Raw genomic sequence first — 56,853 nt, forward strand, 5'->3', positions numbered from 1 at the left:
GGGGGGCCGTGACCGAGAGGGACATGGGTGAGGCCGTCGGCCGGGCGCGCTTGCGACGGGAGCAGGAGGAGAAGCTGCGGGAGGCGCTGCGGGCGTATCCCGCCGACCGGCGCGGCTACATCAAGGTGTCCCCGGGGGAATACCCCGATCTGACACACGGCCGGGCTGCCCGGATCGCCTGGGAGGAGGGGCTGCGCGCGGAGGCGGCCGGTAACCGGGGGGTGTGGCGCTTCAGCGAAACGGTGATCGAGGAGGTCCCACACCGCTGAGTCGCAGGGCCCACGCCTCAGACGTCGTCAAGGGACGACTGCCGGACCGCGTACCGCTTGGCGGCCTGGCAACGTGTCCCGGACCGGGGCCGGCTCACCGCTTGACATCGCCCCGGTGGTGCCGGTCATTGGGCCACCCCGGGAAGTCGGAGCGTCCGTGCGAAGTCGTCCAGTGGCTCCATCGCCGCAGCGATCACCTCCGGATCGTCGTGATGCCCGCGGAGCATGACGTCGGGGAGGCCGGGCGCTGTGTGCCAGTGGTACGTCACCAAGGTCATCATGATGGTGCTGTCCCCGGGGTAGGAACGGGTGACCCGGACCCCGTCCTCGCTCGGGTGCGGCGAGGCGAACGGAATGCTGTCGGTTCGCTGCTGCCACTCGGGGATCTCCGGGTGCGGCACCGTGGCCGCGGTGATTCCTTCGCAGGCGGACGCGTCACGGGCGTCGCAGTGAATACAGGTGGCGTGCATCACCAAGGGCATGTAGGTCAGCGGAACGGGTGGTAGATGAACGCCTCATCGGCCTAAAGGGTGTTGCACAACAGGAAACGATCTCCCGTAGGGGTCTTCGAAGACGCTGTCGGGACGGTGGAAATCGACCCACAACTGGACAGTTGATCTTGCCCCGAGTGACCGGATCCCGTCGTGATCGCCGTTGTGCAACACCCTTTAGACCGTGTCCCGAATCGTGACGATCGTCTGCTCGTAGAAGCTCTTGTGGAAACGGCGAAGTTTGCGGGTGAGTTCAGTGTTGTGTGCGGCGGCCAGATCCGCCAGCCTTGCGTCCAGCCAATCCTTGAACGTCTTCTTGCCCATCTGGAGTCAGAGGTAGCCTCAAAGGCCCTTGTTGGCATCCGTATCAACGTGAAGCTCACCGAGGTCGGCGCTCCACAGGGTGCCTTCGGACATTGAGAGGTCTCTTTCGTCGGGGACGTGGGTCGCGGGGCGGGACCGTCAGGCGTAGGCCCAGCGGAAGGTTCCCATCACGGCTTCGAACAGTTCCACGAGGGTGTCGTAGAAGGCGGGATCCGAGCCGGGCGCGATCACGGCGCTGAGGGAGAAGGACAGGTACCGGTCGAGGTCACTGTCCGGGACCGGGACGAAGTGCTCGACACGGCGGTGGGCGACGTCGACGCCCTTGTCCGCGTCAGCGGGTACGTCTCGCTCAGAGCGCAGAGCCGCGATGCCGTCGAGATCCCGCGTCTCGTGCTCGGGCCAGAAGGCTCAGGAGAGGGAGGAGAGGGAGAAAAGGGGCGCCAAGTACCGTACCGATCATGGCCAACGGCGGTCGGCAGGCCGGACGGAGCGCTGGGTTACGCGCGGCTTGCAGAACATCGGCCGGAGGCTGCGGGATTTTCCCGATCCGTACCATTCGCCTGCTTCGGAGTGAGTGTCGAGGTGTTCCGCGATTCCGCCCCGTTTGCTCCTGTGTGCCATGGCAACGATCTCCTTGCCGATGTCGAACCGGATCGGTCTACTGAGAGTATCTCCTGTGCAGGGTCGGGACGATGGAGCGAGCGGACGGTCGCGCTCGCCCTTGTGGAGTCGTGCTGCGGATACGTACAGGTGAGAAAGGAATGAAAACATGGGGGATCATGTAAAGGCGGACCTTGCCGCCATCAAACAATGCTCACGTGACCTGGCGAAGATTCACGGCGAGTTCGAGAAGCACGGAAATCCTGCGGACGAGTACGGCAGCGCGATAGGCCACGGCGGCCTCAAGGACGCGTTCTCCGACTTCGGGGACACCTGGAAGAAGACGCGCAAGAAGCTCATGAAGGAGCTCGAACAGCTGTCGGAGTTCACCCGGACCGCGGCCAAGGCGTACGACGACATCGACCGCGAGCTGGCCAAGGCGATACGGGACGCCAAGGCGCAGAGCAAGGGGAAGAAGTGAGCAGGACAGACGCCGACTGGCCGCCGCTGTGGCACGACGACCCGACGCCAGGCGACCCCGAGGAGGTCGCCGAACTGGGCCGCAAGCTGCGCAAGATGGCCGACATGATCGACGAACAGTCCCGAGTCATCAAAGCGTTGGCCTCCGTCGAGGGCTGGGACAGCGAGGCTGGCAAAGGCTTCCACGACCTCGCCGGCGGTACGGCGGACAAACTGAAGAAGTCCTTCGAACGCTACGACGAAGCGGCGAAAGCTGTCGGCGAGGAAGTGAGCGAAGGAACCTCGGACCAGTTCGCCAGTGAAATTCGGCGAGCGCAGCGCAAGGCGGACAAGGCCCTCGCCGACTACCGTGAGGCGAAAGCCGACCACGACCTTGCGGACGGTGAGGTGAAGAAGTTCACCGAGAAATACCCGACGGTGCTCGATATTCCCGCGGCGGAGAAAGAGGAGTACGAGCGGTGGGTCAAGAAGCGGGCCGAGGCGCTGCGCCGCATCGGGGGCGCCCGCAAGGCGGTGAAGGACGCCAGGGAGATCTATGACGACGCCGGGGACAAGGCCGCTCGTCATATTAGGAACGTCGTGCATCACGATGCGGTCCGGGATCCCGGCGGATTCATGAATCTTCTGGCGGACTGGGCCGACATGCTGTCGAACATCTCGGCAGTCCTGTCCGTCCTGGCGGTCATTTGCGCGTTCGTCCCGCCACTCCAGTTCTTGGCGCCGATCTTCGCGACCTTGGCCGTGGTGGCGAGCGCGGCGGCCCTTGCCGGTCATGCGTACGACATGACGGTGCGCGGCGGGAAGGTCGACTGGTTGAAGCTGGGCGCCGATGCGTTGGGAGTCCTTCCGGGCCTGGGGGCTTTGAAGGGGTTCAAAGCGATCAAGGGACTTAAAGGACTCAAGGTGCTGGGGAGTATCAGGTTCAGCGGTGTGGCGGCAGTGAAGGGCGTCGGGCACAACTTCTTCAATGGGGTGGCCGTCAATCTGACCAACAAGGTCTTGGCAAGAACCGCTCTAGGTGCCGTCGAAGGCAGGAAGATCACCGCCGTTGTCAAGGGAGCGGGTCTTGCAAGCGCTCTCAACCGCATGCTCAGCGGTGAAAACGGCGGTCGGACCGGTTACCAGGAGCCGCCCAAGGCCACCGCGCCAAATCCCACGCCGTCGCCCTCGCCTCGCCCCAGCCCTCGCCCCGCCCCGAGCGTTTCGCCGAAGGCGTTCAACGCCGCCCTCGCGGCATAGGCCGCGCCTACCTACGAGTGGAAAGCAGATGCCATGACAGCAAATGAGCAGGAACTGGGACCGAGGCAGTTCATCGGCAGACGCGGCGGGGACATCGTCACGCTGGTCGACGGCTCTGTGATTGCCGGCGTGCCGGAGGCGAAGCAGGCCGCCGAGGAAGCGGGACGAGAGCTTCGGTTCGACTTCCTCGACGACGAGGCGGTGCTCGAAATGCTGCACCGGCGGCATGCCGACGAGGAGGAGATGTTCAATGCGGGCTTGAAACATGGAGCGCCGCTCGCGCTCGTCGGCTTTGGAGCTGTCGTGTACTGGGGCGGCGTCGCCCAGTACTGGGAGACCCCCGCCTCCCGCAACGCCTACCTGGCGGTCGCGGCGGTCGTCCTGCTGACGCAAATCTTTTTCTTCGCACGCAGCGGGATGAGGCAATGGGGCGACCCGGTCCGGCAGAATCTGCGGGCACGCGCGGCGAAGTACCGCCAGATCGCGCACATCGCCCGGCGCGGGGGGGCGGAAATCCCGGCCCACTATCCGCACTACGGGCCCTACCCGTTCGCCGCGACGTTCCGTCCCGAGGTGGACGACCGTGAACAGTCCCGAAGCAAGGGTGCGAATGACCACGGAAACGGCTGAGACGGCGCAGCGCGCGCTCACCGGAGGCGACGGCATAGAGGTCCGCTGGATCATGCCCGAGGGGTTCTTCGAGCTTCCCTTCGATGCGGACGACCTGGACGAGCTGGCGGACCAGCTGGTCGCTCTGGCCAAGCAGGCGCTGCCCGGCGCCGACGAGGAGGTGCAGCTGCAGTACGCCGCGATGTGCGCGGCGCACTACGACGAGTTCATCGAGGCCGGTGTGCAGTACGCGGGCTTCGTCAACACCGAGGTCGACGGCGTCCGTTGCACGGCGACGGTGAACGTCAGCCTCCTTGACCTCGATGAGAGGGCAGGCCGGAACCCGGCCGGTTTCATCGCGAGCACGATGCGGCACCTCGGGCTTGGGCAGGTCGACGAGGTGCAGTTGCCGTGCGGTCCGGCGGTGACGTGCGTAGGCAACCGTGCCTCGAACGTCGACGGCGCCCTGACCCAGTCGGGTCAGGACGAGCCGATCTGGACGTCGTTCATCCAGGTGCAGATCCCGCTGACCAACGGCACCGTCCTGGTGCTGGAGATGGGGACGCCCACGGTCGAGGGGTGGGACGTCTTCTCCGCGATGTTCGCCGGCATCGTGAAGAGTGTCCGTCTCTTCGACGAGTCTGGGGGACCCCTGGTGATGCCGGGGTGAGCGAGTCGTCCGAGAGCGACGCCGCACCCGTGACGTCCGGTGCCCGGGACTACCGGCTGCTCGTTCCGCGGGAGTGGTTCCGCGTCGACCTGACGCAGGACCGCTGGCGTCGTCAGCTGAAGACCTTCGTGGAGAAGCAGGCGGACGGCCGGCAGGTGCCGGCCGAGCTGACGCGGAACGTGTGGGCCACCCTGCGCAACACCGCGGAGGCGGGGCGGGCGCGGGGCGCCATGGAGTTCTACCTCCTGACGCTCTCGCGCAACGGCGGCCTCCCGGCCTCCCTGCTCGTCTCCCTCATGCCGCCGGGCGAGACACCGGCCGACCCCGAGGCGTTCGCGGCGTGGATCGAGGTCCGGGAAGGTGAGGAGGGCGCGTGGCGTGAGGTCGGGGTGGTGGACCTCCCGGCGGGCCGCGCCGTCCGGGTCGTGGGACCCACGTCCCTGGACCTTCATGTGGTCCTGCCGGGCGGGACGGATTACCTCACGCTTTCGTTCTCCGCGCCGGTCGTCGGCATGTCCGGTCCGATGCTGCGCTTGTGCGAGGCCATCGCTGGTTCCCTGCACTGGGTGGTGTGACGGGCCAAAGGCCCGTGACATCCGTGCGGCTCCGCCCGACGCGCGGGCGGAGCCGTGACCGGTGCGCTGTCAGCGGTTGACGGATTGGATCTCCTGGACGGTGACCGCCTGGCCGTTGCCGAAAGTGCCGTCGGGCAGGTCGCCTCCGGCCCCGCCGGTGCCGGTCCACGAGATGTCCCAGGTGATCGTGGCCTGGAGGTTGTACGTGCCGTTGCCCGACGAGCGGAGGTACTTGATGCCGCACGGCGGGGTGCGGTTCGCCTTGCCTCTCGCGTACGGCTCGCCGATTGAACCGTCGTCGTTGATCACGCACTCGCCGGAGGGCGGGTAGGTCACGGCGTCGTCGGTGCCGGGCTCAAGGGTCAAGGACACCGGCCTTGCTGTCGTTGTGGCTTGGAGGTCGAAGCCCGGCACATCGATGGATGCCGTCGCCTGCACCTCGTCGAACACGGCCTTGTCGAGCCATGCCCAGGTCGGGAGGTTGACCTTGGTGGTCTGCTCCGGTGCGAGGGTCACTTCGGTGTCGGGCAGTTGCATGTGCTGGTAGGCCAGGGCCGCGAGGATCTGAGGCGTGATGGCCTCTTCGTACCGGGGCGGCGGTGCTTCGCCGTTGTCCACCCAGAAGGGAAGGTCGTTGCAGGAGCTCCGCTTGAGCACGTCCGGTTCGTTCGGGTTCTCGACACCGGCCCAGAACATGCCCTCGCCGTCCTTGTCGACGTTGTAGTCCTCGTAACCGGGGTTGTCGGACCAGCCGTAACCCGCCTCGTAGTGCCGCTTCAGCTCGGTGAGGGCGGAGCCGGCGGTGCTGCCGATGCCGGGGGTCTTCAACTGGCGCTCGATGTCCTTGGACATCTTCGCCTTGAAGTCCTTGGCTCCCAGATAGGGGGCGTACCAGCAGGGCGGGGGAGTCCAGTTGACGTCCGCGGACGTCACGTTGCCGGAGGCGCCGTTCGGAGCCACGGAGCCGGAGTACGTGATGCGGGCTGCGGCGTAGATGCCGCTGTCGTCGTTGCCGCCCGACTGCTCCATCCCGCCCTCGGTGTTACTGGGGATCTCGCCGGCGTAGGCCGTACCTGTGAGGGTGAGACCCAGAGTCAGGGAGAGGACGACGGCGGCGGAAGCGGCCCATGACCTGGTCACTGGCACTTCGCCGCCTTCCCCTCGACGTACACCTCGGACGCCTGCCAGAGGCCGTCACTGGTGGGCATCTTGACCATGATGATCTTGAAGTAGTCGAAGTCCGACAGGCTCGGTGCACCCCTATGCACCTTTCCGGTCTTCACTTCCTTCGAATAGAACTTGGTCGAGTCGACACAGAAAGCCACCTCGACGGTGTCCCCGGCTGGTGTCGAGCGCGTGGTGGCCTGGTAATGACGGCGGGTGCCGGTGGCCGTCCACCCGCCGTCGAGCCTGGCGTCGATCTGCGTCTGGCCGTACTTCAGTCCCTGCCCCTTGGAGTAGGCCACCAGGGCGGCGTCGTCGGTCGAGCGCTTGTCGATGCCGTGGTAGATGGCCCGGACGTAGTTCGCGGCGTCATCCATTGCTGCCGCCTCATTCTTGTCACCCGGCTTGTCCCAGTCGAAGACCAGGTTCATGTCCGCGGGCAGCGACACGTCGACGCCGTCAGGCTTGTCCTCCTGCGGCGCCCCCGGCTCCGCCGACTTGCTCGGCTGCTCGGACTGCCGGCCGGCGCCGGCGATCTCGTCGCTGTCGGTGGACCCGTCGTCCCCGCCTCCACAAGCCGTGAGCAGCAGGGCCGTCGCGGCGGCGAACGCGGCGGCGGTGGGCAAGGTGCGGCGCTTCACAGTGACTCCCCGTGAGACAGAAGTGCAGTCGAGAGCACAGACGGTATCGGGGCGGTTTCCGGTTTCGCCAGGGCGAAGTGGGCCGAGGGCGCGTTGGACTGGTGTGACGGGGCGGAGGTCAGCGGTTGACGGACTGGATCTCCTGAACGGTGACCGCCTGGTCGTTGCCGAAGGTCCCGTCGGGGAGGTCGCCTCCGGCGCCGCCGGTGCCGGTCCAGGAGATGTCCCAGGTGATCGTGGCCCGCAACGTGAACGTGCCGTCGCCGGAGGAGCGCAGGTACTTCAGCCCGCAGGGCGGAGTCCGGTCCGCCTTGCCGCGGGTGTACGGCTCCCCGATCGAGCCGTCGGTGTTGATCACGCACTCACCCGAGGCGGGGTACGTCTCGGCGTCCGGCGTACCGGGCTCCAGCCTCAGGGAGACGGGCCTGGCCGTGGTGGTCGCCTGGATGTTCAGCCCGCCCACGGCGATCGAGGCGGTCACCGAGGTCTCCTTGAACCTGGTTTTGTCCAGCCACGCCCAGGTCGGCAGATTCACCTTGGTGGCGGCCTCCGGCCTGAGGGTCACCTCGGCCGCCGGCAGACGGACGCGGTTGTAGGCGAGCTCGGCGAGCACCTCGGGAGTGACCGCGTTCTCGACCGGGACGGGGTCGCCGTTCTCGACCCAGAACGGCGCTTTGTCGCAGGCCTGCGCCTCGGGCTCCATCCAGCGGTCCTCGTCACGGACGGCGACCCAGAAGGAGCCCTCGTCCTTCTTGTCGAGGTTGTAGTTCTTGTACGTGCCGTCCTTGTAGTCGTCGCGGAACATGCCGGCCGACTGCTTGGCATAGCTGTGCTGGCCGGGGGTGTTGACCGTCTCCTCGTACATGGACTCGACGTAGTCACGGAACTGCTCCGCCGAGCGGGGTTCGTACCAGCAGGCGGGCGGGGTCCAGTCACCCACGGGCCGCAGGGCGCCGCCGCCGTTGCCGCCGCCTCGGGAGCCGGAGGTGGAGCCGCTGTAGACGACCTTCGACACGAGGCTGGCGCCTTCGCGGGTGCCGCTCGTCTCCGTCTTCTGGCCGTTCGACGCCCCTGGAGTGCCCCACGCGAACGCCGGTCCGGGCAGAAGGGCGAGTATTCCGGCAACCGCCGCTGTGGCCAGTAGGCGACGACGTGCCCTCACTGCACGCACTTCTTGTTCCCCCGCTCCGACTCGAGCTTGGTGGTCTGCCAGACCCCTTCGTCGTTCTTCTCCAGACGCGTGCTGTACAGCACGAAGGAGTCGTCGGTCGCGGGAGTCTTGTCCACCTTGTTCGTCTTGCGGTCCTTGTTGTACGCCTTGCTCTCGTCGGCGCAGTACGAGACGCCCGCCGACTCCTTGTCGAACACGCTGATCTCAGGCGCGAAGTAGCGCACCGACCCGGAGTAGGTGAGTCCGGCGTCCACGATCCCCTTGACCCAGTCCTGACTGCCCGCGAGGGCGGTGCCGGACTGGTAGAAGCTCAGCGCGGGGGACTTGGGGTCCCCCTTCGTGACGGCGTACGTCACCGCCGTCTGCGCCCTCCCCGCGTCCGCCAGGACCGCGTCCTTCGTCGCGTCACCGGTCTTCCAGCCCTCGAACCGCTCCTCCACGTCCTCGGGCAGGGTCATGTCCGGACGCTCGGCAGACACCTCGGGTGCGCCGGAGGAGGGCGACGCCGTGCTCTTGTCGGTGTCGGCCCCCGCGATCTCGTCGCCGGCCTTCGACCCGCCGTCGTCACCACCGCACCCCGTCAGCAACAGAGCCGATGTCGCGGCGAACGCTACAGCGATGGGCAAGGAACGGCGCTTCACAGTGACTCCCCGTGAGACAGAAGTGCAGTCAGGTCGATGACGGTATCCGCGTGGCCTCCGGTTTCGCCACGCCGCCCCGTCGGGTGACCCCGGCCCGACGCACACCCCGTCACCGAACCGGGCGAATCCGCCCATCGCTCCTCGCTGTTCGTGGGCGAATCGTGAGGAGTTGATGCGTGGCGCGTGAGGGGTGGGGCGCTGAAGGTGATTCATCCCGCACCGTTCGCCCGGGGGATACGGTGTCTGGCCGTGAACGACTCCCTGCGACGTGGTCGTTCAACCGTGAAGTTGCTGGTGAGCACCCCTCCGGCCCCCGAGGTGAGCGGGGCCACTTCTGTCTTGAGGGCCGTATGCCCGGCTGATACGGTGCGATGGCTTGACACTCACCTACGCGTTGGGTATCCGCCCCGATCAGGGCGGGTACGTCCGACGCGTCCCGCATGTCCGCGCGCGAGCGGACGCGGGTGAAGTGTCCGGGATTTCAGGGAACTTGGCAGACATCATCTTGGGTGTACGGGGAGCGGCTGCGTGAAGATCCAGGAGCGTACGGGGGCGGGCGCGGGTCGATCTGCGGCTCCGGCCGGGCCGTCGGTCGGTGACCGGCTTCCCACTCCGCCCCGCGAGCGCAAGCCCGCCCTCGCTGCGCTGGCCGTGCTGCTGATCCTGGTGGGCGCCCTCGGCGCCACCATGCTCGTGCTGCAGGCCGGCGACCGCATCGAGGTCGTCAAGATCACCGAGGAGATCCCGGCCGGACAGTCGGTCGACGGCAGCAACACCACGTCGGTGATGGTCGCCGAGGACCCGGGTATCCACTACGTCCAGTGGTCCCAGCTCGACGCCCTGAAGAAGCTGAAGGCCGTCACCACCATCCCCGCCGGCGTGGTCGCCGTCGGTGAGATGTTCGGCTCGGAGGCCAAGGTGCCCGAGGGTAAGGCCCTGGTAGGTGTGTCCCTGAAGGAGGGGCAGTACCCGGCCGGGCTCAAGAACGGTGTCACCGTGGCCGCGTACCGCGTCGGCGGCACCTCGCGGTCCGGGTCGGGTGACGACGGCGACGGTGGCTCGGCCGGCTCCGGGGGCGGCAACTCCGTCATCGTTGAGAAGGCCCTCGTCAACTACGTCCAGGAAAAGGGCGGCGACGAGCTCGTCAGCAGCAGCAACCTCCCTGTCACGCTCCTCGTCGACGAGGCACAGGCCACGGCGCTCACCCAGGCCGCCTCCAACGGCGAGGTGGCGCTCGTCCTCGTCCCTGGCAACTAGAAGGCGGCACCCGACCCATGGCCCTCATCGCCCTCGCCGCCGACAAGGGTTCCCCCGGCGTCACCACCGCGGCCGTCGCCCTCGCGGCGGTCTGGCCGCGCCGCGTGCTGCTCGCCGAGACCGACCCGGCGGGCGGTGACCTCGTGTACCGCAGCGCCGCCGCGCACGGCGGCCCGCTCAACCCCAACACCGGCATGCTGTCCATCGCCGCCACCGCGCGGCGCGGTCTCGTGCCCGACCAACTCTGGGATCACGTCCAGCCGTTGAGCGGCGGACTCGAAGTGCTCGTCGGGCTCGGCATCGCCGAGCAGGCCGCCGGTCTGGCCGGGCTGTGGCCCACCCTCGGGCACGCCTTCGCCTCCCTCGCCGACTCGCCCAACGCGCCCGCCGACGTCATCGCCGACTGCGGCCGCATCAGCGGCGACACCCCGGCCGTCGAGCTGTTCCCGCACGCCTCCCTCGTCCTGCTCGTCTCGCGCACCGAGCCCGAGGCGCTGGCCCGGGTGCGGGACCGGGCGGCCGCGCTGGCCGGCAAGCTGCACGGCGGGTCGCGCGGCGCCGCCACCCTGAACAGCCCCGTCATCGGCGTCGTCCTCGTCGCCGACCCGGGCAACGCGGCCAAGCTGGCGGGCCAGGTCAACGACATGCTCGTGCACGCCCAGACCGGCGCCCGCGTGGTCGGCACCCTCGCCGACGACCCGGCCGGCGCCGAGCAGCTCGCCGGGCGCCGCCGCGGCCGGCTGGACAAGTCGCTGCTGATCCGCTCGGCCCGCAAGGTCACCGCCGACGTGTACCAGCAGTACGGCGCCGCGTGGGCCGCGCAGGCCCAGGCCGCCCAGCAGGCGCACGCCGCCCAGCACGCCGCCCCGCCGCCGCAGGGTCACGGAGCCGGGCGATGACCGCTGTCGACCACTCGCTGGTCAAGCGGTTCCGCCAGGAGGCCGGTGACCGGATCGCGGAGCAGCGCCGCCTCGACCAGGTCAACGGCGTCACGCCGATGTCCACCGAGGACGAGCGGCAGTACGCCCGCGCCGTCATAGCCCAGATACTCGAGGAGTACGCCCGCTCCGAGATCAACGCGGGCCGTACGCCGCTGGACGCGGAGACCGAGGAGCAGTACGCGGCCGCCGTGCACGCGGCCCTCTTCGGGGTGGGCCGCCTCCAGCCGCTGCTCGACGACCCCGAGGTCGAGAACATCGACATCAACGGCTGCGACCAGGTGTTCGTCGGCTATTCCGACGGGCGCGAGGAGCGTGGCGAGCCGGTCGCGGAGACCGACGAGGAGCTCATCGAGCTGATCCAGGTGCTGGGCGCCTACTCCGGTCTGTCGTCCCGGCCCTTCGACTCCGCCAACCCGCAGCTCGACCTGCGGCTTCCGGACGGTTCGCGTCTGTCGGCCGTCATGGACGTGGCCCGCCGGCCCGCGCTGTCCATCCGCCGGGCCCGCATGGGCAAGGTGTTCATCTCCGACCTCGTCGGCAACGGCACCCTCACCCCCGAGCTGGGGCACTTCCTCGCCTGCGCGGTCCGCGCCCGCAAGAACATCATGATCGCGGGCGCCACCAACGCCGGTAAGACCACGCTGCTGCGCGCCCTCGCCAACGAGATCCCGCCGCACGAGCGTCTCATCACCGTCGAGCGCGCGCTGGAGCTCGGCCTCGACACCTTCCCCGATCTGCACCCCAACGTGGTGGCGTTCGAGGAGAGGCTGCCCAACTCCGAGGGCCAGGGCGCCATTTCGATGGCGGAGCTGGTGCGCCGGTCGCTGCGTATGAACCCCTCCCGGGTCATCGTCGGCGAGGTGCTCGGCGACGAGATCGTGACCATGCTGAACGCGATGTCCCAGGGCAACGACGGCTCGCTCTCCACGATCCACGCCAACAGCTCCAGCGAGGTGTTCAACCGCATCTCCACCTACGCCCTCCAGGCCACCGAGCGGCTGCCGATCGAGGCGAGCCAGATGCTCATCGCCGGCGCGGTGAACTTCGTCGTCTTCATCCAGCGGCGCAACGGCTTCCAGAGCGGCGGCCGTCTCCAGCGCATGGTGACCTCCGTGCGCGAGGTCAACGGCGTCGACGGGCGGGTGCTGTCCAGCGAGGTGTTCGCCGAGACGCCCGACGGCCGGGTGATCCCGCACGCCCCCATAGCCTGCCTGGAGGACCTGATGGCCCACGGCTACCGGCCCAGCGGAACGTGGGGGTGAGCCGATGACCACCGACCCGCTGACGACATCGGCACAGGCCACCACCGACCTCGCCGCCCTCGGCTCCGTCGGCACGATGGGCGGACTGTTCTCCACCACCGTGCTCTACGCGCTCGCCTGCGGTGTCGCCGTCGGCGGTGGTCTCGCCCTGCTCCTCGTCGCCGTACGCGGACTGCCCGCGAAGCCCGAGCACGAGAAGCAGAAGGCGAGCGAGCGCGCAGGCGAGCTGATCCGGTTCGCCGGGCGGCGCGGTTCGCTCGCCGCGTTCGTCGGGCTCGCCGTGCTGCTGATGACGCGCTGGGTCGTCGCCGGCGTCGCCTCCGCCGTCCTCGTGTTCTTCTGGGACCGCCTCTTCGGCGGCGCCTCCGAGGAGCGGGCCGCGATGCGCCGCGTGGAGGCCCTCGCCTCCTGGACGGAGTCGCTGCGCGACACCATCGCCGGCGCGGTCGGCCTGGAGCAGGCCATCCCGGCGTCCGCGCGGGCCGCCGCGCCCGTGCTGCGCCCGCACCTCGACGCGCTCGTCGACCGGCTGCGCGCCCGCACCCCGCTGCCCGAGGCGCTCCAGCAACTCGCCGACGAGATCGACGACGCCTCCGCCGACATCATCGTCGCCGCCCTCATCCTCAACGCCCGTCTGCGCGGCCCGGGTCTGCGGCAGGTGCTCGGCGCGCTCGCCAAGTCGGCGCGCGAGGAGGTCGACATGCGGCAGCGCGTCATGGCGCAGCGTGCGTCCACGCGCCGCTCGGTGCAGATCGTGGTCGCCGTGTCGATCGCGTTCGTGCTGGGCCTGTCCATCTTCAACCGCGACTTCGTCGAGCCGTACGGCACGGCCGTCGGCCAGGTCGTCCTCGCCTGCGTGTGCGGGCTGTTCGCGCTGGGCTTCTGGTGGCTGCGCAAGCTCTCCACCATCGAGACGCCCGAACGCTTCCTGGTGCGGGACGACTCCTCGGTGCGGCTGGTGCGTCCGCGCACCCCGGGCGCCGGGCCCGCGCAGGCGTCGCCGTTCCAGCCGGAAGAGGGGGTACGCCGGTGAACGACGGACTGACGATGCCGGTGGTCGTCGGCGCGGTCGTCGGACTGGGCGTCTACGTCCTGGTCCGCGCGCTGATGCCCACCAAGCGCAGCGCCCTCTCCCAGGTCGCCCGGATCGACGCGATGCGGGCCCGCGGCACGGCGTACGAGTCGGCGCGGCCCACGGACCAGGGGTCCTCCGGCCGCTTCGCCTCGCTCCGCGCCCAAGTGGGCGAGAGGGTCGCCGACTTCTACCGGCAGCAGGGCTGGGAGCAGCGGTCCCTGCGCGCCGACCTGGCCGTGCTGGAGCGCAGCTGGGAGAAGTTCCTGGCGACGAAGGTGCTGCTGGCGGTCGCGGGTCTGTTCTTCGGGCCGTTCCTGTTCGCCATCGTGTGGCAGCTCGGCTTCGGCAGCAGCCCGGTCATCCCGGTGTGGCTGGCGCTGCTGTGCGCGGTGCTGTTCTTCGTGCTGCCCGACCTGGAGGTGCGCCGGGACGCCGCGGAGAAGCGGCGCGACCTGCGCCGGGTGATCGGCGCGTACCTGGACCTGGTGTCGATGAGCCTGGCCGGCGGCCGGGGTCTGCCGGAGGCACTGATGGCGGCGGCCGAGGTGTCCGACGGCTGGGCCACGCAGCGCATCCGCAACGCGCTCGCCGACGCCCGGATCACCGGCGTCAGCCAGTGGCAGGCGCTCGGCCAGCTCGGGGAGGAGCTGGGCGTGGAGGAGCTGAAGGACCTGTCCGCCTCGCTGGCCCTCGTCGCGGACGACGGCGCGAAGGTACGGGAGTCCCTCGCCTCGCGCGCCGAGACCATGCGTCACCGCGAACTCGCCGAGATCGAGGGCAGCGCGGGCGAGAAGTCCCAGTCGATGCTCGTGGCGCAGCTGCTGCTGTGCGCGGGGTTCCTGGTGTTCCTGATCTTCCCTGCGGCGATGCGGGTGTTCCAGGTGTGAGATACCGGACCGGTGAGCCGCGAACCGCGGACCGCGCGCCGTACGTCAGAACTTCCGTGAACCGAATTCGAGAGGACAACGCGTCATGAACGGACGTACCTTCCACACCGGCATCCCCGCCGTCGACTTCCTGGTCACCTTCATGCGGGCCCGTGTCGAGCGGGCGCGCTCCGGCGAACTGGACCGTGGCGCCTCCGCGGTCGAGTGGGTCATCATCTCGGCCGTCGTCGTGGCGATCGTCGGTGTCGTGGCCGCGATCATCAACGCCGCGCTCAGCGAGGGCGCCAACAAGGTCGGCGACTGCATCAAGGGCGCGGACGCGGGCAAGACCTGCTGACCGCACGTACCTTCTCGACGTCGACGTCAACGGGGATGCCGGTGCGCGTACGCAGCTGGGTACGCCGACGGGTGGAGGCCGCCTCCGCCCGCGGCGATTCCGGCATGACCGCGATCGAGTTCGTCTTCCTCACGCCCGTCCTGTTCTTCATGATCTTCGCGACGGTGCAGTTCGCGCTGTACTTCTTCGCCGATCATGTCGCCCAGGCGGCGGCGCAGGCGGGCGCCCGCAAGGCGCGGGCCACGGCGGACGCCCAGCCCGGTGGCTGGCGGGGCGAGGCGCGGGACGTGGTGGACAGCTACATCCGGCAGCTGGGACCGCAGCTGGTCGTCGCTCCGGACGTGAAGATGCTCCAGCCGGAGCAGAACACGGTCGGCGTGGAGATCACCGCACGTATCCCGACGGTGTTCCCGGGCCTGGACCTGACGGTGCACGCGCAGTCGGTGGGGCCGGTGGAGCGGTTCGTGCAGGAGGGGGAGAACTGATGCGGCGTTCTCTTCCGTTCGCCGTCCGGCGGGACGTGGACGACCGCGGTCTGTCCACGGTCGAGGTCGTGATCCTCGCCCCCGTCATGATCCTGTTCATCCTCGTCCTGGTGGCCTTCGGGCAACTGGTCGACGGGCGCGGCGCGTTGGACGGCGCGGCGCGGGACGCGGCGCGTGCGGGGTCGATCCAGAAGGACCACGCCACGGCGATGGCCGAGGCGCGCGCGGCGGCGGAGGCCGACCTCGAGGACGTCTGCTCGGGCCCGGTGACCGTCGTCCAGACCAGCCAGGGCTTCGAACCGGACACCCTGTTCAGCGTCCAGGTGAGCTGCGAGGTGCGGGGCCTCGCCATGCTGGGCCTGGACATCCCGACGACGCTCACCGCGAGCTTCAGCTCGCCGCTCGACCCGTTCCGGAGGACGGCGTGAGGGGACGGGTGTCCGAGAACGGCGCGCGCGCACGCGTCCGGACGTGGGTGGCGGACCGTTCCGCCCGGCTGGACGACCGCGGCTCGGGCGCCGGCGCGGTCATCATCTTCGCGCTGGTCTTCCTCTCCCTGGCGGCCTTCGTCATCGACGGCGGCATGTCGATCTCCAAGCGGGAGCGCGCGGCGGACATCGCGGAACAGGCGGCCCGCTACGCCGCCCAGGACATCGACCGCGAGGCCCTCTACGACAACGAGGGCGGCCCCGCCCCCATCAACTTCCAGAACTGCGACGCCCGCGTGAAGGCCTTCGCCCGCGAGATGGACATGTCCGGCGCGGACATCGCCGCGACCCACTGCGTGACGGCGACGGTCGACGCGGTCGAGGTCGAGGTCCAGCTCACGTACTCGCCCGTGTTCACGGGGATGTTCTACGGCGGTGACGTGGTGGTGCGGGGGCAGGCGGTCGCGGAGAACGAGGTCGGCTGAGGCCGTGCCGGGCGACGAGCGCGCTCTCCGGCCTGCCGCGGGGCGCGGTCCCGGGCTCGAACGGTGCCACGGCTCACGGCTGTCCGTGGAGGACGGCGCGCTCGTGCTGCGCGCCCGTGGCCGTATCCGCCGGGTGCCGGTCGGGGACGGCGGTGTCGCCCGCGCGGTGTTCGTCGACGCGGCGGCCGCCGACGCCGGACGCGACGAACCAGGCCGTCCGGGCGCCTGGGGCGAGGTGCGCCTGCAGGACCGGGACGGGGCGCAGGTTGCTCGCATTCCCCTCGGTGACTGGCTGCCTGAGGCGCCCGCGCTTCCGGAGCGTGCCGTGCAGGGGGAGCAACTGCTGGAGCGTACGGGCGTGGCCGGGCTGCTGACGGCCGCGGGCGTGCCGTTGCATGTCGCGCGGGACCGGAACGACCCTCGGGCGGGTTCTGGTAAGGGAGGCGTCTTCCTCGGCCCTGGCCCGGCCTTCCCGCTCTGGTACTGGTGCGTGCGGGGCGTCGCCGGGACGCTGTGGTTCTCCGCGTTCACCGTGGTCGTCTTCTCCGGCAGAGTGCCCGGGTGGCTCGTCCTGCTGCTCGCCCTGACCGCCCTGTGCGGGCCGGTGGCGCGGCTGGCGTTGCGCGCGTGGACCCGGCTGCGGGCGGGGCGCCGGCGGGTGACGGTCCTGGAGCGCGTCGCGCCGAGTCCGGCGCCCGGGAGCGGGGCGACGGTGCGGTTCCTGCGGGAGACCGAGCTGCGGGTGCAGGACCGGGACCTGGTGCTGCGGGATCTGGGGGGCCAGGAGTACTGGTTCGCCCGCTCGGGTCCGCACGCGGTGACGCGGCTGGTGAAGGTGGTCGACGGGACCGGCCGGCCGGTCGGGGCGGAGCTGCGGGGGCCCGGCGAGCAGGTGCGGGCGGTGTTCCCGTGGGAGCTGTGGTTCGGCGGGGCGGACGGCTGGTCGAGGCTGAGTGCCGCCTCCGGACTTACGGTGTCCGAACGCCGGCTCAGCGGCAGGCGGACATGGCCCAGGGGCCCGGTGCTGGGCACGGGGCTGCTGCCCGGCACGGGCCGGGACGCCCGCCGGACGGCACGCTTCCCCGGCACGGCGGCGGGGGTGTCGTCCACCGCCGTCATGGCGTTCGGGTCCCTGTTCTCGGTGATGCAGGGCGTACGGATCGCCGACACGGCGCCGGGCGTCGCGGGCGTGGCGACGGCAGCGGGGGCGCTGGGCCTGGCTCTTCAGGCCGTGCCGTACGTCGTGCACGAAATGCGAGGCCGACTGGTGCTGGACCGTCCGGCCCGATCGTGACCGCGAAGAATCCAGGAAATCGGCACAGGGTTCACGAGTACTTCTCGACGTGATCACGAGGGGCGGCCGACAGCTTCGGCGTGACGTCGGCCAGGTGAATTACCACTGTCCGTCCGTGAAGACCCTGCGACCTTTTCCTGGTGTTCCGGTCACACCTGTGACGTGCGGGGCGTGCGGGGGCGACCGGAGTTCGGACGGCGCTGGTCGGTCGTATCTCCGCGTGATTTGATCGGTGCGTGCTGTTAGTTCGTCGTGGACCGGCGATTTCCATGGTCCGACTTCCGTGACGGAAATCGACGGACATTCCGCGACGCATTGTCCGATACGAAGGGAACGCGCCCCCATGAACCTCGCCCCCCGGGTGGAAACCGCCGAAATCTCCGACACCGAACTGGACCTCGTCTCCGGCGGTCAGGCGGGCGGCGGCGCCGGCCTCGACCTCGGTGCCCACGCGGAGGCGGGCGCCCTCGGCGTGCACGTCGAGGCCGGGAACCTCGCCCTCACCGCCGGCGTGGGCGCCTCGGTGTGCGCGCAGGGCATAGCGGTGGACGGCCACCTGCACGCGTCGCTGTACTGAGCCCGCGACGCGGAACCGGGGCCGGGGAGTTCACTCCTTGGCCCCGTTCCCCTTTTTCGGGCGCTTGTCCTCGACCCGCATCTTCTCGTTCACCTGCTTGGTGAGTTCGTTCTCGAGCTTGTTGAATTCACGGACCACCGCGTCGGACATGTCCGCGAGCGCGTCGAGCTGCTGCGTGATGTCCTCGCGGCCGTCCTCCCAGTTCGACTCGAAGTCGGAGAGGGCGTCGTTGACGCTGCCGTCGCCGATGTCGTCCTTGTACGAGTCGAAAAGCTTCTTCGTGTGATTCATCCGCTTCTTGAGGGACCGCAGGCGGCGCCCGTAGTCCTCCAGATCGGACAACGGAAGCGCGAGATCGCTCTTTCCCTCACCCACGTGAATCCCCCCTCGGTAGCCGGCGGCCGAGCCTCACCTTCAGCAGGGTACGTCGCTCGAGGGTCGGCGGGCTGCGAGCTCGCTTGACATGCAGAGAAAGTTACAGTCGATCTCCCCGCTCGCAGAGATTGTTACGTCATGGATGTAAGGAAGTCTGCAAGATTGGGTAATCTTCCCTGCATGGACCGAGCTGAGCAGCTGGCCGTCTTGTCGGGTGTCGCTGCCGATCAATGGGGCCTGGTGACGACAGCGCAGGCCAAGAACCTGGGCTTGGGCGGCGTACAGCTGAAGAGGTTGGTTGAGGCCGGCCTGCTGGAGAACGTCGGCAGGGGCGTCTACGCCCTGTCGGCGGCGGGCATGCCCCGGCATCTGGAGATCAAAGTGGCATGGCTGCGTCTGCAGGCCGGGATTCCGGCCTGGGAGCGTCGCCCGGGCGACCGGGACTCGGGTGTCGTCTCCCACGCCTCTGCCTGCCAGCTCCACGGTCTTGGGGACATTCCCGCTCCGGACGTGGAGATCAGCGTCCCCCGTCGCCGGACGACCACGGATCCCTTCGTGCGGCTGCGAACGGCTCGTCTCGACGCCACAGACATCACCGTCGTCGACGGACTGCCGGTGACCACCGTCTTGCGCACGATCGTCGACCTGCTCCGGGTCAAGGCCGACGGTGGGCACGTCGGCGGCGTGATCGCCGATGCGGAGCGCCGCGATCTCGTGGACGTGGGCGCACTCGCCGACGCCGTTCAGCCGCACGCTCGCAAGTACGGTCTTTCCCCAGCGGCCACGGGACAGCAGCTTCTTGACCATCTGGTTGGTCAGGCCGGACGAACGCTGCACTCCCAAGAGGTGGCCCGCGCCGGCGCGGAGGGTGTGGCCGCAGGCAAGGAACTGGCCGCTCTCGAGAGTTCGGCGGCCCTTGCCCGCCTCTTCGACGCCGGAACCCTGGGCGTCGTACTGACGCAGTATGCCGACGCCCTGCAGCCCCTGCGTGACGCCATGAGGGGTGAGGCGTATGCCTCTGTGCTCCAGGAGATCGCCGCTCAACAGGCCGGGATCAGGACGGCGCTGACCAGCACCATGGCTCACCTTGTGCCTGTGTTGCAGGCAGTTCCGAAGGTGACACCGCCGCCCACGGCAGGCCGGTTCGACGCATCCGGACTGCGGGACGCATTGCAGCAGGCCTTGGCTCACGACGGAGTCGCGCCCGCATGGAAAGCGGCTTCCCTGGCGCCTCGGCCGCAGCGCATGCTGTGGAAGGCCACGGTGCCCGGTGTCATGACCAATCACTCCGCGGACGCGCCGGGTCCCACACGCAGGCGATCACCTGACCATGTGACAGCCGCTGACGAAGACAGCATGGATACCGAAAAACGGTCAACGGGTGCGGAGGAAGACCCGCCTTCGGGCTAGGGTCGGTGGTCCAGGGGATCGGGTGGGGGAGCAGACGTCACGTGGCCAAGAGGTACGCGAATCCGTCAGCATTCAGGGCCGCGTTGACGCAGGCCGCGAGGAACATGTCGAAGAAGACAGGCATGAGCGTTCCGGACCTCATGAAGATCTTCTGGTTCAACCGACTGGCAGCCCGCGTTTTCACCACCGATCCGGACGGCTGGCTCATCAAGGGGGGTCAGGCCTTGCTCGTTCGATACCGTGGACGAGCCCGGCTCAGCCAGGACATCGACCTCCAGTGCACCCATCCGGAACGTAGCGCCGAGGAAGCCAGGGACCTCGTCGTCAAGGCGGCTGCCCTCGATCTGGGGGACTACCTCCGTTATGTGCCGGGGAAGTTCGAGGAGCACAGCGATGAAGGCCGGGGTGGCGCGCAGTACTTCGAGGTTTTCCTGGGTGCGGGGCTGGTCTCCACCATCAAGGTCGATCTCGTCGTCGGCCGTGAGCTGATCGGCGTGCCCGAAGTCCGCACGCTGCGGTCCGCAGTCGACCTCGCATGGCCCGTCGACTGGCCCGACGTGCGGCTCTATCCGGTCATCGACCACATCGCCGACAAAGTGTGCGCCATGTACGAGAGACATGGCCAAAACGGCGAGCATGGGTCCAACCGGTACCGTGACCTCGCCGACCTCCTCCTGATCAGTCAGAGGGAGGCTGTGGACGGACCGGCCGTCTGTCGGGCTCTTCAGCAGGAAGCAGCCCGTCGGAGCAGCCTCGGCCTGCGGATCGTGCTTCCCGGCGCTTTCGAGGTCCCCGGCCCCGACTGGCACGACGGCTACCCTCGGCAAGCCGCCCTGGTGCACGGCCTTGAGGGCTGCAGCAGCTTCAGTGAAGCGGTTCCGGCAGCCGAGGCGTTCCTGAGCCCCATACTCGGCGACGCGGCACGTGGCACGTGGATCCCGCATCAGCGGGCGTGGGCTTGAGCTGTCCGCATCGACCGTGAGCTCCGTCGGTCGCGCACCGGGTCAGCGGTTGATCGACTGGATCTCCTGGACGGTCATGTCCTGGGTCGTCTCGAACGTGCCGTCGGGGAGGTCGCCCCGGGCGCCGCCCGTGCCCTCCCAGGAGATCTCCCAGGTGATCGACGCGGTCAGGCGGTACGGTTCTCCGCCCGAGGCGCGCAGGTAGTGGATCCCGCACGGCGGGGTCTTCTCCGCGCTGCCGCGGGTGTACGGCGTGCCGATGGAGCCGTCCGCGCTGATCTCGCAGTCGCCGGAGGCGGGGTAGGTCTCCGCGTCCTTCGTGCCCGGGTCGAGGTGCAGCGCGATGGGCTTGGCGGTGGTCTCGGCCCACAGGCCGGTGTGGGGAAGCTCCGCGCGGACGGTGACGTCCTTGAAGGTGGCCTTGTCGAGCCACACCCAGGTGGGGAGGTTCACGGTGGAGCGGGCGGCGGGCTTGAGCTCGATCTCGGTCTCCGGGACCTCGACCTCCTGGTAGGCGTACTCGGCGAGCATCTTCGGTGTAGGGGCGTGCGGGTCGTTCGGGACCCGGCCGGCGTCGACCCAGAACATGATGCGGCCGCAGTCCCAGGAGTCACGGTCGCCCGGGTCCGGTGCGACGCCACGCCAGAAGTATCCGTCCTTGGCAAGGTTGTAGTTCTTGTAGCCCTCGGCGACGCTGTTGGTCGGCGACTCCAGGTCGAAATTCTCCGCGGGCTTGCCGTCCCGGTAGTGGTCCGTCCACAAATCCTTGCCGAACCACGACTCGTGGATGCCGACGTCGCCGCCGCCGTCCGTGTCCACGAAGTGCTTGAGCTGCTGGGGAGTGAAGGCCGGTTCGTACCAGCACGCCGGGGGCTCCCAGTCGGGGTCGATCGTGCTGAGGCTGCCGGCCTTGTGCCCGGCGGGCTTGCCGCTGGGGTACGAGAGACGGATGCTCGACGCCGCCGCCGACAGGGTTCCCTTGCCGTCGGTGCCGCCCTTGCTGTCGTTCTTGGTGCCGCCCCCGCCGAACGCCTGCGCGTGCGAAGCGCTGAGAACGACTGTGAGAGCCGACACGACGACGGCGGATGAGAGCCGGAGGGTGCGTGTCACGAGCAACCACCCCGCTCGGACGTGGTCGAGACGGTCTGCCACACCCCTTGCGCGTTCTTGGTCATGGTGACCGTGTACGCGACGTTCGGTTCGGTGCCCGGCGGGTTACCGGTCTCCTTGCCGGTCTTGCGGTGCTTGGTCCGGGCTTCACTCTCGTCCGTGCAGTAGCGGAGCTGCGCCTTGGTGTTCTCGCCGAAGAGCTCGGCCTCCGGGTCGTAGACCGGAAGTTCGCCCACCACGGTGAGGTTCTTGTCCGTGTAGGAGCGGATCCACTCCTGATCCTGGGAGAGGCCGGCCTTCGTGTCGTAGAAGGCGAGAGCCTCGCTGTCGAGGTCGTTCTCGATGATGGCGGCGTAGCCCGCGCGGAGCTGCTCCCTGCCGTCGTCGAGGACGGCCTGCTTCTCCGGGTCGTCACTCTTCCAGTCCGCGAAGGTGAGCTTGAAGCTGCTCGGGATCGTGATCTCCGGGCGTTCCACCCCGGCCGGGGTGGAGGCCGCCGCCGAAGCCGACGCGCTCGAGGAGCCGGCGTCCGCCCCCTTGATGTCGTCCGAGGAGTCGTCGCCCCCACAACCCGTCAGCAACAAGGCCGTCGTCGCGGTGAGTGCGGCAGCGGTGATGGTGAAGGCGCGGCGTGCCACGGACGATTCCCCCTGATGTCGGCTGTGTGTAGCTGTCACCGAAGCTATCAAGGGCGTTTGTGAGGCACTGGGGGGTTGTGTGGGGAACGTGCGGAGTGTGCCGTCACTGTGGCGAACACTACGGTCCGGGCAAGCTCAGGCCCCGCACTCCGTCGCCTTCCCCTGTGCCTTGCCGTAGACCCCGGACTGGTCCTCGCAGAAGGTGACCAGCACCGCGGCCGGGCCCGACGCGGTCGTCCTGGCGTCGAGGGCGGCCGCCTCGTCCGGGTCCGACGGCTCGTCGAAGTGAAGGCGAGGTGTCCCACGCCGGGGCCGTCCTCGCCACCACCACACCCCGTGACCGCCACCCCCGCCGACAACACGAACCCAAGGGCGGGGCGGCAAAGGCGCGGCGCGGCGCGAGGGTCGAACTTGGCAAGGGGGTTCCAGGGGCCGTGCGCCGTGGGGGAGCGGAGTCGGGCGGTACCCCTTCGACTGCGGCCATTCGAGTCAATAAGATCCCCGTAGTCCCGATGCCCCCTTCCTCCCACACCCCAGGACACCCGCCATGCCGCGACGCCGCAGTCCCAGCCCGTCCAGCTCGACGGCTCCGAGGAACCGCACGCCGCAGCCGGTGCGGGTGCGGCAGCGGACGTTCGGGGACTTCGTGAAGGCGTTCCTCGCGTTCGTCGCGCTCGCGGTGCTCCTCGTCGGGGTGCCGGCGGCGCTGGCGATGACGGCGGGCTGGCCGTTCCCGGAGTCGTTCGAGCCGATGGAGTGGCTCAAGCAGGACATCTCCGTCTCGACGTTCCTCGGCATCCTCACGTTCGTCGTGTGGCTCGCCTGGGCGCAGTTCACCGCCTGCGTGCTGGTGGAGATGAAGGCCGCGCTGTCGGGCGTCGGCGTGCCCGGGCGGGTGCCCGGCGCCGGGCCGAGCCAGCTGCTCGCCCGGCAGCTCGTCGCCGCGCTGCTGCTCGTCGGCGCGACCGCCGCCAGCTTCACGCCGTCCCTCGCGCAGCTCGGCCAGACCTACGACGACAACCAGCGGCCCACCGTGGCCGCCGCCCAGCAGACGCCGGGCCTCTTCGCCCAGCAGCAGGAGCAGGCGGCCTCCACCGCCGCCGCGGTCGCCGAGCAGGCCTCGCACACCGAGGCGACCCCCGCCGCCGCCAAGAAGCAGGGCGACACGAAGTTCTACCGGATCCAGCCGCCGGAGGGGCGTCACCACGACTCCCTGTGGGAGATCGCCGAGCGCCACCTCGGCGACGGCCGCCGCTACAAGGAGATCTTCGAGCTCAACAAGGACCGTGTGCAGCCGGACGGTTCGCGGCTGTCCGAGGCCAGTCTGATCCGGCCCGGCTGGATCATGGAGATGCCCGGTGACGCGCGCGGCGGCGACCTCGTCGAGATGCCGGACGACGCCCCGAAGGTGTCGCCCGAGGTGCAGCAGCAGATCAGCGACTACGCCAGGACCGGCGACGGCGACCAGGCACAGGGCGGCGACCAGGCACAGGGCGGCGACCAGGCACAAGGGGGCGACCAGGCACAGGGCAGCGGCGGCGGCGCCGCCCACGTCGACCTGCCCCAGCAGCGCCCCGCCCCCGGAACCGACCACGCCGACCTCCGGCGCCCCGCGCCGGACCAGGTCGCCACGCCCGCCGAGGACTCCTCGTCCTTCGGGCTGCCCGAGGCCCTGCTGACCGCCCCGCTCCTCGCCGCCGGCCTGCTCGGCGCCCTCGGCCACCGCCGCCGCCAGGCCCTGTGGCAGTCGGCGTTCGCCGGCATCGGCGGCCGGCGCGGCATGGAGCCGCCCACCCCCACCGGCGACGCCCTCGACGTGCAGGACGCCCTGCTGGTCGGCGCCGACCCCGAGGGCGTACGGCTGCTGGACCGGTCGCTGCGCGGGCTCGCCGCGTCGCTGGCCGCCGAGTCCCGCCCGCTGCCCACGGTCTACGCGGCCTGGATGAGCAACGGCGACCTGCACCTCCAGCTCGCCCAGCCGTCCGGCAAGCCGCCGTCCCCGTGGCAGCTCGGGCAGGACCAGACGTTCTGGATGCTGGCCCGCGCCGACGCCGAGTCGTACGAGGACGTCGACACGGCCGCGCCCTACCCGGGCCTGGTCAGCCTCGGCACGATGGACGACTCCCGGCTGCTGCTCAACCTGGAGTCGGTGCCCGGCATCGTGTCGCTGAGCGGCCGCGAGGAGGACCGCGCGGCGGTGTTCGCGTCCGTCGCCGCCGAACTGGCCACCAACGGCTGGTCGGACCGCATGACCATCACCCTCGTCGGATTCGGCGAGGACCTCACCGCCCTCGCGCCCAGCCGGCTGCGCCACCTCGACGGCATCGAGGCGCTGATCGAGACGATGGATGCGGAGACCCGTCAGCGGCGCGGCGCGCTCGGCGCGGCCGGCCACGACTCCGTGCTGACCGGCCGCACGGGCCCCGCGCAGCACACCCGCTGGGCCCCGCACCTGGTGCTGCTGGCCGCCGAGCCGTCCCCCGAGGACGCCATGACGCTCGCCGAACTCGCCGCGGACGCCGGCCGTCTCGGCATCGGCTACCTCGTCGGCACCGGCAGCGGCGATCTGCAGGGCGCCGCCTGGGAGATGGAGATCACCGGCGAGGGCCGGCTGCTCGCCCCGCTGCTCGGCCTGGAACTCGACGCGCAGCTCCTGCCCGCCGCCCAACGGCGGGCGGTCGTCGAGCTGTTCACCGACACCGACCCGGAGCGCAGCCCCGACGGCCCCGGCACCACCCCGCCATTCCTGGTCGACATCAGCGAGCAGGGCCGGCCCGCGGTGTACGCGCGGCTGGTCGGGCCGTACGAGATCATCGGCCTGGAGACGCCGGACGGGGAGCGGAGCGCGCTGCTGCACGAGGCGCTGGCGTTGCTGCTCCTGCACCGCGAGGGCGTGCACCCGCGGGTGCTGTCCTCCGCGCTGTGGCCGCGCGGCGTCACCGACGACGTGCGCCAGGCGCTGCTGGACCGGCTGCGGGACTGGCTGGGCACCGACCCCGACGGCACCCCGCGGCTGCGCACCGACGACGCCGGCCGGCTCACCCTCGCCAAGTCCGTGGTGTCCGACCTGGACGTGCTGCGCTCGCTGTACCACGAGGCGACGCAGGGCAAGGGCGTCGACAGCCGTGCGGTGCGCGGGCGGCTGCTCACCGACGCGCTGGTGCTGGTGCGCGGCCCGCTGCTCGCCGACCGGCCCGAGGGCCGCTACCGCTGGCTCACCCACGAGATCGTCGACGCGCAACTCCCGCTGCTCGTCGCGGACACCGGGCTGGCGCTCGCCGAGTTCCACATGGAGAAGGACCGCGCGGAGAAGGCCATCGAGGCGCTGAACGCCGCGCTGCGCACCGCGCCCGCCGACGAGCGGCTGTGGAACGAACTGCTGCGCGCGACCCACGCCCTGGACGACCCGCAGCGGCTCACCGCCCTCGCGTCCGACCTGGTGACCCGCAGTGGTGCGCGCGGGCTGCCGCCGCGCACCGAGGCGCTGCTCGACGAACTGCTGCCGACGTGGCGCGACGCGGTCGCGGCGGCCGGCTGAGCGGCCGCACGGGATGACCGACGGCCTTCAGTACGCGCTGGTCGCCCTCGCCGCGCTGTGGGGCGCGGCGGCCGGGACGCTGCTGCCGCGTGCCGCCCACCGGTTCGCCGTCCCGGCCGGGGAGGAGTGGCGCACGGCGTGCCCGCAGGGGCACCCGCTCGCGGGCTGGCTGGGTCCGGCCCGCTGCCGGACGTGCGGAGGCACCCCGTACGGCACGGGCGCGGCCGTCCCCGTCATGGTCACCGCGCTGGTGTGCGCGCTCCTCGCCGCCGCCACCGGGACCCGTCCGGAGCTGGCGGTGTGGCTGCTGCTGGCGCCCGCGGGCGTGCTGCTCGCCACGGTGGACTTCCGGGTGCAGCGGCTGCCCGACCCGCTCACCCTGCCGTTCGCCGCCACGGCCCTGGTGCTGCTGGGGCTGACCGCGCTGGTCCCCGAGCACGCGGGGGAGTGGACCACGGCCCTGCTGGGCGCGCTCGCGCTGGGCGCGGGCTACTTCGTGCTGTTCCTCATCAACCCGGCCGGGATGGGCTTCGGCGACGTGAAGCTGGCGCTCGGCGCGGGCGCGGTCCTCGGCTGGTACGGCTGGCCCACCGTGCTGCTGGGCACGCTGGCCGGGTTCCTGTGCGGGGCGCTGTACGGCGGCGGGCTCGTCGTCGCCCGGAAGGCGGGCCGCAAGACGTCGATCCCGTTCGGGCCGTTCCTGATCAGCGGGGCCTTCGCGGGGCTGCTGATCGGCGCGTACACGGCCTGACGTCGGCGCGCGGAACCGGCTGACGTACGCTGATTCCGTCCGTCCACACCCCTGCGAAAGGGACACCGGTGACCGAGAAGGCCGACCTTCAGCCCGTCCTCGACCGTGCCGCCGCGGGTGGGCGGATCACCCCCGAAGAGGCCCTGGTCCTCTACCGCGACGCCCCGCTGCACGCGCTGGGCGCCGCCGCCGACGCGGCCCGCCGCCTCCGGTACGCGGGCACCGAGCACATCGCCACGTACATCATCGAGCGGAACATCAACTACACGAACGTGTGTGTCACGGCGTGCAGGTTCTGCGCCTTCTACGCGGCCCCCAAGGACACCGGGAAGGGCTGGACCCGCGACCTCGACGACATCCTGCGCCGCTGCGCGGAGACCGTGGAGCTGGGCGGCACGCAGATCATGTTCCAGGGCGGTCACCACCCGGACTACGGCGTCGAGTACTACGAGAAGCACTTCGCGGCCATCAAGAAGGAGTTCCCGCAGCTCGTCATCCACAGCCTGGGGGCGAGCGAGGTCGAGCACATGGCGCGGATCTCCAAGGTGAGCGTCGAGGAGGCGATCACCCGGATCCACGCGGCCGGTCTCGACTCTTTCGCCGGCGCCGGCGCCGAACTGCTCCCGGAGCGCCCGCGCAAGGCGATCGCCCCGCTGAAGGAGTCCGGCGAGCGCTGGCTGGAGATCATGGAGATCGCCCACAACCTGGGCGTGGAGTCCACCTCCACCATGCTGATGGGCACCGGCGAGACCAACGCCGAGCGGATCGAGCACCTGCGGATGATCCGTGACGTGCAGGACCGCACGGGCGGCTTCCGCGCGTTCATCCCGTACACGTACCAGCCGGAGAACAACCACCTGAAGGGCCGCACCCAGGCCACGATCTTCGAGTACCTGCGGATGATCGCCATCGCCCGCCTGTTCCTCGACAACGTCGCCCACATCCAGGGCTCGTGGCTCACCACCGGCAAGGAGGTCGGCCAGCTCTCCCTGCACTACGGCGCGGACGACCTCGGCTCGATCATGCTGGAGGAGAACGTCGTCTCCTCCGCCGGCGCCAAGCACCGCTCCAACCGGCTGGAGATCATCGACCTGATCCGCAAGGCGGGCCGGGTCCCGGCGCAGCGCTCCACGACGTACGACCACCTCGTGGTGCACGACGACCCGGCGAACGACCCGGTCGACGACCGCGTGGTCTCGCACATCTCGTCCACCGCCATCGAGGGGGGCACGGCCCACCCGGAGCTGAAGCTCCTGCCGGCCAACTGACCAGCGCGTGCTGACCCTTCACGTGGCCGAGGCCTCGCCCGAGACCGCCGTCCTGGTCGACGGCGCGCAGCTGGCGGCCGTCGGCCCGTACGAGGAACTGGCCGCCGCGCACCCGGACGCCCGGGTGCGCCGGTGGCCCGGCATCCTGACGCCCGGCCTGCTCAACCCGTACGGCCCGGAGCTGCTGGAGCAGGCCTACCACCCCGACCCGCGCGAGGCCGACCGCCTCGGCACCGAGCCGCTGTTCGGGCTGCGGGCGCGGGCCCTGCTCGCCTCCGCGCCCACCGCACGGGGCGCCAGCGCCCGCCGCGGGGTGCAGCGGCTGCTGGCGCACGGGACGGTCGCCGTGGGCGGGGAGATCCGCGGCCGCGAGGCCCTGGACGCCGTGCGCAGGGCCGGGCTCGTGTTCGGGGGCCGTCCGCCCGGGCTGCCCGGGCCGCCGTCGCTCTCCCCGGCGCCGCTCGTGCTGCTGCCTCCGCTCACCGCCGGGAGCCCCGCACGGTTCGCGGTGTTCGACGTGCCCGACCGCGCCGCGCTGGTCCGGGAGGGCGCGTCCACCTGCGTGGCCACCGTGGTCGGCGGACGGCTCGTCCACCGGCGGCGCTGACCGCACGGCCGGCGGTTCTCACCCTGCCAGCGTGTCCCCGAACGCGCCGGTCTCCTGCTCCACCCCGCTGCAGTCGGTCAGCGGGTCGTCCGCCCCCTTCCCGTCGCACGGACGGTCCCGGAACGCCGACCAGACCGACACCCACGCGACGCCCTTGTCCTCCGCGAAGGCCCGCACCTGCGCCGCGTCCTCGAGCGTGAACGTCTCGTTCTCCACGTCGTTGACGCCGAGCATCGGGGTGAGCGCCATGCCCCGCCAGGCGGCGGCCTCGGACAGCCCGAAGACGTCCCGGAGCTGGGCGTGCGCCGACCGGGCGGCGGCGAGCGCGTAGTCGCCCATGTCGCCGTCGTAGGACTCGGCGTAGTTCATCGTCATCAGGTTGACGGTGGTGACCTCGACGTGGTGGTCGTTCGCGGACTCCAGCAGCGCCAGGCCGTCCTCGTCGAGCCCGGGCGGCATGACGGGGAGGGTGAACGTCACCTCCAGGCCGTCGCGTTCCTCCTGGAGCAGGGCGATCGCCTCCGAACGCCGGTCCACGGAGGCGGAGTCGGCGAGTTCGTCGCCCTCGACGTCGAAGTCGGCACGGGTGGCGCCGGCCGCGTCCAGCGCCGTGCCGTACGCCGCGGCCAGGTCCTCGGCGGTGTCGCAGACGGCCGCCAGTTCGTCGCCGTGGGCGCCGCCGAAGGAGACCCGCACATCGGCGCCGGTCCGGGTGAGCGCCGCGATCCGGGACGTCACGTGCGCGTCGTCGACGTCCTGGACACCGTCCCAGGCCGGGGCGCAGTCACCGCCGGAGGAGATGACGAACGCCAGGTTGTACGCCGTGGGGGAGCCCGCCGTGTCGGTGCCGGAGGCGGTGGAGGCGTTGACGTAGGGCGCGTACGCGACGGGCGCGGAGGATCCCGGGTTCGCTTCCGCCGCCTCGTCCCCGGCGGAGCAGCCCGCGCCGGCCAGGGCCAGGGCGGCGAGGAGGGCGAACCCGCCGGCGGTGGACAGCGGACCGCGTATCGGGTTCGTTCCGTTCTCGGGACGGCGTCGGAGAGGGGTGATCATGGCACAGGATTCTGTGTGCTTTCCGAGGATGTACACCCGGATTTCGGGGATTCCCGGCGGACGGCCCGGTTCGTGTGGTCCCGGGCGGAACTCACAGGGTACGCATGGGCGCCGGCCGGCGAAGGCCGTACCGCCCGGGACGAGCCGACGCCCGCGCCGGCCGGGCGGGCTGCAAGAATGACTCCGTGACCCGCGCATCCCTGGACAAGCAGCCGCATGAAGTCGCCTCGATGTTCGACGACGTCGCGGAACGGTACGACCTGACCAACGACGTGCTGTCCCTCGGACAGGACCGGCGCTGGCGCAAGGAGGTCGCGAAGGCGGTCGACGCGCGGCCCGCGCAGAAGATCCTGGACCTGGCGGCCGGCACCGGCACCTCCTCCCTGCCCTTCGCCCGCACCGGCGCCTACGTCGTGCCCTGCGACTTCTCCCAGGGCATGCTCCGGGTCGGCAAGCGCACCAACACCTGGCTGCCGTACACGGCCGGCGACGCGACCCGGCTGCCGTTCAAGGACGACGTGTTCGACGCCGTCACCATCTCCTTCGGCCTGCGCAACGTGCAGGACACCGACGCGGCCCTGCGCGAGATGCACCGGGTGACCCGGCCCGGCGGGCGCATCGTCATCTGCGAGTTCTCGCACCCGACGTGGACGCCGTTCCGCACGGTCTACACCGAGTACCTGATGCGCGCGCTCCCGCCCGTCGCGCGCACGGTGTCCTCGAACCCGGACGCGTACGTCTACCTCGCCGAGTCCATCCGCGCCTGGCCCGACCAGCCCGCGCTGGCCGAGCGGCTGAAGGGCGCCGGCTGGTCCAAGGTGGCCTGGCGCAACCTCACCGGCGGCGTGGTGGCCCTGCACCGGGGCTTCAAGGAGAGCTGAGCACCGACACGCTTCAGGGGGAGCCGAGCACCACCAGGGGCGCCACCGCGCCCGCGCCCGGCTCCTCCAGCTCGCGCCGCAGCCCGCCCGGCGGCGGCAGCGGGCCGCGCGGCTCGCGCACCCCTCCGCCGCCCTCGCCCTCGCCGAAGTCCAGCCACACGTGCACCACGGAGTGGCGGGGCACGAACGTGCCGGGCTGCGGGTACTGGCGGACCACGTAGTCCACGACGGCGTGCGGGAAGTCCGGCCGGCCGGGCGCGTCGACGACCAGGCCCAGCGCGCGGACCGACTCGCGCGCGTCGACGGCCATCAGCCCGACCAGGCGCGGCACGCGCACGTCGCCGGTCCCGTGTCCCTCGGGTGTCAAACGCATGGACGTCACCCCCAGCGGTACCGGAAGGGTAGGCCGGGGGCGCGTCCGACGGAAGCACTGCGTGATGGTCCGTGACAAATCGCTACGCAGAGTAGCCGTCAACAGGGTGTGTCAGAGGTCGAGGCGGTAGCAGTGGCACTCCTCGCCCGAGGCGGGGACGGTGAACGTCTCGGCGAGCCGCATGCCCAGCCGCTGGGTCACCGCTGTCGAGCGGGCGTTGCGGGCCTTCACCAGCGCCACCACGTCCGTCAGGCCCGCCGCCCGCACCCGGTCCAGCGTCTGCAGGGCCGCCGCCGTGACGTACCCCTTGCCCCAGTGCTCGCGGGCCAGCCGCCAGCCGATCTCGATCTCGCCCGTGGGACCCCACTCGCGCTCCCAGGGCTGGGCGCCGGTGAAGCCGATGACCCGCCCCTCCTCGTCGAGCATGGACCACAGGCAGAAGCCCAGCTCGGCGTCGTGCCGGCGCTGGCGGGCGGTGAGTTCCTCGTAGACCGACAGCTCCGCCGGCCGGCCGCCGTGGAACTCCATCACGTCGGGATGGGCGAAGATGCGGTGCCAGGTGACGGCGTCCTCGTCGGTGGGAACCCGCAGCCGTACAGCGGGGAGTGCTCGGTTCACGGGGCAGCCCTTCAGCCGGGTGATCACGTCCGCTGAATAGACTGCCTGTGTCCAGTGCCGGTCGGCACGAAGATTTCGAACTCTGGGGAGATCCCGCCGTGACCGAGCCCCTCTCCGACAACACCGCAGATGTGATCGTCGTGGGCGCGGGGCCAGCCGGCTCCACCACCGCCTACCACCTGGCCCGGTCCGGCCTGGACGTGCTCCTGCTGGAGAAGACCGAGTTCCCGCGCGAGAAGGTGTGCGGCGACGGTCTCACCCCGCGCGCCGTGAAGCAGCTGGTGTCGATGGGCATCGACATCTCCGAGGAGGCCGGCTGGCTGCGCAACAAGGGCCTGCGCATCATCGGCGGCGGCGTCCGCCTCCAGCTCGACTGGCCGGATCTCGCCTCCTTCCCCGACTACGGACTCGTCCGCAAGCGCGACGACTTCGACGAGCAGCTCGCCCGGCAGGCGCAGAAGGCGGGCGCCCGGCTGTACGAGCGGTGCAACGTGGGCGCGCCGGTCGTCGACGACCGCACCGGCCGCATCACCGGTGTGAAGGCCAAGCTCGGCGAGGACAAGCGGGAGGTCACCTTCCACGCCCCGCTGGTGGTGGCCGCCGACGGCAACTCCACCCGGCTGTCCCTCGCGATGGGCCTGCACCGGCGCGAGGACCGCCCGATGGGCGTCGCCGTGCGCACGTACTTCACCTCGCCCCGCCACGACGACGACTACCTGGAGTCCTGGCTGGAGCTGTGGGACCGGCGCGGCCCGCAGGACCGGCTGCTGCCCGGCTACGGCTGGATCTTCGGCATGGGCGACGGCACGTCCAACGTCGGCCTCGGCGTGCTCAACACCTCCGACTCCTTCAAGGAGCTGGACTGGCGCGAGGTCCTCAAGGCCTGGTGCGCGTCCATGCCGGAGGACTGGGGCTACACCCCGGACAACATGACGGGACCGATCCGCGGCGCCGCGCTCCCCATGGCCTTCAACCGCCAGCCGCACTACACGCGCGGTCTGCTGCTCGTCGGCGACGCGGGCGGCCTGGTGAACCCGTTCAACGGCGAGGGCATCGCCTACGCCATGGAGTCCGGGCAGCTCGCCGCCGACGTGATCGTCCAGGCGCACGCCCGGTCCACCCCGGCCCAGCGGGAGATCGCCCTCCAGCGCTACCCGCGCGTCCTGAAGGACACCTACGGCGGCTACTACACGCTGGGCCGCGCCTTCGTGAAGCTCATCGGCAACCCGAAGGTCATGCAGATCGCCGCCCAGCGCGGCCTGACGCACCCGATGCTGATGAAGTTCACGCTGAAGCTCCTCGCCAACCTGACCGACCCCACGGGCGGCGACGCGATGGACCGCATCATCAACGGGCTGAGCAAGGTGGCCCCGAAGGCGTGAACGGCCGTGCGCGCGACCGGAGTCGGCGGGCATGTCCGGCATCTCCGGTCGCGGTGCCGGATCGTGATCGTCGCGTGACGCGGCCGTGAACAACTGATCGACTCCGGGGGGTGTCGAACGGGACGTGACCCAGCCGGGCACGTCCCGTTCGACGAAAGAGCCTTTTCATGACACAGCAGGCGAGACGGCTGCGCGCGCGGCTCGCGGCGCTGGGAGCGGTGGGCGCGACGGCCCTGGCCGCCGCCGGGGTCCAGGGCGCGGCCCACGCGGCCGAGGCGCCCCTCCCGGTGGTGATCACGGGCGAGGACCGGGTGGACCTGTCCCTCCACTCGGACAACGGCGACCCCACCGAGCCGCAGGTCGACCTGCGGCTCGACGTCCCGGGCGAGGAGTTCGAGGGCGACGGCGAGGTCCCGGCGGTGCACCGCGGCGACTACACGATCCGCATCGACGCCAGCGGACTGAAGGGCGTCGCGGAGGCCGACCTGCCCTGCGACGCCGACGGCCTGGTCGCGGTCTGCACGGGCTACGAGCTGTACGCGGGCACGACCTTCAACCGGGTCGGCGGCATCCGGCTCGACCTCTCCGACGACAGCGAGGCCGGCGACACCGGGAAGATCGTCGTCACCGGTGAGGGCGAGGGGCTGGAGTTCACGCCGCTCACCGTGGACGTGCGCGTCGGCGGGCCTGAGCTGCTGAACCGTGAACTGTCCGCGCCGGAGGGCGTCATGCCCGGCGACGACTTCGAGCTGCCGCTCGGCGTGATGAACGTCGGCGGGCTGCCGGCCCAGGGCACGGTGCTGCGGCTGCTCGGCTCGCGCGGACTGTCCTTCCCCGACACGTACGGCAACTGCTCGTCGTCCGACATCAACACCGGCGACCTGCTGCGGCAGCGCACCGAGGTGCTCTGCACCTTCCCGGACACCCTCGGGGCGGGAACGGCGTACGCGCTGTCCCGGCAGGTGCGGGTGCGGACCGCGGACTTCGCGCTGAACGACATCTTCTCCTACTCGTTCGACCCTCTGGAGCCGGGCGAGGAGAAGACGCTGCACCAGGGCCGCCGGCAGGGCGGCGGACCCGACCTGACGCTGGAGCGCGTGGCGGACGCCGACCCCGCGCAGTACACCAAGTACGCCGAGCTGGACCTGCCGAGGACCAACACCTACGACCTGGAGCTGACCGGCGCCTCGGCGTCCGGAGCGGCCGGGGAGAAGGTCGACGTGGAGATCGGCTTCCGCAACAACGGGCCGGCCTGGATCGGCGCCCTGCGGTCCGGCGGCGAGCCGTTCTCCTTCACGGTCACCCCGCCGACGGGGGCGACGTTCACCAAGGCGCCGGAGAAGTGCATGCCCGCCGGCGTCAACGGGAGCGACCCCGCCTACCTCTGCTTCGCTCCCACTCCGATGCTGGAGGACGCCCGGTTCACCTTCCCGTTCGAACTGCGCGTCGACCGGGTCGTGGAGGGCGCCAAGGGCCGGGTCGCGCTGCCCGACTGGAACAACCCCTACGAATCCGACGAATCCAACGACGTCGCGTGGATCGTCCTGAACGCCCCCGGCGCGCCGGGCGACGACGGCACGGGCGGCTCCGACGGCGGCCCCTCGGACGACCCGTCGGGCCCCGGCTCGGGTGACGGGGACACCTCCGGCGACGACACCGACGACGCCGGCTCCGCGTCCGGCGGCGGTTCGGGCGACGACGCCGACGGTGGTCTGGCGCTCACCGGCGCCCAGGGCGTGGGTCTGCTCGGCGGCGCCGCGGTGCTCGCGCTGGGGCTCGGCGCGGCCGTCGTGGCGTACCAGCGCCGTCGCGCCGGCCGTGACGGAGAGGCAGCCGTCTGACGCACGCGTCGCTGTGACGCCCCTGTGGGGGCCGGAGTCCGCCTCGGCGGCCCTCCGGCCCCCGTCGTGGTTCCGGGGCCGCGTGAGGGCCTCTCACGGGGCGCGGCGGACGGCGCGGAGGCTCCCGGCGCGCCGTCAACGCACGCGATCCGGGGTGCAATTCGGGCAATACGGCGATCTTGGTTCGCTGTGCGGGCCGGAAACGACGGAGGGCCGCCGCCTCGGTGAGGCAGCGGCCCTCCGGTCCGTGAAGGCGTGGGTCAGAGCACGCGGACGGCGCCCGACGCCGGGTAGCCGGAGAGGTCCTGGATGACGACGCCCTTCGAGGGGTTGGCGGCGTCCAGGTACTGGCCGTTACCGATGTAGACACCGACGTGGTACGCGGAGCCCTTGCCGCCCCAGTACAGGATGTCGCCGGCCTGGATCTGCGACAGCGGGATGTCGGTGCCCACCATCGACTGGTCCTGGGAGACGCGCGGCAGGTCCACACCGACCTGCTTGAACGCGGCCTGTACCAGGCTGGAGCAGTCCCAGGCGTTGGGGCCGGTGGCGCCCATGACGTAGGCGTCGCCCACCTGCGCCTGGAGGAAGGCGAGGACGGCCGCGACGCTGCCGCTGGACGGCGTGGAGACGGACGCGGTCGTGGTGAGCGAGGGGCGCTCGGCGTCGCGCGCCGCGCGCTCGGCGGCAGCCTGACGGGCTTCCTCGGCCGCCTTCTTCCGCGCCTCGGCCTTCTTCTTGGCCTCGGCCAGGTCCGCCTTGGCCTGCTTCGCGGCCTGGGCGGCCGCCGCGTCACGCTCGGCCCGCAGCTGGTAGTTCGCGGCCGCCTGCTGGGTGGCGTCCGCGGACTCGGCGACCTGGGCGGCCAGGTCGGCCGTCAGGGTGGGCAGTTCGAGGGTCTGCGTCACCGGCTCGGCCGCGTTGGCCGCGCTGGACGCCCCGGCCACTGCCAGGGTGCTGAGGACGCCACCGGCAACTCCGGCCCGAACCGCGATCGTGGACGTCGCGGTGCGGCGGGGCTTCCGGTGGCTGCGTATGTGAGCGGTGTGGGACATGGGAACAACCGGTACCAGGGGCTGCTTCATATCTTCAAGAAACGTGGGCTGCGCCACAGTTGTTCAATCGGGCCCACAAATTCCCCTCAAGTCCCCGTCCATTGACGCCACAACGGACATTGCGGGCGGCCGTGACCGGGCCGTGATCACGGACTTTCATCGTTACGCCCGAATTGCTCCGCGCTTACCACCGGTTTAGGTGGTTGGCCAAGCCCCGTTCCTGAGGGGTCCTCAGAAGTGTGACGGACGTCACGGAACGACGAGGGCCGTCACGGCGTCCGTCGCGACCCCGGACTTCGTGAACGCGTGCACACGTCCACATCGCGCCGCGCGACCCCCCTCATGTGTGAACGCGGCCTCTATCAAGGCGATGCGTCCAGCGCCAATTTGCATGCAGAGGAATCGTCTTGATATGGAGACGCCTCCCTCGCGACCCCTCTGAGCTGCGCCGACCGGTCAAGATGTCACGTTTGGTGATCGCGTGGATGCTTGACGTGCGAAGATCACCGCTCATCCGACTTCATGATCGTTCGTCAGGTGGTGGAGATCACAAAGCTTGTGTAATACCCCGTGTCGCAGATCACAGACCCACAGGCATAAGATGCGGAGCAGTTGGGCTTGTGACCTGCTTCACATGTTCTCGATCTTCGCCGGGGCGGGCGTGGTTCGTGGGGCTGGTGAGGCGACGGGCCCGCTGCACAACCACAACCGCCAGCAGTCAATGCCGACTGAGAGGAGCGAGGAGCGGTGAACGCGTATGCGCCCATCCTCGTACTGGGAGCCCTCGGGGCAGGCTTTGCGATCTTCTCCGTGGTCATGGCCACGCTGATCGGTCCGAAGCGGTACAACCGGGCGAAGCTCGAGGCCTACGAGTGCGGCATCGAGCCGACCCCCACGCCGGCCGGCGGCGGGCGTTTCCCCATCAAGTACTACCTGACGGCGATGCTCTTCATCATCTTCGATATCGAGATCGTCTTCCTCTACCCCTGGGCCGTCACCTTCGACGCCCTGGGGATTTTCGGGCTCGTGGAGATGCTGCTCTTCGTGCTCACCGTCTTCGTCGCGTACGCGTACGTATGGCGGCGCGGCGGCCTGGAATGGGACTGAGGGGCCACAAGTCATGGGACTCGAAGAAAAGCTGCCGAGCGGATTCCTGCTGACCACCGTCGAGCAGGCCGCGGGCTGGGTGCGCAAGTCGTCCGTCTTCCCCGCCACGTTCGGCCTCGCCTGCTGTGCCATCGAGATGATGACCACCGGCGCGGGCCGCTACGACCTGGCGCGCTTCGGCATGGAGGTCTTCCGCGGCTCGCCGCGGCAGGCGGACCTCATGATCGTCGCCGGGCGGGTCAGCCAGAAGATGGCGCCGGTGCTCCGGCAGGTCTACGACCAGATGCCGAACCCCAAGTGGGTGATCTCCATGGGGGTCTGCGCCTCCTCGGGCGGCATGTTCAACAACTACGCGATCGTCCAGGGCGTCGACCACGTCGTCCCGGTCGACATCTATCTGCCCGGCTGTCCGCCCCGCCCCGAGATGCTGATGGACGCGATCCTCAAGCTCCACCAGAAGATCCAGAGCTCCAAGCTCGGCGTGAACGCCGAGGAGGCGGCCCGCGAGGCGGAGGAGGCGGCGCTCAAGGCCCTGCCCACGATCGAGATGAAGGGGCTGCTGCGATGAGCGACGCGAACAACACCGCGGGTGACGGCGTGAACCCCGAGAAGGAGCTCTCCGCCGAGAACCTCCCCGGCCAGCGCGGTCAGGGCGGCGAGGAGATCCGCGTCCAGCGCGGCATGTTCGGCGCCAACAACGGCGGCGACACCTCCGGTTACGGCGGCCTGGTCCGCTCGGTCCGGCTCCCGGGACCGGCGGCCCGCCCCTACGGCGGCTGGTTCGACGAGGTCGCCGACGAACTGGAGGGCGCGCTGGAGGAGCAGGACCTCCTCCCGGAGAACGCCATCGAGAAGACGGTCGTCGACCGCGACGAGATCACCTTCCACATCGAGCGCGAGCACCTCGTGCGGGTGGCGAAGACCCTGCGCGACGACCCCGCGCTGCGGTTCGAACTGTGCACCGGCGTCAGCGGGGTGCACTACCCGAACGACAAGGGCCGCGAGCTGCACGCCGTCTACCACCTGCGCTCGATCACCCACAACCGGGTGATCCGCCTGGAGGTCAGCGCCCCCGACAGCGACCCGCACATCCCGTCGCTGTTCTCCGTCTACCCGACGAACGACTGGCACGAGCGCGAGACGTACGACTTCTTCGGCATCGTCTTCGACGGTCACCCGGCCCTGACGCGGATCATGATGCCGGACGACTGGCAGGGCCATCCGCAGCGCAAGGACTATCCCCTCGGCGGCATCCCCGTCGAGTACAAGGGCGCCCAGATTCCCGCTCCGGACCAGCGGAGGTCGTACTCGTGAGCACGCACGCAACCCCTCGCGAGACCACCGAGGGCACCGTCTACACCGTCACCGGCGGCGACTGGGACGAGGTCGTCGAGACCGCGGCCCGCACCGACGACGAGCGCATCGTCGTCAACATGGGTCCGCAGCACCCGTCCACGCACGGAGTGCTCCGGCTGATCCTGGAGATCGACGGCGAGACCGTCACCGAGGCCCGCTGCGGCATCGGCTACCTCCACACCGGCATCGAGAAGAACCTCGAGTACCGGACGTGGACCCAGGGCACCACGTTCGTGACGCGCATGGACTACCTGACGCCGTTCTTCAACGAGACGGCGTACTGCCTCGCGGTCGAGAAGCTGCTCGGCATCGAGGACCAGGTCCCGGACCGAGCCTCGATCATCCGGGTGCTCCTGATGGAGCTGAACCGGCTCTCCTCCCACCTGGTGTGCATCGCCACCGGCGGCATGGAGCTCGGCGCCACCACGATCATGATCTACGGATTCCGTGACCGTGAGCTGATCCTCGACATCTACGAGCTGATCACCGGCCTGCGGATGAACCACGCGTACATCCGCCCCGGCGGACTCGCCCAGGACCTGCCGCCCGGCGCGGTCGACCAGATCCGCGAGTTCGTCAAGAAGATGCGGAAGAACCTCCCGGAGTACGACAAGCTCGCCACCGGGAACCCGATCTTCAAAGCCCGTATGCAGGACGTCGGTTACCTGGACCTGGCCGGCTGCATGGCCCTCGGCGCCACCGGACCGATCCTGCGCTCCACCGGCCTCCCGCACGACCTGCGCAAGGCGCAGCCGTACTGCGGCTACGAGACGTACGACTTCGACGTCCCGACCGCCGACACCTGCGACTCCTACGGCCGGTTCCTGATCCGGCTCGAGGAGATGCGCCAGTCGCTGCGGATCGTCGAGCAGTGCCTGGACCGGCTGGAGCCCGGCCCGGTCATGGTCGCCGACAAGAAGATCGCCTGGCCCGCCCAGCTCGCCCTGGGCCCCGACGGACTGGGCAACTCCCTCGACCACATCAAGCAGATCATGGGCACCTCCATGGAGGCCCTGATCCACCACTTCAAGCTGGTCACCGAGGGCTTCCGCGTCCCGCCGGGCCAGGCCTACGCGGCCGTCGAGTCGCCCAAGGGCGAGCTCGGGGTGCACGTCGTCTCCGACGGCGGCACCCGCCCCTACCGGGTCCACTTCCGCGACCCGTCCTTCACCAACCTTCAGGCCATGGCGGCGATGTGCGAGGGCGGCCAGGTCGCCGACGTCATCGTCGCCGTCGCGTCCATCGACCCCGTGATGGGAGGCGTCGACCGGTGACCACCTCTTCTTCCGAGCGGGGCGTCAGCCTGGGCATGCCGGAACTGCCCGCGCCGGCCTACCCGGACGACGTCCGGGCCCGGCTGGAGACCGACGCGCGCGAGATCGTCGCCCGCTACCCGGACTCCCGTTCCGCCCTCCTGCCGATGCTGCACCTGGTGCAGTCGGAGGAGGGGCACGTCACGCGCACCGGCATGCAGTTCTGCGCGGACATGCTCGGCCTGACCACGGCCGAGGTGACCGCGGTCGCCACCTTCTACACCATGTACCGGCGCCGCCCGAGCGGCGACTACCAGGTCGGGGTGTGCACCAACACCCTGTGCGCGGTGATGGGCGGCGACGCGATCTTCGAGGAGCTCCAGGAGCACCTGGGCGTCGGCAACGGCGAGACCACCGCCGACGGCAAGGTCACCCTGGAGCACATCGAGTGCAACGCGGCCTGCGACTACGCGCCCGTGGTGATGGTCAACTGGGAGTTCTTCGACAACCAGACGCCCGAGAGCGCCAAGCGCATGGTCGACGACCTGCGCGCGGGCCGCCCGGTCGCGCCCACCCGCGGCGCGCCGCTGTGCACGTTCAAGGAGACCGCCCGCATCCTGGCCGGCTTCCCCGACGAGCGCGAGGGCGCCGTCGAGGCCACCGGCAGCGCGGGCCCCGCCTCCCTCATCGGTCTGAAGCTGGCCAAGGGCGAGGCGGCCCCCGCGCGCGTGGTGCACCCGCGCGGCGAGGCGCCGCAGGACGCCCCGCCGCACGAGCCGTCGCCCACCGAGCACCTCAGCTCGCACGACGCGCCGCAGGACACGGCGGCCTCCGACCCGGCCCACCCGTCAGGACCTGTCGCCGAGGAGGGGGAGTGATGACCTTGGCACCCGAACTGAAGGACACCGGCCCGGAGAAGCTGCTCGCACCGGTGCTGTCGGCCTTCTGGGACGAGGACAAGTCCTGGACGCTGGACGTCTACAAGCGGCACGACGGGTACGAGGGCCTGCGCAAGGCGCTCGCCATGTCGCCGGACGACGTCATCGCGTACGTCAAGGACTCCGGACTGCGCGGACGCGGCGGCGCCGGCTTCCCGACGGGCATGAAGTGGCAGTTCATCCCGCAGGGCGACGGCAAGCCGCACTACCTCGTCGTCAACGCCGACGAGTCGGAGCCGGGGACCTGCAAGGACATCCCGCTGCTCTTCGCCAACCCGCACAGCCTGATCGAGGGCATCGTCATCGCCTGCTACGCCATCAGGTCGTCGCACGCCTTCATCTACCTGCGCGGCGAGGTCGTCCCCGTGCTGCGCAGGCTGCACGAGGCCGTGCGCGAGGCGTACGAGGCGGGGCTCCTCGGCAAGAACATCCTCGGCAGCGGACTCGACCTCGAACTCACCGTGCACGCGGGCGCGGGCGCGTACATCTGCGGTGAGGAGACCGCGCTGCTCGACTCCCTCGAGGGGCGCCGCGGCCAGCCCAGACTGCGTCCTCCCTTCCCCGCCGTCGCGGGCCTCTACGCCTGCCCCACGGTGGTGAACAACGTCGAGTCCATCGCCTCGGTTCCCGCCATCATGAACCGGGGCAAGGAGTGGTTCCGCTCCATGGGCAGCGAGAAGTCCCCGGGCTTCACGCTCTACTCCCTCAGCGGCCACGTCGCGAGCCCCGGCCAGTACGAGGCGCCGCTCGGCATCACCCTGCGCCAGCTGCTCGAGATGAGCGGCGGCATGCGGCCCGGCCACCGGCTGAAGTTCTGGACGCCGGGCGGCTCCTCGACGCCGATGTTCACCGACGAGCACCTCGACGTCCCCCTCGACTACGAAGGGGTCGGCGCCGCGGGCTCCATGCTCGGCACCAAGGCGCTGCAGTGCTTCGACGAGACCACCTGCGTGGTCCGCGCCGTCACCCGCTGGACCGAGTTCTACGCCCACGAGTCCTGCGGCAAGTGCACCCCCTGCCGCGAGGGCACGTACTGGCTCGTCCAGCTGCTGCGCGACATCGAGGCCGGCAAGGGCCGGATGTCCGACCTCGACAAGCTGAACGACATCGCGGACAACATCAACGGCAAGTCCTTCTGTGCCCTCGGCGACGGCGCCGCCTCGCCGATCTTCTCGTCGCTCAAGTACTTCCGCGAGGAGTACGAGCAGCACATCACGGACCGTCGCTGCCCCTTCGACCCGGCCGCGTCGACGGCCTGGGCCGACCGTACGGAGGTGCACGCATGACTGTGACCACCAACGCTCCCTCCGGAGGGGGAGAGGCGGCGGTCCCGCCCGAGGACCTCGTGACGCTGACGATCGACGGCGCCGAGATCAGCGTGCCCAAGGGCACCCTGGTCATCCGGGCCGCCGAGCAGCTCGGCATCGAGATCCCCCGGTTCTGCGACCACCCGCTGCTTGCGCCGGCCGGCGCCTGCCGCCAGTGCATCGTGGAGGTCGAGGGCCAGCGCAAGCCCATGGCGTCCTGCACCATCACCTGCACCGACGGAATGGTGGTGAAGACGCAGCTCTCCTCGCCGGTCGCGGAGAAGGCCCAGAAGGGCGTGATGGAGCTGCTGCTCATCAACCACCCGCTGGACTGCCCCGTCTGCGACAAGGGCGGCGAGTGCCCGCTGCAGAACCAGGCGATGTCGCACGGCAGCGCCGAGTCCCGCTTCGAGGGCAAGAAGCGCACCTACGAGAAGCCCGTCGCGATCTCCACGCAGGTGCTGCTGGACCGTGAGCGGTGCGTGCTGTGCGCCCGCTGCACCCGGTTCTCCAACCAGATCGCGGGCGACCCGATGATCGAGCTGATCGAGCGGGGCGCGCTCCAGCAGGTCGGCACCGGCGAGGGCGACCCGTTCGAGTCGTACTTCTCCGGCAACACCATCCAGATCTGCCCGGTCGGCGCGCTCACCTCGGCCGCCTACCGGTTCCGCTCCCGCCCGTTCGACCTGATCTCCTCGCCGTCGGTGTGCGAGCACTGCTCGGGCGGCTGCGCCACCCGCACCGACCACCGGCGCGGCAAGGTCATGCGCAAGCTGGCCGCGGAGGACCCCGAGGTCAACGAGGAGTGGATCTGCGACAAGGGCCGCTTCGCGTTCCGGTACGCGCAGCAGCGGGACCGGCTCGACACCCCGCTGGTGCGCAACGCGGAGGGTGAGCTGGAGCCGGCGTCCTGGCCGGACGCGCTGCAGATCGCGGCGCAGGGCCTGCTCGCCTCGCGGGGCCGCACCGGTGTGCTCACCGGCGGCCGGCTCACCGTCGAGGACGCCTACGCGTACAGCAAGTTCGCGCGGGTCGCGCTCGCCACCAACGACATCGACTTCCGCGCGCGCGTGCACAGCACGGAGGAGTCCGACTTCCTCGCCGCGCGCGTCGCGGGACACGGCGTCGACCTGGACGGCACGGGCGTCACGTACAAGGCGCTGGAGAAGGCCCCGGCGGTGCTGCTGGTCGGCTTCGAGTCGGAGGAGGAGGCCCCCGGCGTCTTCCTGCGGCTGCGCAAGGCCTGGCGCACGCACGGTCAGCGCACCTTCGCGCTGGCCACGCACGCCACGCGCGGGCTGACCAAGGCCGGCGGCACGCTGCTGCCGGCGGCGCCCGGCACCGAGACCGAGTGGCTGGACGCGCTGGCCGCCGGCGTCGGACTGGAGGGCGACGGGGCCGCGGCCGCCGAGGCGCTGCGCGCCGAGGGCGCGGTGGTCGTCGTCGGCGAGCGGCTGGCCGCCGTACGCGGCGGCTCACCGCCGCCGTGCGGTTCGCCACCGCGACGGCTCCCGGCTGGTGTGGATCCCGCGCCGGGCCGGGGAGGGGGCGCCGTCAGGCGGCGCGCGCTGCCGTCGCTGCTGCCGGGCGGCCGCCCGGCGACCGACCCGCGCGCCCGGGAGGAGGTGGCCGCCCTCTGGGGCGTCGCCGAACTCCCGCACCGCTTCGGCCGGGACACCGCGCAGATCGTCGAGGCGGCCGCCCGGGGCGAGCTGCAGGCGCTGCTGGTCGCGGGCGTGGAGGTCGCCGACCTGCCCGACCCGGCCCGCGCCCGTGCGGCGCTCGCCGAGGCCGGGTTCGTGGTCTCCCTGGAGCTGCGGCCCGGAGAGGTCACCGAGCTCGCCGACGTGGTCCTGCCGGTCGCCGCGGTCGCCGAGAAGGCCGGCACCTTCCTCAACTGGGAAGGCAGGGTGCGGCTGTTCGAGGCGGCGCTCAAGCCGGACCAGATGACCCGGCGGCCCGCGCCGTCCGACGCGCGCGTGCTGCAGATGCTCGCCGACGCCATGGACGTGCACCTGGGCCTGCCGGACCTGCGCACGATCCGCTCGGAGATCGACCGGCTCGGCCTGTGGGACGGCCCGCGCGCCGCCGACCCGGTGGAGACCGCGGGCGCCCTGCCCCGGCCGGCCGCCGGCGAGGCGGTCCTCGCCGGGCACCGGCTGCTGCTCGACCTGGGCCTGCTCCAGCAGGGCGACGAGGCGCTGGCCGGCACCCGCCACGCCGCGCTCGCCCGGCTCTCGGCCGCCACGGCCGCCGAGGTCGGCGTCAAGGACGGCGACACGCTCGCGGTGACCGGCCCCGCCGGGACGGTCGAACTGCCGCTGTCCGTCACCAAGATGCCCGACCGGGTGGTCTGGCTCCCGCTGAACTCCACGGACGGCGGGGTCGCCTCCGGCGCCGGGGCGCTCCCCGGCTCCCTCGTCCGCATCGGCCCGGCGACCCTCGCCGGCGAGGCTCCCCAGGAGGTGGAGGCATGAGCCCGTACCTCGCCGCTGAAGACCTCTCGATGTTCGGCCGCGACCCCTGGTGGCTGATCGCCCTGAAGGCGGTGTTCTGCTTCGCCTTCCTGATGGTGACCGTGCTCATCTCCATCGTCATGGAGCGCAAGGTCGTCGCCTGGATGCAGCTGCGCATCGGCCCCAACCGGCACGGCCCCTGGGGCATGCTCCAGTCGCTCGCCGACGGCGTGAAGCTCATGCTGAAGGAGGACGTCGTCGTCAAGCGCGCGGACAAGGTCGTCTACGTCCTCGCGCCGATCGTGGCGGCCATCCCGGCGTTCATGGCGTTCGCCGTGATCCCCTTCGGACCGGCCGGCAACGAGATCTCGATCTTCGGCCAGCGCACCACGATGCAGCTCACCGACCTGCCGATCGCGATGCTCTACATCCTCGCGGTCGCCTCGGTCGGCATCTACGGCATCGTCCTGGCGGGCTGGAGCTCCGGCTCCACCTACCCGCTGCTCGGCGGTCTGCGCTCCTGCGCCCAGATGATCTCGTACGAGATCGCGATGGGCGCCGCGTTCGCCTCGGTGTTCCTCTACTCCGGGTCGATGTCCACGTCGACGATCGTCGAGGCGCAGACCGACCGCTGGTACGTGCTGCTGCTGCCGGTGTCGTTCCTCATCTACATCGTGACGATGGTCGGCGAGACCAACCGCGCCCCGTTCGACATGCCGGAGTCCGAGGGCGACCTGGTCGGCGGCTTCAACACCGAGTACTCGTCGATCAAGTTCGCGATGTTCATGCTCGCCGAGTACATCAACATGGTGACCGTCTCGGCGGTCGCGGTGACCCTGTTCCTGGGCGGCTGGCGGGCCCCGTGGCCCATCAGCACCTTCTGGGAGGGCGCGAACCACGGCTGGTGGCCGATGCTCTGGTTCACCGGCAAGCTGCTCACCCTGCTCTTCGGCTTCGTCTGGCTGCGCGGCACGCTCCCGCGCGTCCGCTACGACCAGCTGATGAAGCTCGGCTGGAAGGTCCTCATCCCGGTCTCCCTGGTGTGGCTGATGGCGGTCGCCACGGTCCGGGCGCTGCGCAACGAGAACTACGAGTTCGCCGACATCGCGCTCTACATCGCCGGCGGCGTCCTCGTCCTGCTGCTCCTCTCCTTCGTCGCCGACATGTTCCGCGGCCGGGGCGAGGAGAGCGGACAGCCCGCGGACCAGCCTCCGTTCGACCCGATGGCGGGCGGGTTCCCCGTGCCGCCGCTGCCCGGGCAGGAGCTGCCCCCGGCGCCGCGGCGCCGCCCGCGCCACGAGCGGGAGCTCGTTGTCAGTGGCGGAACCGATACTCACAGTGACGAACCCCAGGGCGGTTCCACCGACGGAAAGGAGGGGTCCGATGGCTGAGGAACCGAAGGACACCAAGCCCGGTTTCCTGAACCCGGTGGCCGGCTTCGGCGTGACCTTCAAGGCCATGTTCAAGAAGCGGCTCACCGAGCAGTACCCGGAGCAGCAGAAGACCACGGCCCCGCGCTTCCACGGACGGCACCAGCTCAACCGCCATCCGGACGGCCTGGAGAAGTGCGTCGGCTGCGAGCTGTGCGCCTGGGCCTGTCCCGCCGACGCGATCTACGTCGAGGGCGCGGACAACACGGACGAGGAGCGCTACTCGCCCGGCGAGCGGTACGGCCGCGTCTACCAGATCAACTACGCCCGGTGCATCCTGTGCGGGCTGTGCATCGAGGCGTGCCCGACGCGCGCGCTGACGATGACCAACGAGTTCGAACTGGCCGACTCCAGCCGGGCCAACCTCATCTACACCAAGGAGCAGTTGCTCGCCGGCCTGGAGGAGGGCATGGTCGAGGCCCCGCACGCCATGTACCCGGGCACGGACGAACAGGACTACTACCGCGGTCTGGTGACCGAGGCGGCGCCCGGCACGGAGCGTCAGGTCGCGCACTCCAAGGGCGAGGTGGTCCAGGAGGCCGAGTCCACCTTCGGTCCGGAGGAGCCGGCCTCGGAGAAGGTGATCGGGCGATGACCGAGCAGCTCGCCGCGTATTCGACCTCCACCGGCGAGGCCGTGCAGTTCTGGATCCTCGGCACCGTCGCCGTGATCGGCGCCCTGTGCACCGTCTTCATGCGGCGGGCCGTGCACAGCGCGCTCTGCCTCGCCGGCACCATGATCATCCTGGCCGTGTTCTACCTGGCCAACGGCGCCTACTTCCTGGGCGTCGTGCAGATCATCGTCTACACCGGCGCGATCATGATGCTGTTCCTCTTCGTGGTGATGCTCGTCGGCGTCACGGCCGCGGACTCCCTGAAGGAGACCATCAAGGGCCAGCGCTGGCTGGCTCTGCTGTGCGGCCTCGGCTTCGGCATCCTGCTGGTCGGCGGCATCGGCAACGCCTCGGTGAGCCAGTTCGTCGGCGTCGGCGAGGCCAACGCCGGGGGGAACGTCCAGGGCCTCGCCCAACTGATGTTCACCCGCTACGTCTTCGCCTTCGAGATCACCGGCGCGCTGCTCATCACGGCGGCCGTCGGCGCGATGGTGCTCACCCACCGGGAACGCACCGAGCGGGCGAGCACGCAGCGCGAACTGGCCGAGCAGCGCGTCCGCGAGGGCAGGTACCTGCCGCCGCTGCCCGCCCCCGGCGTCTACGCCCGGCACAACGCGGTCGACATCGCGGGCCTGCTGCCCGACGGCACCCCGTCGGACCTCACCGTCAGCAAGACGCTGCGGGACCGCGGCCAGGTCCGTGACGTGTCGCGGGAGGCGCTCAACGACCTGCGGGCGCTGGAGCAGCGCGCGGAGGAGCGCCTGGAGCGCCGCGCGATCCAGCCGCCGAACTTCAAGCGGGCCGAGGAGGCGTCGAAGTGAATCCCGTCAACTACCTGTACCTGGCGGCGCTCCTGTTCACCATCGGCGCCACCGGTGTGCTGATCCGGCGCAACGCGATCGTGGTGTTCATGTGCGTCGAGCTGATGCTCAACGCCTGCAACCTGGCGTTCGTCGCCTTCTCCCGTATGCACGGCAACCTCGACGGCCAGATCATCGCGTTCTTCACGATGGTCGTCGCCGCCGCGGAGGTCGTGGTGGGGCTGGCGATCATCGTGTCCCTGTTCCGTTCCCGCCACTCGGCCTCGGTCGACGACGCCAGCCTGATGAAGCTGTGAGGGGCTGCTGAATCGTGGAGAACCTGATTGCGCTGCTGGTGGCGGCGCCTCTGCTCGGAGCGGCGGTCCTGCTGTGCGGCGGCCGCCGGCTGGACGCCGTCGGCCACTGGATCGGCACGGCCCTGGCCGCCGTGTCCTTCGCCCTCGGCCTGGTGCTCTTCACCGACCTGCTGGGCAAGGGCGCCGAGGACCGCACGGTCGTGCAGCACCTGTTCAGCTGGATCCCGGTGGAGGGCTTCCAGGCGGACGTCGCCTTCCGGCTCGACCAGCTGTCGATGACGTTCGTGCTGCTGATCACCGGCGTCGGCTCGCTGATCCACCTCTACTCCGTCGGGTACATGGAGCACGACGAGCGGCGCCGCCGCTTCTTCGGCTACCTGAACCTCTTCCTCGCGGCGATGCTGATCCTGGTCCTCGCCGACAACTACCTGCTGCTGTACGTCGGCTGGGAGGGCGTCGGTCTCGCCTCCTACCTGCTGATCGGCTTCTGGCAGCACAAGCCCAGTGCGGCCACGGCCGCCAAGAAGGCCTTCCTGGTCAACCGCGTCGGTGACATGGGCCTGTCCATCGCGATCATGCTGATGTTCCTGTGGTTCGGCACCTTCGCCTTCGGGCCGGTGCTCGGCGGCCACGGGGAGGCCGCGCTCGCCGGTGAGGCGGGCGAGGGCAAGCTGACCGCGATCGCCCTGATGCTGCTGCTCGCCGCGTGCGGCAAGTCCGCCCAGGTGCCGCTGCAGTCCTGGCTCGGGGACGCGATGGAGGGCCCGACCCCGGTCTCGGCCCTCATCCACGCCGCGACCATGGTGACCGCGGGCGTCTACCTGATCGTCCGCTCGGCGGCCGTGTTCAACGGCGCGCCGGACGCGCAACTGGTGGTGACCGTCGTCGGCGCGGTCACGCTGCTGTTCGGTGCGATCGTCGGTTGCGCCAAGGACGACATCAAGAAGGCGCTGGCCGGCTCGACCATGTCGCAGATCGGCTACATGGTGCTGGCCGCGGGCCTCGGCCCGATCGGCTACGTCTTCGCGATCATGCACCTGGTGACGCACGGCTTCTTCAAGGCCGGCCTCTTCCTCGGCGCCGGTTCGGTCATGCACGGCATGAACGACGAGGTCGACATGCGCCGCTACGGCGGCCTCGGGAAGTACATGCCGGTCACGTTCGTCACCTTCGGGCTCGGCTACCTCGCGATCATCGGCTTCCCGGGCCTGTCCGGCTTCTTCTCCAAGGACAAGATCATCGAGGCGGCGTTCGCCAAGGGCGGCACCGAGGGCTGGATCCTCGGCGCCTGCGCCCTGCTGGGCGCGGCCATCACCGCGTACTACATGACGCGGGTGATGCTGATGACGTTCTTCGGCGAGGAGCGCTGGCGCAACGCGCCGACGCCGTCCCCGGCCTCCCCGGACGTGGAGCCGGCCGCGCAGACCGGCGGCGCCTACGAGCCGCCGCACCCGCACGAGTCGCCGAAGGTCATGACGGTCCCGATGATCGTCCTGGCCGTCGGATCGGTGTTCGGCGGCGCGTTCTTCAGCGTCGGCGACCGCTTCCTCCACTGGCTGGAGCCGGTCACCGGGCACTCTCACGGACACCCGCCGGTCGGCGCGCTGACGGTGACGCTGTCCACGGTCGCGGTGATGGTCATCGGCGTGGCGATCGCCTGGGCGCAGTACGGACGGCGCCCGGTGCCGGCCGTCGCCCCGCGCGGTTCGCTGCTCACCCGGGCCGCCCGCCGCGACCTGTACCAGGACGACTTCAACCACGTGGTCCTGGTCCGCGGCGGCGAACACCTCACCCGCTCGCTGGTGTACGTCGACCACACCCTGGTCGACGGGGTCGTCAACGGCACGGCCGCCTCCGTGGGAGGTCTGTCCGGGCGGATGCGCAGGCTGCAGAACGGCTTCGCGCGGTCCTACGCGGTCTCGATGTTCGGCGGCGCGGCGGTCCTCGTCGCCGCGACCCTGCTGATGAGGGCGGTCTGATACCGATGTCCTTTCCTCTCCTGACAGCGACGGCGGCGCTCCCGGCCGTCGGGGCGATCGCCACGGCCGCCGTACCGGCCGCGAGGCGCACGGCGGCCAAGTGGCTGGCGCTGCTGTTCTCGCTGGCCACACTCGCCCTGGCGGTCACCGTCCTGGTCCGCTTCGACCCGGACGGCGACCGCTACCAGCTCACCGAGTCCCACTCGTGGATCGCCGACTTCGGCGTCCGCTACGAACTGGGCGTCGACGGCATCGCGGTGGCGCTGATCGCGCTGACCGCGCTGCTGATCCCGTTCATCGTGCTGGCGGGCTGGCACGACGCCGACCCGCTGGAGACGGGCAGCAGGCGGTGGCGGCCGACGCAGGGCTTCTTCGCCCTGATCCTGGCCGTCGAGGCGATGGTGATCATCTCCTTCGAGGCCACCGACGTCTTCCTCTTCTACATCTTCTTCGAAGCCATGCTCATCCCGATGTACTTCCTCATCGGAGGCTTCGGGGACCGTGCCCACAAGGACGGCGAGGAGAAGGCGGCGACCCAGCGGTCGTACGCGGCGGTGAAGTTCCTCCTCTACAACCTGGCCGGCGGTCTGATCATGCTGGCCGCGGTGATCGGGCTGCACGTGGTCGCGGGGAGCTTCTCCCTCACCGAGATCGCCGAGGCCCGGGCGAGCGGCGAGCTGACCATGGCGACCGGCACGGAACGCTGGCTGTTCCTCGGCTTCTTCTTCGCCTTCGCGGTGAAGGCGCCGCTGTGGCCGCTGCACACCTGGCTGCCCAACGCCATGCAGGAGTCCACCGCCCCGGTCGCCGTGCTCATCACCGCGGTGGTCGACAAGGTGGGCACCTTCGCGATGCTCCGCTTCTGCCTCCAGCTCTTCCCGGAGGCCAGCAAGTGGGCGACGCCGGTGATCCTGGTGCTGGCGCTGATCAGCATCATCTACGGCGCGCTGCTCGCCGTCGGCCAGCGCGACATCAAGCGGCTGATCGCCTACGCCTCGATCTCGCACTTCGGCTTCATCGTCATGGGCATCTTCGCGATGACCAGCCAGGGCCAGTCCGGGGCGACGCTCTACATGGTCAACCACGGCATCTCGACGGCCGTGCTGATGCTGATCGCCGGCTTCCTGATCTCCCGGCGCGGCTCGCGGCTCATCGCCGACTTCGGCGGTGTGCAGAAGGTGGCCCCGGTGCTCGCCGGGACCTTCCTGATCGGCGGCCTCGCCACCCTCTCGCTGCCGGGCCTCGCGCCCTTCGTCAGTGAGTTCCTGGTCCTGGTCGGCACGTTCACGCGCTACCCGGTGATCGGCATCATCGCCACCTTCGGCATCGTGCTCGCCGCGCTCTACACCCTCGTCCTCTACCAGCGGACGATGACCGGCCCGGTGAAGCCCGAGGTCGCCGAGATGCCCGACCTCAGGGTGCGGGAGATCGCGGTGGTGGCGCCCCTGGTCGTGCTGCTGGTGTTCCTGGGCGTCTACCCGAAGCCCGTGACGGACATCGTGAACCCGGCGGTGAAGCAGACCTTGTCCGACGTACAGAAGAAGGACCCCCAGCCCGAGGTGGAGGCGGCCAAGTGAGCGCAACAGCAGCCGTCCACAGCCTGTGGACAACCGCGGCCGATCCGATCGTCAAGATCGACGCACCCAAGATCGAGTACGGGCAGCTCGCGCCCACGCTGATCGTCGTCGGCGCGGCGCTCGTCGGGGTCCTGGTCGAGGCCTTCGTGCCGCGCAAGTCCCGTTACTACGCCCAGATGTTCGTCTCGGCGGTCGCCCTGGTCGCCGCGTTCGCCGCGGTCGTGGCGCTCGCCGCCGACGGGTACGCCACCACCAAGGCGGGCATCGCCGCCATGGGCGCGATCGCCGTCGACGGCCCGGCGCTCTTCCTCCAGGGCACGATCCTGCTGACGGCGCTGGTGGGCCTGTTCACCTTCGCCGAGCGCCGGCTCGACCCGGAGGCCCACGGCAACCGCGTCGACTCCTTCGCCGCGCAGGCCGCCGCCGTCCCCGGCAGCGACAGCGAGAAGCGGGCCGTCAAGGCCGGGTTCACCACCACCGAGGTGTTCCCGCTGCTGCTCTTCGCGGTCGCGGGCATGCTGGTCTTCCCGGCGGCCAACGACCTGCTGACCCTGTTCGTGGCCCTGGAGGTCCTCTCCCTCCCGCTGTACCTGCTGTGCGCGCTGGCCCGGCGCAAGCGGCTGATGTCGCAGGAGGCGGCCGTCAAGTACTTCCTGCTCGGCGCGTTCGCCTCCGCGTTCACGCTGTTCGGCATCGCCCTGCTGTACGGCTACGCGGGCTCCATGTCGTACGCGACGATCGCCCAGGTCGTCGACGGCACCGTGCCGGAGATCACCCCGGCGCTCGCCGACACCATGGGCAACGACGCGCTGCTGCTGATCGGCGCCGCGCTGCTCGTGATGGGCCTGCTGTTCAAGGTCGGCGCGGTGCCGTTCCACATGTGGACGCCCGACGTCTACCAGGGCGCGCCCACCCCGGTCACCGGCTTCATGGCGGCGGCCACCAAGGTCGCGGCGTTCGGCGCCCTGCTGCGCCTGCTGTACGTGGTGCTGCCGGGCCTGCGCTGGGACTGGCGGCCGGTCATGTGGGGCGTCGCCATCGTCACGATGCTGGCCGGCGCGATCGTGGCGATCACCCAGACCGACATCAAGCGCCTGCTGGCGTACTCGTCGATCGCGCACGCGGGCTTCATCCTCGCCGGTGTCATCGCGGCCACGCCGTCGGGCATCTCCTCGGTGCTGTTCTACCTGACGGCCTACTCCTTCGTGACGATCGGCGCCTTCGCCGTGGTCACGCTGGTGCGGGACGCGGGCGGCGAGGCGACCCACCTGTCCCGCTGGGCGGGCCTGGGCCGGCGCTCCCCGCTGGTCGCGGCGGTGTTCGCGGTGTTCCTGCTGGCCTTCGCGGGCATCCCGCTGACCTCGGGCTTCGCCGGGAAGTTCGCCGTGTTCAAGGCGGCGGCGGAGGGCGGCGCGGTCCCGCTGGTCGTGGTCGGTGTGATCTCGTCGGCGGTCGCGGCGTTCTTCTACATCCGCGTCATCGTGCTGATGTTCTTCAGCGAGCCGCGCCCGGAGGGCCCCACCGTCGCGGTGCCGTCGCCGCTGACGATGACGGCCATCGCGGTCGGTGTCGCGGTCACGGTGGTGCTCGGTGTGGCGCCGCAGTACTTCCTGGACCTGGCCGGGGACGCGGGGGTGTTCGTGCGCTGACGCACCCCGCCGTACGCAGGGCGCGGCCCGGTACCCCGACACGGGGTGCCGGGCCGCGGTCGTTGCCGGTCGCGGCGGGGCCGTGGATCGAACAGTGCCGGAGGGTTCCGGGCGGGCCTGTGGACAACTCCGGGGCTGTCGGTCCGGACGCCTATGGTGGACGCAGTGGCCGAGGTACGGCCGCGGGGGACGGGACGATGCACGGGACGGACGGTGTCGCCGGGATGGCAGTGACGGACAGTGAGGCGCTGGCTGCGCTGCACCGGGTCTTCGGCTACGAGACCTTCCGCGGCGAGCAGGAGGCGGTCGTCGACCATGTGATCGCCGGCGGCGACGCGGTCGTGCTCATGCCGACCGGCGGCGGCAAGTCGCTCTGCTATCAGATCCCGGCCCTGGTCCGGCCCGGCACGGGTGTGGTCGTCTCCCCGCTGATCGCACTGATGCAGGACCAGGTCGACGCGCTGCGGGCGCTCGGCGTGCGGGCCGGGTTCATGAACTCCACGCAGGACTTCGACGAGCGGCGGACGGTCGAGGCGGAGTTCCTCGCCGGCGAGCTCGACCTGCTCTACCTGGCCCCGGAGCGGCTGCGCCTGGACAGCAGCCTGGACCTCCTCTCGCGCGGCAAGATCTCCGTCTTCGCCATCGACGAGGCGCACTGCGTCTCCCAGTGGGGCCACGACTTCCGGCCCGACTACCTCACCCTGTCCGTGCTGGGGCAGCGGTGGCCGGACGTGCCCCGCATCGCCCTCACCGCGACCGCCACGGACGCCACGCACCGGGAGATCACCGAGCGGCTGGGCATGCCGGACGCCCGGCACTTCGTGGCCAGCTTCGACCGGCCCAACATCCAGTACCGGATCGTGCCGAAGGCCGACCCGCGCAAGCAGCTCCTCGCCTTCCTGCGCGAGGAGCACGCGGGGGACGCGGGCATCGTGTACTGCCTCTCGCGCAACTCGGTGGAGAAGACCGCCGAGTTCCTGTCGAAGAACGGCATCGAGGCCGTGCCGTACCACGCGGGGCTCGACGCGGGGACGCGTCACGCGCACCAGGCGCGGTTCCTGCGCGAGGAGGGCCTGGTCGTGGTGGCGACCATCGCCTTCGGCATGGGCATCGACAAGCCGGACGTCCGCTTCGTCGCCCACCTCGACCTGCCCAAGTCGGTCGAGGGTTACTACCAGGAGACGGGCCGCGCGGGCCGCGACGGCCTGCCGTCCACGGCGTGGATGGCCTACGGGCTGAACGACGTCATCCAGCAGCGCAAGCTGATCCAGTCCGGCGAGGGAGACGAGGCGTTCCGGCGGCGGGCGGGCCAGCACCTGGACGCCATGCTCGCCCTGTGCGAGACGGTGCGCTGCCGCCGGGGCCAGCTCCTCGCCTACTTCGGCCAGGAGCCGTCGGGGGAGAACTGCGGCAACTGCGACACCTGCCTCGCCCCGCCGGAGACCTGGGACGGCACGGTGGCGGCGCAGAAGGTGCTGTCCACGGTGGTGCGGCTGCAGCGGGAGCGCGGGCAGAAGTTCGGCGCGGTGCAGATCGTGGACATCCTGCTGGGCCGCCGCACCGCCAAGGTGATCCAGTTCGACCACGACCAGCTGTCCGTGTTCGGCATCGGCGAGGAGCTGAGCGAGGCTCAGTGGCGTGGCGTGATCCGCCAGTTGCTCGCCCAGGGGCTGCTCGCGGTCGAGGGCGACTACGGCACGCTGGTGCTCACCGAGGCCAGTGGGTCGGTGCTGCGGCGCGAGCGGGAGGTGCCGCTGCGCAAGGAGCCCGAGAAGCCGGCCACGTCCCGCGCGGGCGGCGGGGCGGGCCGCGACCGCAAGGCGAAGGCGGCGGCGGCCCAGCTGCCCGAGGCGCTCCAGCCCGCCTTCGAGGCGCTGCGCGCCTGGCGCGCCGAGACGGCCAAGGAGCAGGGCGTCCCGGCGTACGTGATCTTCCACGACGCCACGCTGCGGGAGATCGTCACGGTGTGGCCCACCTCGGTGGAGCAGCTCGGCGGGATCAGCGGCGTGGGCGAGAAGAAGCGGGCGACGTACGGGGAAGGGGTCGTGGAGGTGCTGGCGGGGCTGCCGGCCCCGGACGCGGCCGCTCCCGACGCGGCGGCCGAGGTCCCGGCGCCCCGCGCGGCTTCGGTCCCCGCTCCGGAGGCGCAGAACGCGTACGACTGGCCCGACGAGGAGCCCGACTGGACCTGAGGCCCGGCCCGGACCCCGCGGCCCCGACCGCCCCGGCCCCGACCGCCCCGGCCCGGACCTCGCGGCCCCGACCGCCCCGGCCGTCTCGCTACGGCAGCGCCGTCAGCCCCGGTGCGAACGTGATCAGCAGCGGGAGCAGCGGCACCAGTGACGCCGCCGCCGTCGTCAGGGCGCGGTGGCGACGGCCCAGCCGCGGCGGGGGCTCCAGGAGCCGGTCGACGCGCTCGCCGAGAAGCCGGTGGCTGGAGGAGCAGGACAGCACGCCCCGGTGCTGGTTCAGCTCGATCAGCGCCAGCGCGGTGGTCAGATGGCCGCAGCGCCGGGAGGCGGTGTCGTCGGCGGACAGCTCCACCAGACGGTGGGTCTGCTCGCAGAAGTGGGCGAACAGCGGGACCCGCGGGAAACCGGCCGCCAGCGCCGCCGACAGATGCAGCAGCCAGTCGTGGCGGGCCCGGGCGTGACCGCGCTCGTGCGTGAGGACCGCGTCGAGCTGGTGGTCCGTGAGCCGCTGCAGCGCGCCGGTCGTCACGATCAGCTGGGGCGGGCTGCCCGGCATCCACCAGGCGTCCGGGTACTCCTCCTCCAGCACCAGCAGCGGCCCCCGCCCCTCGGGAAGCCCCGCCGGGAGGTCGGGCGCGCGGTCCCGCAGGTCCGCGCGGGCACGGGTGCGACGGCGGCGGGCCTCGAGCAGCTCACGCCCGAGCATCGCCGTGGTCCAGGCGGCGCCGCAGGCCAGCAGCACGGTGAGGACGGCCGTCCAGGGCGAGGCGTGCGACAGGTCGTAGGCGGCGGTCACGGCGGGCGGCGCCGGCGCGAACAACTGGGCGCGGACGGTGCCGAAGACGGCGGCGGCGCCCAGCGCCAGCGCGGTCAGACAGCACAGCAGCACGGTGGCCACCAGGCACTGCCACACCCACAGGGCGACGACCGGTTCCCGTTCCGGCCACGACGCCCGGGTCAGCAGGCGGGGGACGGGCACGGCGGCGGTCACGGCGACCACACTCAGCAGGAGCAGGCAGTACGTCATGCCACGGGCTCCGGATCCTGTCGGAAGAAGCGGCTCGGGGGCGTGCGGTGGTGCGGTGCGCGGTGCGGAAGAAGAAACGCACCGCCCGACGCCAAGTATGACGGCGAAGGGCGGTGCGAGTCAGCGTGGTTGTGCGCCTCGGTAGGGCCGGAGGGGTCAGGGCGCGGGGACCACCCGTCCCGTCACCTCGCCGAGGCCCACCCGCGCCCCGTCGGGGCCCGGCGCCCAGGCGGACAGCGTCACCACGTCGCCGTCCTCCAGGAACGTCCGCTTGCCGTCGGGGAGTTCCAGCGGGTCGCGGCCGTTCCAGGTCAGCTCCAGCAGGGAGCCGCGCTCCCGCTCGGTGGGGCCGCTGACCGTGCCGGAGCCGTAGAGGTCGCCGGTGCGCAGGGAGGCGCCGTTCACCGTCATGTGGGCGAGCTGCTGGGCGGCCGTCCAGTACATGGTGGAGAAGGGGCACTCGGAGACGGTGTGGCCGTTGATCCTCACGGTGATGCGCAGGTCGTAGCCGCCGGGCTCCTCGCCGGAGTCGTCCAGGTACGGCAGCAGGTCGTGGGTGCGCCCGGGCGGGGCGACGCGGGCCTCGTCCAGGGCGTCCAGCGGGGTGACCCACGCCGACACCGAGGTGGCGAAGGACTTGCCGAGGAACGGGCCGAGGGGCACGTACTCCCAGGCCTGGATGTCGCGGGCGGACCAGTCGTTGAGCAGGAACAGGCCGAAGACGTGGTCGCGGTAGGCGCTCAGCGGCACGGGCCGGCCCTGCTCGGACGGGACGCCGACGACGAAGCCGACCTCGGCCTCGATGTCCAGCCGCACGGACGGGCCGAAGACCGGGGCGGCGTCGGCGGGCGCCTTGCGCTGCCCGGAGGGGCGCACCACGTCGGTGCCGGACACCACGACGGTGCCGGAGCGGCCGTGGTAACCGATCGGCAGGTGCTTCCAGTTGGGGGTGAGGGAGTCCTCGGCGTCGGGGCGGAAGATCCGCCCGACGTTCCGCGCGTGGTTCTCCGAGGCGTAGAAGTCGACGTAGTCCGCGACCTCGAACGGCAGATGGAGGGTCACCTCGGACAGCGGGTGGAAGAACGGCT

At 70.7% G+C, this 56,853-nt stretch carries 57 protein-coding genes (2 of these 57 running past the window's edge); 41 read left to right on the forward strand and 16 right to left on the reverse strand.

The genetic code is table 11. The annotated features are described in order from the left end of the window. Positions 1-269 carry the final stretch of a hypothetical protein gene (locus AY578_RS18990; protein WP_258903144.1) on the forward strand. 493 nt of this gene lie to the left of the window's left edge, so the window shows 269 of its 762 coding nt (coding positions 494-762); its start codon lies beyond the left edge, outside the window; it ends in the stop codon at positions 267-269. A 125-nt stretch (positions 270-394) separates the two neighbouring features. On the opposite strand, the gene AY578_RS18995 is transcribed toward AY578_RS18990, so the two are convergent. Together AY578_RS18995 and AY578_RS19000 are read right to left on the reverse strand one after the other, a co-directional pair. After that, positions 395-751: a hypothetical protein gene (locus tag AY578_RS18995; RefSeq protein ID WP_240801024.1), complete on the reverse strand. Its 357-nt coding sequence runs from the start codon at positions 749-751 to the stop codon at positions 395-397. 186 nt (positions 752-937) lie between these two features. Continuing rightward, a complete protein-coding gene (locus AY578_RS19000; protein ID WP_206310374.1) occupies positions 938-1,084 on the reverse strand; it encodes a hypothetical protein in 147 nt (48 codons plus the stop codon). Positions 1,085-1,853: 769 nt separating this feature from the next. Here AY578_RS19000 and AY578_RS19005 point away from each other — a divergent pair. Genes AY578_RS19005 through AY578_RS19025 form a run of 5 tightly spaced genes read left to right on the forward strand, consistent with a single transcriptional unit; the run spans position 1,854 to position 5,257 of the window. Further along, positions 1,854-2,165, forward strand: coding sequence for a WXG100 family type VII secretion target (locus AY578_RS19005; protein WP_161108045.1), 312 nt, complete (start codon positions 1,854-1,856; stop codon positions 2,163-2,165). After that, a complete protein-coding gene (locus AY578_RS19010; protein ID WP_258903146.1) occupies positions 2,162-3,403 on the forward strand; it encodes a putative T7SS-secreted protein in 1,242 nt (413 codons plus the stop codon). The genes AY578_RS19005 and AY578_RS19010 overlap by 4 nt, the downstream gene beginning before the upstream one ends. 33 nt (positions 3,404-3,436) lie before the next feature. Beyond that, positions 3,437-4,033: a hypothetical protein gene (locus tag AY578_RS19015; protein WP_136238141.1), complete on the forward strand. Its 597-nt coding sequence runs from the start codon at positions 3,437-3,439 to the stop codon at positions 4,031-4,033. Then, entirely contained in the window at positions 4,014-4,682 is a 669-nt protein-coding gene (locus AY578_RS19020; RefSeq protein ID WP_136238142.1) for a hypothetical protein, read from the forward strand. Before AY578_RS19015 ends, AY578_RS19020 begins: the two co-directional genes overlap by 20 nt. Then, positions 4,679-5,257, forward strand: coding sequence for a hypothetical protein (locus tag AY578_RS19025; RefSeq protein ID WP_136238143.1), 579 nt, complete (start codon positions 4,679-4,681; stop codon positions 5,255-5,257). The genes AY578_RS19020 and AY578_RS19025 overlap by 4 nt, the downstream gene beginning before the upstream one ends. Positions 5,258-5,326: 69 nt before the next feature. Here AY578_RS19025 and AY578_RS19030 read toward each other — a convergent pair whose 3' ends face one another. The 4 genes from AY578_RS19030 to AY578_RS19045 form a co-directional block, all read right to left on the reverse strand. After that, positions 5,327-6,403, reverse strand: coding sequence for a hypothetical protein (locus AY578_RS19030; RefSeq protein ID WP_370879029.1), 1,077 nt, complete (start codon positions 6,401-6,403; stop codon positions 5,327-5,329). Next, complete coding sequence (locus AY578_RS19035; protein ID WP_136238145.1) at positions 6,394-7,062, reverse strand: hypothetical protein; 669 nt, start codon at positions 7,060-7,062, stop codon at positions 6,394-6,396. Before AY578_RS19035 ends, AY578_RS19030 begins: the two co-directional genes overlap by 10 nt. Positions 7,063-7,180: 118 nt before the next feature. Next, positions 7,181-8,233, reverse strand: coding sequence for a hypothetical protein (locus tag AY578_RS19040; RefSeq protein ID WP_370879030.1), 1,053 nt, complete (start codon positions 8,231-8,233; stop codon positions 7,181-7,183). Beyond that, positions 8,221-8,859, reverse strand: a complete 639-nt coding sequence (locus AY578_RS19045; protein WP_240801026.1) for a hypothetical protein — start codon at positions 8,857-8,859, stop codon at positions 8,221-8,223. Before AY578_RS19045 ends, AY578_RS19040 begins: the two co-directional genes overlap by 13 nt. 543 nt (positions 8,860-9,402) lie before the next feature. Between AY578_RS19045 and AY578_RS19050 the strand changes: the two genes are divergently transcribed. From AY578_RS19050 to AY578_RS19100, 11 genes are all read left to right on the forward strand, one after another. Then, positions 9,403-10,131 (forward strand): hypothetical protein, encoded by a 729-nt coding sequence (locus tag AY578_RS19050; RefSeq protein ID WP_137209002.1) that lies wholly within the window; start codon positions 9,403-9,405, stop codon positions 10,129-10,131. Between the two features lie 17 nt (positions 10,132-10,148). After that, positions 10,149-11,030, forward strand: a complete 882-nt coding sequence (locus AY578_RS19055; RefSeq protein WP_019524458.1) for a hypothetical protein — start codon at positions 10,149-10,151, stop codon at positions 11,028-11,030. After that, on the forward strand, positions 11,027-12,334 hold the full coding sequence (locus AY578_RS19060) for a TadA family conjugal transfer-associated ATPase (protein WP_019524459.1): 1,308 nt from the start codon (positions 11,027-11,029) through the stop codon (positions 12,332-12,334). The genes AY578_RS19055 and AY578_RS19060 overlap by 4 nt, the downstream gene beginning before the upstream one ends. A gap of 76 nt (positions 12,335-12,410) precedes the next feature. Further along, entirely contained in the window at positions 12,411-13,367 is a 957-nt protein-coding gene (locus AY578_RS19065; RefSeq protein ID WP_161231955.1) for a type II secretion system F family protein, read from the forward strand. A gap of 14 nt (positions 13,368-13,381) precedes the next feature. Further along, on the forward strand, positions 13,382-14,296 hold the full coding sequence (locus AY578_RS19070) for a type II secretion system F family protein (protein WP_037778531.1): 915 nt from the start codon (positions 13,382-13,384) through the stop codon (positions 14,294-14,296). Positions 14,297-14,381: 85 nt separating this feature from the next. Beyond that, entirely contained in the window at positions 14,382-14,633 is a 252-nt protein-coding gene (locus AY578_RS19075) for a hypothetical protein (protein WP_006133157.1), read from the forward strand. 35 nt (positions 14,634-14,668) lie between these two features. Beyond that, on the forward strand, positions 14,669-15,118 hold the full coding sequence (locus AY578_RS19080) for a TadE family protein (RefSeq protein WP_020700098.1): 450 nt from the start codon (positions 14,669-14,671) through the stop codon (positions 15,116-15,118). Then, the gene (locus AY578_RS19085; RefSeq protein ID WP_258903151.1) at positions 15,118-15,546 is read left to right on the forward strand and encodes a TadE/TadG family type IV pilus assembly protein; all 429 of its coding nucleotides are present in this window, start codon (positions 15,118-15,120) and stop codon (positions 15,544-15,546) included. The genes AY578_RS19080 and AY578_RS19085 overlap by 1 nt, the downstream gene beginning before the upstream one ends. 8 nt (positions 15,547-15,554) lie before the next feature. After that, the gene (locus tag AY578_RS19090) at positions 15,555-16,031 is read left to right on the forward strand and encodes a pilus assembly protein TadG-related protein (protein WP_258907420.1); all 477 of its coding nucleotides are present in this window, start codon (positions 15,555-15,557) and stop codon (positions 16,029-16,031) included. 103 nt (positions 16,032-16,134) lie between these two features. After that, positions 16,135-17,325 (forward strand): hypothetical protein, encoded by a 1,191-nt coding sequence (locus AY578_RS19095; protein WP_258903152.1) that lies wholly within the window; start codon positions 16,135-16,137, stop codon positions 17,323-17,325. Positions 17,326-17,668: 343 nt separating this feature from the next. Continuing rightward, entirely contained in the window at positions 17,669-17,902 is a 234-nt protein-coding gene (locus tag AY578_RS19100; protein WP_019524466.1) for a hypothetical protein, read from the forward strand. Positions 17,903-17,932: 30 nt separating this feature from the next. On the opposite strand, the gene AY578_RS19105 is transcribed toward AY578_RS19100, so the two are convergent. After that, complete coding sequence (locus AY578_RS19105) at positions 17,933-18,277, reverse strand: hypothetical protein (RefSeq protein WP_026243748.1); 345 nt, start codon at positions 18,275-18,277, stop codon at positions 17,933-17,935. Between the two features lie 180 nt (positions 18,278-18,457). Between AY578_RS19105 and AY578_RS19110 the strand changes: the two genes are divergently transcribed. Together AY578_RS19110 and AY578_RS19115 are read left to right on the forward strand one after the other, a co-directional pair. Then, positions 18,458-19,687, forward strand: coding sequence for a type IV toxin-antitoxin system AbiEi family antitoxin domain-containing protein (locus AY578_RS19110; protein WP_258903154.1), 1,230 nt, complete (start codon positions 18,458-18,460; stop codon positions 19,685-19,687). Between the two features lie 122 nt (positions 19,688-19,809). After that, positions 19,810-20,649 (forward strand): nucleotidyl transferase AbiEii/AbiGii toxin family protein, encoded by an 840-nt coding sequence (locus AY578_RS19115; protein WP_019524469.1) that lies wholly within the window; start codon positions 19,810-19,812, stop codon positions 20,647-20,649. A gap of 42 nt (positions 20,650-20,691) precedes the next feature. Here the strand turns inward: AY578_RS19115 and AY578_RS19120 are convergent, their stop codons facing one another. The 3 genes from AY578_RS19120 to AY578_RS19130 form a co-directional block, all read right to left on the reverse strand. Further along, entirely contained in the window at positions 20,692-21,759 is a 1,068-nt protein-coding gene (locus AY578_RS19120; RefSeq protein ID WP_258903156.1) for a hypothetical protein, read from the reverse strand. Further along, entirely contained in the window at positions 21,756-22,397 is a 642-nt protein-coding gene (locus AY578_RS19125) for a hypothetical protein (RefSeq protein ID WP_161231941.1), read from the reverse strand. The genes AY578_RS19120 and AY578_RS19125 overlap by 4 nt, the downstream gene beginning before the upstream one ends. A gap of 135 nt (positions 22,398-22,532) precedes the next feature. Beyond that, on the reverse strand, positions 22,533-22,730 hold the full coding sequence (locus tag AY578_RS19130) for a hypothetical protein (RefSeq protein WP_161231940.1): 198 nt from the start codon (positions 22,728-22,730) through the stop codon (positions 22,533-22,535). Positions 22,731-22,944: 214 nt separating this feature from the next. On the opposite strand from AY578_RS19130, the gene AY578_RS19135 reads away from it, so the two are divergent. The 4 genes from AY578_RS19135 (at position 22,945) to AY578_RS19150 (ending at position 28,561) form a co-directional block, all read left to right on the forward strand. Next, positions 22,945-25,935 (forward strand): BTAD domain-containing putative transcriptional regulator, encoded by a 2,991-nt coding sequence (locus tag AY578_RS19135; protein WP_161231939.1) that lies wholly within the window; start codon positions 22,945-22,947, stop codon positions 25,933-25,935. A 13-nt stretch (positions 25,936-25,948) separates the two neighbouring features. Beyond that, positions 25,949-26,686: a prepilin peptidase gene (locus tag AY578_RS19140; RefSeq protein WP_136238148.1), complete on the forward strand. Its 738-nt coding sequence runs from the start codon at positions 25,949-25,951 to the stop codon at positions 26,684-26,686. 68 nt (positions 26,687-26,754) lie between these two features. Beyond that, positions 26,755-27,954 carry a cyclic dehypoxanthinyl futalosine synthase gene (gene mqnC, locus AY578_RS19145; protein WP_019524474.1) on the forward strand — a complete coding sequence of 400 codons (1,200 nt, stop codon included), beginning with the start codon at positions 26,755-26,757 and terminating at the stop codon, positions 27,952-27,954. Between the two features lie 7 nt (positions 27,955-27,961). Then, entirely contained in the window at positions 27,962-28,561 is a 600-nt protein-coding gene (locus tag AY578_RS19150) for an imidazolonepropionase-like domain-containing protein (protein WP_136238149.1), read from the forward strand. Between the two features lie 18 nt (positions 28,562-28,579). Here the strand turns inward: AY578_RS19150 and AY578_RS19155 are convergent, their stop codons facing one another. Continuing rightward, positions 28,580-29,614 (reverse strand): chitinase, encoded by a 1,035-nt coding sequence (locus AY578_RS19155; protein ID WP_237556932.1) that lies wholly within the window; start codon positions 29,612-29,614, stop codon positions 28,580-28,582. 185 nt (positions 29,615-29,799) lie between these two features. Between AY578_RS19155 and AY578_RS19160 the strand changes: the two genes are divergently transcribed. Beyond that, the gene (locus tag AY578_RS19160) at positions 29,800-30,495 is read left to right on the forward strand and encodes a demethylmenaquinone methyltransferase (RefSeq protein ID WP_028960040.1); all 696 of its coding nucleotides are present in this window, start codon (positions 29,800-29,802) and stop codon (positions 30,493-30,495) included. A gap of 13 nt (positions 30,496-30,508) precedes the next feature. On the opposite strand, the gene AY578_RS19165 is transcribed toward AY578_RS19160, so the two are convergent. Further along, positions 30,509-30,868, reverse strand: coding sequence for a PASTA domain-containing protein (locus tag AY578_RS19165; RefSeq protein ID WP_136238150.1), 360 nt, complete (start codon positions 30,866-30,868; stop codon positions 30,509-30,511). Between the two features lie 111 nt (positions 30,869-30,979). Further along, a complete protein-coding gene (locus tag AY578_RS19170; RefSeq protein WP_026243753.1) occupies positions 30,980-31,486 on the reverse strand; it encodes a GNAT family N-acetyltransferase in 507 nt (168 codons plus the stop codon). 98 nt (positions 31,487-31,584) lie between these two features. Here AY578_RS19170 and AY578_RS19175 point away from each other — a divergent pair, with 98 nt between their 5' ends. Both AY578_RS19175 and AY578_RS19180 read left to right on the forward strand, forming a co-directional pair. Further along, the gene (locus AY578_RS19175; protein WP_019524480.1) at positions 31,585-32,868 is read left to right on the forward strand and encodes a geranylgeranyl reductase family protein; all 1,284 of its coding nucleotides are present in this window, start codon (positions 31,585-31,587) and stop codon (positions 32,866-32,868) included. 167 nt (positions 32,869-33,035) lie between these two features. Continuing rightward, entirely contained in the window at positions 33,036-34,709 is a 1,674-nt protein-coding gene (locus tag AY578_RS19180) for a COG1361 family protein (RefSeq protein WP_258903158.1), read from the forward strand. A gap of 260 nt (positions 34,710-34,969) precedes the next feature. On the opposite strand, the gene AY578_RS19185 is transcribed toward AY578_RS19180, so the two are convergent. Further along, complete coding sequence (locus AY578_RS19185; RefSeq protein WP_037778524.1) at positions 34,970-35,794, reverse strand: C40 family peptidase; 825 nt, start codon at positions 35,792-35,794, stop codon at positions 34,970-34,972. A gap of 717 nt (positions 35,795-36,511) precedes the next feature. Here AY578_RS19185 and AY578_RS19190 point away from each other — a divergent pair. The 15 genes from AY578_RS19190 to recQ all read left to right on the forward strand — a co-directional run bounded on the left by AY578_RS19190 (position 36,512) and on the right by recQ (position 54,738). Then, a complete protein-coding gene (locus tag AY578_RS19190) occupies positions 36,512-36,871 on the forward strand; it encodes an NADH-quinone oxidoreductase subunit A (protein ID WP_003974383.1) in 360 nt (119 codons plus the stop codon). Positions 36,872-36,884: 13 nt separating this feature from the next. Continuing rightward, on the forward strand, positions 36,885-37,439 hold the full coding sequence (locus AY578_RS19195; RefSeq protein WP_006133126.1) for a NuoB/complex I 20 kDa subunit family protein: 555 nt from the start codon (positions 36,885-36,887) through the stop codon (positions 37,437-37,439). Next, on the forward strand, positions 37,436-38,185 hold the full coding sequence (locus AY578_RS19200; protein WP_019524484.1) for an NADH-quinone oxidoreductase subunit C: 750 nt from the start codon (positions 37,436-37,438) through the stop codon (positions 38,183-38,185). The genes AY578_RS19195 and AY578_RS19200 overlap by 4 nt, the downstream gene beginning before the upstream one ends. Continuing rightward, positions 38,182-39,501, forward strand: a complete 1,320-nt coding sequence (locus AY578_RS19205; protein ID WP_019524485.1) for an NADH-quinone oxidoreductase subunit D — start codon at positions 38,182-38,184, stop codon at positions 39,499-39,501. The genes AY578_RS19200 and AY578_RS19205 overlap by 4 nt, the downstream gene beginning before the upstream one ends. Next, entirely contained in the window at positions 39,498-40,358 is an 861-nt protein-coding gene (nuoE, locus tag AY578_RS19210; protein ID WP_019524486.1) for an NADH-quinone oxidoreductase subunit NuoE, read from the forward strand. The genes AY578_RS19205 and nuoE overlap by 4 nt, the downstream gene beginning before the upstream one ends. Further along, positions 40,358-41,704, forward strand: a complete 1,347-nt coding sequence (nuoF, locus tag AY578_RS19215) for an NADH-quinone oxidoreductase subunit NuoF (protein WP_137209013.1) — start codon at positions 40,358-40,360, stop codon at positions 41,702-41,704. The genes nuoE and nuoF overlap by 1 nt, the downstream gene beginning before the upstream one ends. Then, a complete protein-coding gene (locus AY578_RS19220; RefSeq protein ID WP_258903171.1) occupies positions 41,701-44,202 on the forward strand; it encodes an NADH-quinone oxidoreductase subunit G in 2,502 nt (833 codons plus the stop codon). The genes nuoF and AY578_RS19220 overlap by 4 nt, the downstream gene beginning before the upstream one ends. Further along, positions 44,199-45,572, forward strand: a complete 1,374-nt coding sequence (gene nuoH / locus AY578_RS19225) for an NADH-quinone oxidoreductase subunit NuoH (protein ID WP_019524489.1) — start codon at positions 44,199-44,201, stop codon at positions 45,570-45,572. Before AY578_RS19220 ends, nuoH begins: the two co-directional genes overlap by 4 nt. Further along, positions 45,565-46,206, forward strand: coding sequence for an NADH-quinone oxidoreductase subunit NuoI (nuoI, locus tag AY578_RS19230; protein ID WP_019524490.1), 642 nt, complete (start codon positions 45,565-45,567; stop codon positions 46,204-46,206). The genes nuoH and nuoI overlap by 8 nt, the downstream gene beginning before the upstream one ends. After that, positions 46,203-47,045 carry an NADH-quinone oxidoreductase subunit J gene (locus tag AY578_RS19235; protein ID WP_019524491.1) on the forward strand — a complete coding sequence of 281 codons (843 nt, stop codon included), beginning with the start codon at positions 46,203-46,205 and terminating at the stop codon, positions 47,043-47,045. Before nuoI ends, AY578_RS19235 begins: the two co-directional genes overlap by 4 nt. Continuing rightward, positions 47,042-47,341 (forward strand): NADH-quinone oxidoreductase subunit NuoK, encoded by a 300-nt coding sequence (nuoK, locus tag AY578_RS19240; protein ID WP_004927567.1) that lies wholly within the window; start codon positions 47,042-47,044, stop codon positions 47,339-47,341. The genes AY578_RS19235 and nuoK overlap by 4 nt, the downstream gene beginning before the upstream one ends. 14 nt (positions 47,342-47,355) lie before the next feature. Then, positions 47,356-49,320, forward strand: coding sequence for an NADH-quinone oxidoreductase subunit L (nuoL, locus tag AY578_RS19245; protein ID WP_215188102.1), 1,965 nt, complete (start codon positions 47,356-47,358; stop codon positions 49,318-49,320). Positions 49,321-49,325: 5 nt separating this feature from the next. Then, on the forward strand, positions 49,326-50,897 hold the full coding sequence (locus AY578_RS19250) for an NADH-quinone oxidoreductase subunit M (RefSeq protein ID WP_019524493.1): 1,572 nt from the start codon (positions 49,326-49,328) through the stop codon (positions 50,895-50,897). Then, positions 50,894-52,546 (forward strand): NADH-quinone oxidoreductase subunit NuoN, encoded by a 1,653-nt coding sequence (nuoN, locus tag AY578_RS19255; protein WP_215188103.1) that lies wholly within the window; start codon positions 50,894-50,896, stop codon positions 52,544-52,546. Before AY578_RS19250 ends, nuoN begins: the two co-directional genes overlap by 4 nt. 197 nt (positions 52,547-52,743) lie before the next feature. Next, complete coding sequence (gene recQ / locus AY578_RS19260; RefSeq protein WP_215188104.1) at positions 52,744-54,738, forward strand: DNA helicase RecQ; 1,995 nt, start codon at positions 52,744-52,746, stop codon at positions 54,736-54,738. Positions 54,739-54,826: 88 nt separating this feature from the next. On the opposite strand, the gene AY578_RS19265 is transcribed toward recQ, so the two are convergent. Further along, positions 54,827-55,765, reverse strand: a complete 939-nt coding sequence (locus AY578_RS19265; protein ID WP_019524496.1) for a M56 family metallopeptidase — start codon at positions 55,763-55,765, stop codon at positions 54,827-54,829. 156 nt (positions 55,766-55,921) lie between these two features. Continuing rightward, positions 55,922-56,853, reverse strand: the 3' portion of a protein-coding gene (fahA, locus tag AY578_RS19270) for a fumarylacetoacetase (RefSeq protein WP_028960045.1). The gene runs 283 nt beyond the window's last position; 932 of the gene's 1,215 nt are visible here — the last part of the coding sequence; its start codon lies beyond the right edge, outside the window — the gene reads right to left on this strand; the stop codon is at positions 55,922-55,924.

It is taken from the genome of Streptomyces thermocarboxydus, assembly GCF_024760485.1.
Taxonomy (GTDB): Bacteria; Actinomycetota; Actinomycetes; order Streptomycetales; family Streptomycetaceae; genus Streptomyces; species Streptomyces cellulosae.

Coding starts and splice junctions, on each gene's coding strand:
- AY578_RS19065 (WP_161231955.1), top strand. CDS start 12,411: ATGGGCGGACTGTTCTCCACCACCGTGCTCTACGCGCTCGCCTGCGGT.
- AY578_RS19110 (WP_258903154.1), top strand. CDS start 18,458: ATGGACCGAGCTGAGCAGCTGGCCGTCTTGTCGGGTGTCGCTGCCGAT.
- AY578_RS19060 (WP_019524459.1), top strand. CDS start 11,027: ATGACCGCTGTCGACCACTCGCTGGTCAAGCGGTTCCGCCAGGAGGCC.
- AY578_RS19235 (WP_019524491.1), top strand. CDS start 46,203: ATGACCGAGCAGCTCGCCGCGTATTCGACCTCCACCGGCGAGGCCGTG.
- nuoH (WP_019524489.1), top strand. CDS start 44,199: ATGAGCCCGTACCTCGCCGCTGAAGACCTCTCGATGTTCGGCCGCGAC.
- AY578_RS19165 (WP_136238150.1), bottom strand. CDS start 30,868: ATGCGTTTGACACCCGAGGGACACGGGACCGGCGACGTGCGCGTGCCG.
- AY578_RS19070 (WP_037778531.1), top strand. CDS start 13,382: ATGCCGGTGGTCGTCGGCGCGGTCGTCGGACTGGGCGTCTACGTCCTG.
- AY578_RS19055 (WP_019524458.1), top strand. CDS start 10,149: ATGGCCCTCATCGCCCTCGCCGCCGACAAGGGTTCCCCCGGCGTCACC.
- AY578_RS19250 (WP_019524493.1), top strand. CDS start 49,326: ATGTCCTTTCCTCTCCTGACAGCGACGGCGGCGCTCCCGGCCGTCGGG.
- AY578_RS19005 (WP_161108045.1), top strand. CDS start 1,854: ATGGGGGATCATGTAAAGGCGGACCTTGCCGCCATCAAACAATGCTCA.
- AY578_RS19265 (WP_019524496.1), bottom strand. CDS start 55,765: ATGACGTACTGCCTGCTCCTGCTGAGTGTGGTCGCCGTGACCGCCGCC.
- AY578_RS19200 (WP_019524484.1), top strand. CDS start 37,436: ATGAGCGACGCGAACAACACCGCGGGTGACGGCGTGAACCCCGAGAAG.
- AY578_RS19155 (WP_237556932.1), bottom strand. CDS start 29,614: ATGATCACCCCTCTCCGACGCCGTCCCGAGAACGGAACGAACCCGATA.
- AY578_RS19140 (WP_136238148.1), top strand. CDS start 25,949: ATGACCGACGGCCTTCAGTACGCGCTGGTCGCCCTCGCCGCGCTGTGG.
- AY578_RS19180 (WP_258903158.1), top strand. CDS start 33,036: ATGACACAGCAGGCGAGACGGCTGCGCGCGCGGCTCGCGGCGCTGGGA.
- recQ (WP_215188104.1), top strand. CDS start 52,744: ATGCACGGGACGGACGGTGTCGCCGGGATGGCAGTGACGGACAGTGAG.
- AY578_RS19195 (WP_006133126.1), top strand. CDS start 36,885: ATGGGACTCGAAGAAAAGCTGCCGAGCGGATTCCTGCTGACCACCGTC.
- AY578_RS19015 (WP_136238141.1), top strand. CDS start 3,437: ATGACAGCAAATGAGCAGGAACTGGGACCGAGGCAGTTCATCGGCAGA.
- AY578_RS19220 (WP_258903171.1), top strand. CDS start 41,701: ATGACTGTGACCACCAACGCTCCCTCCGGAGGGGGAGAGGCGGCGGTC.
- AY578_RS19185 (WP_037778524.1), bottom strand. CDS start 35,794: ATGAAGCAGCCCCTGGTACCGGTTGTTCCCATGTCCCACACCGCTCAC.
- AY578_RS19020 (WP_136238142.1), top strand. CDS start 4,014: ATGACCACGGAAACGGCTGAGACGGCGCAGCGCGCGCTCACCGGAGGC.
- AY578_RS19100 (WP_019524466.1), top strand. CDS start 17,669: ATGAACCTCGCCCCCCGGGTGGAAACCGCCGAAATCTCCGACACCGAA.
- AY578_RS19000 (WP_206310374.1), bottom strand. CDS start 1,084: ATGGGCAAGAAGACGTTCAAGGATTGGCTGGACGCAAGGCTGGCGGAT.
- nuoF (WP_137209013.1), top strand. CDS start 40,358: ATGACCTTGGCACCCGAACTGAAGGACACCGGCCCGGAGAAGCTGCTC.
- AY578_RS19135 (WP_161231939.1), top strand. CDS start 22,945: ATGCCGCGACGCCGCAGTCCCAGCCCGTCCAGCTCGACGGCTCCGAGG.
- nuoI (WP_019524490.1), top strand. CDS start 45,565: ATGGCTGAGGAACCGAAGGACACCAAGCCCGGTTTCCTGAACCCGGTG.
- AY578_RS19115 (WP_019524469.1), top strand. CDS start 19,810: ATGAGCGTTCCGGACCTCATGAAGATCTTCTGGTTCAACCGACTGGCA.
- AY578_RS19080 (WP_020700098.1), top strand. CDS start 14,669: ATGCCGGTGCGCGTACGCAGCTGGGTACGCCGACGGGTGGAGGCCGCC.
- AY578_RS19075 (WP_006133157.1), top strand. CDS start 14,382: ATGAACGGACGTACCTTCCACACCGGCATCCCCGCCGTCGACTTCCTG.
- AY578_RS18995 (WP_240801024.1), bottom strand. CDS start 751: ATGCCCTTGGTGATGCACGCCACCTGTATTCACTGCGACGCCCGTGAC.
- AY578_RS19085 (WP_258903151.1), top strand. CDS start 15,118: ATGCGGCGTTCTCTTCCGTTCGCCGTCCGGCGGGACGTGGACGACCGC.